Annotated in this window: 50 protein-coding genes and 1 riboswitch (2 of these 51 only partly in view); of the genes, 27 read left to right on the top strand and 23 right to left on the bottom strand. The window is 66.8% G+C overall.

Annotated elements, in window-relative coordinates:
* Positions 1-270, top strand: partial view of a DUF3570 domain-containing protein gene (locus POL67_RS41910; protein ID WP_271926702.1) — the final stretch only. The gene continues 945 nt to the left of window position 1, outside the view; the window shows 270 of its 1,215 coding nt (coding positions 946-1,215); its start codon lies off the left edge, out of view; the stop codon is at positions 268-270.
* Between the two features lie 13 nt (positions 271-283).
* Here the strand turns inward: POL67_RS41910 and POL67_RS41905 are convergent, their stop codons facing one another.
* The 3 genes from POL67_RS41905 to POL67_RS41895 form a co-directional block, all read right to left on the bottom strand.
* Entirely contained in the window at positions 284-931 is a 648-nt protein-coding gene (locus POL67_RS41905) for a hypothetical protein (protein WP_271926700.1), read from the bottom strand.
* A 118-nt stretch (positions 932-1,049) separates the two neighbouring features.
* Positions 1,050-1,265, bottom strand: coding sequence for a DUF4266 domain-containing protein (locus tag POL67_RS41900; RefSeq protein WP_271926699.1), 216 nt, complete (start codon positions 1,263-1,265; stop codon positions 1,050-1,052).
* A 46-nt stretch (positions 1,266-1,311) separates the two neighbouring features.
* Positions 1,312-1,974 carry a DUF2271 domain-containing protein gene (locus POL67_RS41895; RefSeq protein ID WP_271926698.1) on the bottom strand — a complete coding sequence of 221 codons (663 nt, stop codon included), beginning with the start codon at positions 1,972-1,974 and terminating at the stop codon, positions 1,312-1,314.
* Between the two features lie 88 nt (positions 1,975-2,062).
* On the opposite strand from POL67_RS41895, the gene POL67_RS41890 reads away from it, so the two are divergent.
* The 3 genes from POL67_RS41890 to POL67_RS41880 are packed head-to-tail and all read left to right on the top strand — an operon-like array spanning position 2,063 to position 3,257.
* Positions 2,063-2,620 (top strand): hypothetical protein, encoded by a 558-nt coding sequence (locus POL67_RS41890; RefSeq protein WP_271926696.1) that lies wholly within the window; start codon positions 2,063-2,065, stop codon positions 2,618-2,620.
* Entirely contained in the window at positions 2,617-3,123 is a 507-nt protein-coding gene (locus POL67_RS41885) for a hypothetical protein (protein ID WP_271926694.1), read from the top strand. The genes POL67_RS41890 and POL67_RS41885 overlap by 4 nt, the downstream gene beginning before the upstream one ends.
* On the top strand, positions 3,120-3,257 hold the full coding sequence (locus POL67_RS41880) for a hypothetical protein (RefSeq protein WP_271926692.1): 138 nt from the start codon (positions 3,120-3,122) through the stop codon (positions 3,255-3,257). The genes POL67_RS41885 and POL67_RS41880 overlap by 4 nt, the downstream gene beginning before the upstream one ends.
* 342 nt (positions 3,258-3,599) lie before the next feature.
* Here the strand turns inward: POL67_RS41880 and POL67_RS41875 are convergent, their stop codons facing one another.
* Positions 3,600-4,220 carry a hypothetical protein gene (locus POL67_RS41875; RefSeq protein ID WP_271926690.1) on the bottom strand — a complete coding sequence of 207 codons (621 nt, stop codon included), beginning with the start codon at positions 4,218-4,220 and terminating at the stop codon, positions 3,600-3,602.
* Positions 4,221-4,536: 316 nt separating this feature from the next.
* Here POL67_RS41875 and POL67_RS41870 point away from each other — a divergent pair, with 316 nt between their 5' ends.
* Positions 4,537-5,400 carry an NmrA family NAD(P)-binding protein gene (locus tag POL67_RS41870; RefSeq protein ID WP_271926688.1) on the top strand — a complete coding sequence of 288 codons (864 nt, stop codon included), beginning with the start codon at positions 4,537-4,539 and terminating at the stop codon, positions 5,398-5,400.
* A 15-nt stretch (positions 5,401-5,415) separates the two neighbouring features.
* On the opposite strand, the gene POL67_RS41865 is transcribed toward POL67_RS41870, so the two are convergent.
* The gene (locus tag POL67_RS41865) at positions 5,416-6,330 is read right to left on the bottom strand and encodes an alpha/beta fold hydrolase (RefSeq protein WP_271926687.1); all 915 of its coding nucleotides are present in this window, start codon (positions 6,328-6,330) and stop codon (positions 5,416-5,418) included.
* A gap of 93 nt (positions 6,331-6,423) precedes the next feature.
* A complete protein-coding gene (locus POL67_RS41860) occupies positions 6,424-7,245 on the bottom strand; it encodes a helix-turn-helix domain-containing protein (RefSeq protein ID WP_271926685.1) in 822 nt (273 codons plus the stop codon).
* A gap of 19 nt (positions 7,246-7,264) precedes the next feature.
* Between POL67_RS41860 and POL67_RS41855 the strand changes: the two genes are divergently transcribed.
* The 5 genes from POL67_RS41855 to POL67_RS41835 all read left to right on the top strand — a co-directional run bounded on the left by POL67_RS41855 (position 7,265) and on the right by POL67_RS41835 (position 12,655).
* Positions 7,265-7,738 (top strand): fascin domain-containing protein, encoded by a 474-nt coding sequence (locus POL67_RS41855; protein ID WP_271926684.1) that lies wholly within the window; start codon positions 7,265-7,267, stop codon positions 7,736-7,738.
* Between the two features lie 252 nt (positions 7,739-7,990).
* Complete coding sequence (locus tag POL67_RS41850; protein ID WP_271926683.1) at positions 7,991-8,977, top strand: nucleoside hydrolase; 987 nt, start codon at positions 7,991-7,993, stop codon at positions 8,975-8,977.
* Positions 8,978-8,997: 20 nt separating this feature from the next.
* Complete coding sequence (locus POL67_RS41845; RefSeq protein ID WP_271926682.1) at positions 8,998-10,125, top strand: NADPH:quinone oxidoreductase family protein; 1,128 nt, start codon at positions 8,998-9,000, stop codon at positions 10,123-10,125.
* 132 nt (positions 10,126-10,257) lie between these two features.
* The gene (locus tag POL67_RS41840) at positions 10,258-11,862 is read left to right on the top strand and encodes an ABC-F family ATP-binding cassette domain-containing protein (RefSeq protein WP_271926681.1); all 1,605 of its coding nucleotides are present in this window, start codon (positions 10,258-10,260) and stop codon (positions 11,860-11,862) included.
* A gap of 1 nt (position 11,863) precedes the next feature.
* The gene (locus tag POL67_RS41835) at positions 11,864-12,655 is read left to right on the top strand and encodes an NRDE family protein (RefSeq protein ID WP_271926679.1); all 792 of its coding nucleotides are present in this window, start codon (positions 11,864-11,866) and stop codon (positions 12,653-12,655) included.
* On the opposite strand, the gene POL67_RS41830 is transcribed toward POL67_RS41835, so the two are convergent.
* Together POL67_RS41830 and POL67_RS41825 are read right to left on the bottom strand one after the other, a co-directional pair.
* Complete coding sequence (locus POL67_RS41830; protein ID WP_271926678.1) at positions 12,647-14,017, bottom strand: cytochrome P450 family protein; 1,371 nt, start codon at positions 14,015-14,017, stop codon at positions 12,647-12,649. The two genes, POL67_RS41835 and POL67_RS41830, sit on opposite strands and share 9 nt — an antisense overlap.
* Positions 14,018-14,044: 27 nt before the next feature.
* Positions 14,045-14,692: a TetR/AcrR family transcriptional regulator gene (locus tag POL67_RS41825; RefSeq protein WP_271926677.1), complete on the bottom strand. Its 648-nt coding sequence runs from the start codon at positions 14,690-14,692 to the stop codon at positions 14,045-14,047.
* Positions 14,693-14,819: 127 nt separating this feature from the next.
* On the opposite strand from POL67_RS41825, the gene POL67_RS41820 reads away from it, so the two are divergent.
* Genes POL67_RS41820 through POL67_RS41810 form a run of 3 tightly spaced genes read left to right on the top strand, consistent with a single transcriptional unit; the run spans position 14,820 to position 18,541 of the window.
* Positions 14,820-16,064, top strand: a complete 1,245-nt coding sequence (locus POL67_RS41820; protein WP_271926676.1) for an HlyD family secretion protein — start codon at positions 14,820-14,822, stop codon at positions 16,062-16,064.
* A 10-nt stretch (positions 16,065-16,074) separates the two neighbouring features.
* Positions 16,075-17,664, top strand: a complete 1,590-nt coding sequence (locus POL67_RS41815) for a DHA2 family efflux MFS transporter permease subunit (RefSeq protein ID WP_271926675.1) — start codon at positions 16,075-16,077, stop codon at positions 17,662-17,664.
* 43 nt (positions 17,665-17,707) lie between these two features.
* The gene (locus POL67_RS41810) at positions 17,708-18,541 is read left to right on the top strand and encodes a sigma-70 family RNA polymerase sigma factor (protein WP_271926674.1); all 834 of its coding nucleotides are present in this window, start codon (positions 17,708-17,710) and stop codon (positions 18,539-18,541) included.
* A 12-nt stretch (positions 18,542-18,553) separates the two neighbouring features.
* Here POL67_RS41810 and POL67_RS41805 read toward each other — a convergent pair whose 3' ends face one another.
* The 5 genes from POL67_RS41805 to POL67_RS41785 all read right to left on the bottom strand — a co-directional run bounded on the left by POL67_RS41805 (position 18,554) and on the right by POL67_RS41785 (position 24,527).
* A complete protein-coding gene (locus POL67_RS41805; protein WP_271926673.1) occupies positions 18,554-19,327 on the bottom strand; it encodes a LamG domain-containing protein in 774 nt (257 codons plus the stop codon).
* 391 nt (positions 19,328-19,718) lie between these two features.
* On the bottom strand, positions 19,719-20,135 hold the full coding sequence (locus POL67_RS41800; RefSeq protein ID WP_271926671.1) for a hypothetical protein: 417 nt from the start codon (positions 20,133-20,135) through the stop codon (positions 19,719-19,721).
* Between the two features lie 80 nt (positions 20,136-20,215).
* A complete protein-coding gene (locus tag POL67_RS41795; RefSeq protein WP_271926669.1) occupies positions 20,216-23,014 on the bottom strand; it encodes a CHAT domain-containing protein in 2,799 nt (932 codons plus the stop codon).
* A complete protein-coding gene (locus POL67_RS41790; protein ID WP_271926668.1) occupies positions 23,011-23,868 on the bottom strand; it encodes a hypothetical protein in 858 nt (285 codons plus the stop codon). The genes POL67_RS41795 and POL67_RS41790 overlap by 4 nt, the downstream gene beginning before the upstream one ends.
* Positions 23,865-24,527, bottom strand: a complete 663-nt coding sequence (locus POL67_RS41785; protein WP_271926667.1) for an RNA polymerase sigma factor — start codon at positions 24,525-24,527, stop codon at positions 23,865-23,867. Before POL67_RS41785 ends, POL67_RS41790 begins: the two co-directional genes overlap by 4 nt.
* A gap of 532 nt (positions 24,528-25,059) precedes the next feature.
* Between POL67_RS41785 and POL67_RS41780 the strand changes: the two genes are divergently transcribed.
* A complete protein-coding gene (locus POL67_RS41780; RefSeq protein ID WP_271926665.1) occupies positions 25,060-25,527 on the top strand; it encodes a hypothetical protein in 468 nt (155 codons plus the stop codon).
* Here POL67_RS41780 and POL67_RS41775 read toward each other — a convergent pair whose 3' ends face one another.
* The 3 genes from POL67_RS41775 to POL67_RS41765 form a co-directional block, all read right to left on the bottom strand.
* Positions 25,528-28,044 carry a M1 family metallopeptidase gene (locus POL67_RS41775; RefSeq protein WP_271926664.1) on the bottom strand — a complete coding sequence of 839 codons (2,517 nt, stop codon included), beginning with the start codon at positions 28,042-28,044 and terminating at the stop codon, positions 25,528-25,530.
* Between the two features lie 228 nt (positions 28,045-28,272).
* Positions 28,273-28,959, bottom strand: a complete 687-nt coding sequence (locus POL67_RS41770; RefSeq protein WP_271926663.1) for an NAD(P)H-binding protein — start codon at positions 28,957-28,959, stop codon at positions 28,273-28,275.
* Between the two features lie 16 nt (positions 28,960-28,975).
* Positions 28,976-29,647, bottom strand: coding sequence for a TetR/AcrR family transcriptional regulator (locus POL67_RS41765; protein WP_271926661.1), 672 nt, complete (start codon positions 29,645-29,647; stop codon positions 28,976-28,978).
* A 78-nt stretch (positions 29,648-29,725) separates the two neighbouring features.
* Between POL67_RS41765 and POL67_RS41760 the strand changes: the two genes are divergently transcribed.
* From POL67_RS41760 to POL67_RS41745, 4 genes are all read left to right on the top strand, one after another.
* Complete coding sequence (locus tag POL67_RS41760; RefSeq protein WP_271926660.1) at positions 29,726-30,427, top strand: TVP38/TMEM64 family protein; 702 nt, start codon at positions 29,726-29,728, stop codon at positions 30,425-30,427.
* Between the two features lie 257 nt (positions 30,428-30,684).
* The gene (locus POL67_RS41755; RefSeq protein WP_271926659.1) at positions 30,685-35,778 is read left to right on the top strand and encodes an AAA family ATPase; all 5,094 of its coding nucleotides are present in this window, start codon (positions 30,685-30,687) and stop codon (positions 35,776-35,778) included.
* Positions 35,775-36,359 (top strand): sensor histidine kinase, encoded by a 585-nt coding sequence (locus POL67_RS41750; protein ID WP_271926658.1) that lies wholly within the window; start codon positions 35,775-35,777, stop codon positions 36,357-36,359. Before POL67_RS41755 ends, POL67_RS41750 begins: the two co-directional genes overlap by 4 nt.
* A gap of 306 nt (positions 36,360-36,665) precedes the next feature.
* On the top strand, positions 36,666-37,622 hold the full coding sequence (locus POL67_RS41745) for a WD40/YVTN/BNR-like repeat-containing protein (RefSeq protein ID WP_271926657.1): 957 nt from the start codon (positions 36,666-36,668) through the stop codon (positions 37,620-37,622).
* 16 nt (positions 37,623-37,638) lie between these two features.
* Here the strand turns inward: POL67_RS41745 and POL67_RS41740 are convergent, their stop codons facing one another.
* From POL67_RS41740 to POL67_RS41725, 4 genes are all read right to left on the bottom strand, one after another.
* Positions 37,639-38,994, bottom strand: a complete 1,356-nt coding sequence (locus POL67_RS41740; RefSeq protein WP_271926656.1) for a PAS domain S-box protein — start codon at positions 38,992-38,994, stop codon at positions 37,639-37,641.
* Positions 38,995-39,213: 219 nt separating this feature from the next.
* Positions 39,214-40,701: a flavin monoamine oxidase family protein gene (locus POL67_RS41735; protein WP_271926655.1), complete on the bottom strand. Its 1,488-nt coding sequence runs from the start codon at positions 40,699-40,701 to the stop codon at positions 39,214-39,216.
* A gap of 75 nt (positions 40,702-40,776) precedes the next feature.
* The gene (locus POL67_RS41730; protein ID WP_271926654.1) at positions 40,777-41,124 is read right to left on the bottom strand and encodes a hypothetical protein; all 348 of its coding nucleotides are present in this window, start codon (positions 41,122-41,124) and stop codon (positions 40,777-40,779) included.
* A gap of 94 nt (positions 41,125-41,218) precedes the next feature.
* On the bottom strand, positions 41,219-41,491 hold the full coding sequence (locus POL67_RS41725; RefSeq protein ID WP_271926653.1) for a DUF6200 domain-containing protein: 273 nt from the start codon (positions 41,489-41,491) through the stop codon (positions 41,219-41,221).
* Between the two features lie 1,220 nt (positions 41,492-42,711).
* On the opposite strand from POL67_RS41725, the gene POL67_RS41720 reads away from it, so the two are divergent.
* Positions 42,712-43,002, top strand: coding sequence for a beta-ketoacyl synthase N-terminal-like domain-containing protein (locus POL67_RS41720; RefSeq protein ID WP_271926652.1), 291 nt, complete (start codon positions 42,712-42,714; stop codon positions 43,000-43,002).
* On the opposite strand, the gene sugE is transcribed toward POL67_RS41720, so the two are convergent.
* Positions 43,003-43,317, bottom strand: coding sequence for a quaternary ammonium compound efflux SMR transporter SugE (sugE, locus tag POL67_RS41715; RefSeq protein WP_271926651.1), 315 nt, complete (start codon positions 43,315-43,317; stop codon positions 43,003-43,005).
* Between the two features lie 20 nt (positions 43,318-43,337).
* Positions 43,338-43,403, bottom strand: a riboswitch (guanidine-III (ykkC-III) riboswitch).
* Between the two features lie 55 nt (positions 43,404-43,458).
* Positions 43,459-44,601 (bottom strand): STAS domain-containing protein, encoded by a 1,143-nt coding sequence (locus POL67_RS41710; RefSeq protein ID WP_271926650.1) that lies wholly within the window; start codon positions 44,599-44,601, stop codon positions 43,459-43,461.
* 217 nt (positions 44,602-44,818) lie between these two features.
* Here POL67_RS41710 and POL67_RS53940 point away from each other — a divergent pair, with 217 nt between their 5' ends.
* Both POL67_RS53940 and POL67_RS41700 read left to right on the top strand, forming a co-directional pair.
* The gene (locus tag POL67_RS53940) at positions 44,819-48,196 is read left to right on the top strand and encodes a DUF4132 domain-containing protein (protein ID WP_271926649.1); all 3,378 of its coding nucleotides are present in this window, start codon (positions 44,819-44,821) and stop codon (positions 48,194-48,196) included.
* 55 nt (positions 48,197-48,251) lie between these two features.
* Positions 48,252-49,211: a protein phosphatase 2C domain-containing protein gene (locus POL67_RS41700; RefSeq protein ID WP_271926647.1), complete on the top strand. Its 960-nt coding sequence runs from the start codon at positions 48,252-48,254 to the stop codon at positions 49,209-49,211.
* Between the two features lie 89 nt (positions 49,212-49,300).
* On the opposite strand, the gene POL67_RS41695 is transcribed toward POL67_RS41700, so the two are convergent.
* Positions 49,301-49,669 carry a VOC family protein gene (locus POL67_RS41695; RefSeq protein WP_271926645.1) on the bottom strand — a complete coding sequence of 123 codons (369 nt, stop codon included), beginning with the start codon at positions 49,667-49,669 and terminating at the stop codon, positions 49,301-49,303.
* Positions 49,670-50,026: 357 nt separating this feature from the next.
* Between POL67_RS41695 and POL67_RS41690 the strand changes: the two genes are divergently transcribed.
* From POL67_RS41690 to POL67_RS41665, 6 genes are all read left to right on the top strand, one after another.
* Positions 50,027-50,371: a hypothetical protein gene (locus POL67_RS41690; protein WP_271926643.1), complete on the top strand. Its 345-nt coding sequence runs from the start codon at positions 50,027-50,029 to the stop codon at positions 50,369-50,371.
* A 236-nt stretch (positions 50,372-50,607) separates the two neighbouring features.
* Entirely contained in the window at positions 50,608-51,474 is an 867-nt protein-coding gene (locus tag POL67_RS41685; RefSeq protein ID WP_271926641.1) for a sterol desaturase family protein, read from the top strand.
* 19 nt (positions 51,475-51,493) lie between these two features.
* Positions 51,494-52,453: a right-handed parallel beta-helix repeat-containing protein gene (locus POL67_RS41680; RefSeq protein ID WP_271926639.1), complete on the top strand. Its 960-nt coding sequence runs from the start codon at positions 51,494-51,496 to the stop codon at positions 52,451-52,453.
* Positions 52,454-52,538: 85 nt separating this feature from the next.
* Positions 52,539-53,450, top strand: coding sequence for a fibro-slime domain-containing protein (locus POL67_RS41675; RefSeq protein ID WP_271926637.1), 912 nt, complete (start codon positions 52,539-52,541; stop codon positions 53,448-53,450).
* A 769-nt stretch (positions 53,451-54,219) separates the two neighbouring features.
* A complete protein-coding gene (locus POL67_RS41670) occupies positions 54,220-56,982 on the top strand; it encodes a beta-propeller fold lactonase family protein (protein ID WP_373372434.1) in 2,763 nt (920 codons plus the stop codon).
* 310 nt (positions 56,983-57,292) lie between these two features.
* On the top strand, positions 57,293-57,671 hold the 5' end (the start) of the coding sequence (locus POL67_RS41665) for an AAA family ATPase (protein ID WP_271926635.1). The gene runs 4,781 nt beyond the window's last position; the window shows 379 of its 5,160 coding nt (coding positions 1-379); its start codon is at positions 57,293-57,295; its stop codon lies off the right edge, out of view.

Genomic DNA, 57,671 nt, shown 5'->3' with positions numbered 1-57,671 from the left:
CAGACCGGCACCGTGTTCTGGCAGCGTGCGACCGAGGTGGCCGTCGCCGCGGACGGATCGATCACGATTCCCGAGATCCGGACCGGGGATCGCGAGCTCGGGCCGCTCTGGACGCTGACGGGCGGAGGAGGGGTGTCCGTGAAGCTCGGCGCGAGGTTCACGGCGAGCCTCCAGGTGGACGGGGTCTTCACGCATTACCTCGACGCGCTCTACCTCACGCGACGGAATGCCTTGTTCTCGGCGCTCGCCCTGCAAGCGACATTCGATTGACGTCGGTGGCGATTCAGAAAGCGTAGAAGCAGGAGAGCTCGGGCGAGAGGAGCGTGCCGGTCGAGGGAAAGGGCTTCGTGAATTTCACGGCAGCGGAGATGCCGAACGAAGGCGAGAACGCATAGGTCGCCGCGGCCCCGACGCCGATGAAGCCCGTTCCGGATTTTCGGTACGCGCTGAGCGTCTGCGAGGGGGGATTGTCGAGCTGGCTCGCAGGCGGTGGCCTCGTCGTGTCCTCTTCCACGACGACGCGGTATGCGGTGTCGAATTGAGCGATGCCGGCCGTGACGAAAAAGGAGCCACGGAACCCCGGCCTGGCGAAGGGCCGGGCGCCGAACGTGTACCCCGCGCGGAGCTCGCCGTGAAATGGCAAGAATTCCGGCGCCTCGGCGCCGCTCGGCCGCGGCCCACCCCCCCGAAGCACCCATCCGGCGCGCAACCCCAGCGTGATGTTGTCGAATACCACGCGGTCGAAGCCGAGCAAGATCCGCGTCGTTGCGATCTGGAGGCCGGGACGCACCTCTCCGCCGCGCTGGACGAGCGGCGTGCCGTGGTATTGCGTGCCCGAGTCCCGGAAGCACGCGTAATCCCCGTGGAGCTGGCTCTCCGGCGAGCAGACGTCGTTGCCCGCGTGGATCCCTAGATCCTGGACGAGCGACAACGAGAGGCCATTGTTCAGGCTTGGGGCCTTTTTCGGGATCCCGTCGGCGGCCAGCGTTTCTTTTGGTAAAACCAGGAGCGCCGCGACGAGGAGCCACGCTCCCCGCCACGCGCGCGCGTCAATTGCAGCCGCAGCCGCCCTCGGCGCTCGCCGATCCGCCGGTCGCGCCTTCGTGGACCGCTTGCATGTGGGATTCGCCGGGGCCGGACACGGGGCCGACCGCCATCGTCGGATGCGCGAGGCGACTGCGCTCGTAAGGCGCGACGTGCGTGCAGGCCGCGAGCCCGTGCAGGAGCCCGAGCAGGCATACGAACCGCGTGATGCGCAGGACCATCGAGACCTCTTGTCGAAATGAAATGGGTTCGAGGGATGGGCCCTCGTCAGGGTGTCCACGAGAGATACCTTCCGATGAATGCCGGGTCGTCCGGCAAGGTCGTCTCCTGGGCGCTCGGTCCCTTGACGAAATCGGTCGTCGTCCAGGGCCCGGACGGTTCGCCGGAGTCCGACGAGTTCCATTCAGTGAATTCGACGTGCACGCGATACGTGCCGTCCGGAGCCTCGAGGCCAGCCGTGTTCGTGCCATTCCAGGAGACCACGTGCTCGATGTGCGATTTTCTCGTGGCGCCGGTGACCGCATCCACGACATTTGTGCCCGATGCAGCTCTCCAGCGCACGAGGTGCTCGACGCGTTTGGCCGCCCATACCTCGAGCGTCTTCACGAACGTATCCTGCGCGTCTGTGATCCAGATGGCGCCGATGTTTTTCGGGGCATACTCACCGTCGAGGGAGACGGTGGTGACGCGAAATGCGAGCGTGCCGCCGGCGGGCGCTTCGCCGCCGGTTCCGCCCGCGCCGCCCATGCCCGTTCCCGTGCTGCTCGCCGCGTCGGAGGCCGCGCCGCCCGCGCCGTCATCGCCGCCATAAGGCGTCCAGAATGCAGGGTCGCTGCGGGTCGCGGGGCCACAAGCAAGCAGCATGGGCAAGAAGAGGCCTGCCGCCCACGTGAGGGCGATTCGTTTCGCGTTTCTCGTTGACCTGACCATCGGCGCCGGGTACCCTGTTGATGTTGATTTTTACTTTCATCTGCAGCTTAGAAGAGATCACGCCCTGGAGACAAGAGGAAAGTTGTTCGTGTCGACGCTGACGCAGAAGCCTGCTCCACGAAGGTCGGGCCCTCGCTGGTCCTCCGCGGTGCAATTCGCGGGGGTCTTTCTTTGGATTGCGGGTGTGGGATGCACGAACCCGCTCCAGGAGGGCGCCATTGCCGATCTTGGGCCCGAGTCACCAGCCATTCCTCTCGGCCCCTTGCACCGACCCGGACAACCGTGCCTCGTTTGCCACGACGGCGTCGAGGCCACCGAGCTCACCGTCGCCGGGACGATCTACGAGCGCGCCGATGCGACGAAGCCGATCCCCGATGTGCTCGTGCGTCTCGTCGACGCGCGCGGGACGGCCTACGTGACAGCCACGAACTGCGCCGGGAATTTTTTCGTGAGGCCCGGCGATTTCACACCCGAATATCCGATGCAGGTGGCGATCGAGCGTGATGGGTTTCGTCAGGAAATGGAATCGCCGGTGAACGTCGAAGGTTCGTGCGCGACCTGCCATACCAACGCCCCTGGTCCACGTTCCGCCGGCCGCGTCTTTTTGCTTTCTGTCGCCGCGACCCTGGAGGACCGTTGTCCGTGAGACGAATGCTCCTGCGCTCGTTGTTCCAGCTCGTGCTCCCCGCGCTCGCCGTCGCCTGCGCCCCCGAAGCCGAGCCGACGGATGTCTTGCTCGTCCCGAGCCGTGCCACGTATCCGAGCGTCGGCGGCGCGCTGGAGTACCGGTGCGCGACCCTCGATTGTCACGGAAAACCCGAGCGAAACCTGCGGCTCTACGGGAGCTCCGGGATGCGGCTCGCCGCGGAGGACGTGCCGGGCGACGGCGAGACGACCGATGCGGAGCACGATGCGAGTTATCGATCCGTGATCGGGCTCGAACCCGAGGTGCTCAGTCTGGTCTGCGCGGAGGGCGGCAACGAGCCGGAGCGGCTTTCGTTGATTCGAAAGGCCCGCGGCGAGGAGGCGCACAAGGGCGGCGCGCGGATCGTCCGCGGGGACGATGCGGATCGATGTCTGACGAGCTGGTTATCGGCCTCGACGGACGAAGCCGCGTGCGCGCGGGCGGCCGAGGATCAATCGGAATGAGCGCTGAGCATGCGGCGGAGCTCGGGGACGGCGGCGCGTGCCTCGGCGAGGTCACGCACGAAGCGGGTGGGGCTCGGGTGCGCAGGGCGGAGCGCCTGAACCGCGCGAAAAAGGAGATCGGCGAGGCTTCGTAACATCGCATTGGCCCCAATCACGACGATGGCCCGCGGAGGTCCCACATTCCGGGTTTCGGCGAATTGGCGGCGAGCCGCCATCGACATCCACTCCAGGCCGGAGACATCACAAAGCACGATGGCATGCGGCCACGTCCCGCCGGCCGCGAGTTGCGCGGCGAGGAGGGGCATCGCCTCCGCCACGTCGAGGGTGCCCCGCATCGTGACGTGCAGGAGATCGGGGGGTTCGATCCAGACGTCCGGGTGACTCGTCGGTATGCGTAGGGCGGGAGGCTCCAATTCGTCAGGACTCCGAGGATGCGGCAATGGGCATCCGAGGATACCGCGAACGAAGGCGCCCCCTCAACCGGATTTTCCCCAGCGGGAGAGCGCCGCCTTCAGCCACGCCGGTGCATCGGTCATGGGCGGCTGCGGCTCCGTGCGGGTCATTTCTTCCGCGCGGAGGAGCTGTGCGGCGAGCGGCGGCACATCCCATGCAGCGCGCTCCGCGTCGGTCGTCGTCGGGTCCGTGTCCCAAAGACGATGACATTCGCCATCGGGGACGAACTGCGTCCCGTATTTTTGCGGCCGACCCTGGTACATGCACCATCGGTCGTAGGCCGCGGCGGCGAGCCAGCGCGCCGGCCGAAAACCTCGCCCGGCCGCTTCACGCGCGAGTTCGTGCGCACGCCGCGCCTCGTCGGGGTGATCTCCATGGTTGAACAACCACGCGGCGTGAAACAGGTCCTCGGCCGAGGCACCTCCGCGCTCCTGCAAGAGGGTGAGCGCTGATTCTGCCTGCGCACGGCGGGCGCGGTCGCGTTCTCGGAGCGCGCGGTAGTCGGGTGTATCGACCGGGGGGACGGCGGCGTGCTCGCGCTCGTCCTCGGCGTGGAGCGTGGCGAGCGTGCGGGAGGGGTCGAGGTCCGAGGCGCGATGTTCGGCTGGGTTCATGGTACGTTCGAGCGCGGCTTCCTTTGTCATCGATTCGTCCTGGCTCCGTTTGTCTCACAATCACGCAAGGGCCAGGCAGGGACGAAAATGCATGACGCAGGTGGCGGACGAGCTTCCGAGAAATGCGTACCAGCGCGGCGCTGGAGCGGTCGAATACGGGCCGCGACGCGAGATTGCGGCCCGGAGAGTACATCAAGCCCAGTCGCCCCGGTCAAGCGACCGGCTCATGCGTCGAGGGCCCCGGCCGGCCGTGTGGTGAGCCCTCTTTCGAAATGTCTTGCATGGCGGATGTGTGTCCGTTATATGAGACGTGATTTCGGGATGGGGGCGTCGAAAGGAGTCCAGCATGTTTTTCGTGGTCGCAGGCGTGACGGGTAACGTCGGTTCGGTCGTCGCGGCAGAGCTCCTGGCCAAAGGGCAAAAGGTCAAGGTCCTCGTGCGCGACGCGGCCAAGGGCGCCGAATGGTCCAAGAAGGGCGCCGAGGTCGCGGTCGTCGCGCTCGGGGACAAGGACGCGCTCGCCGCCGCGCTCGCGGGCGCGCGAGGCTTCTTCGTGCTCCTGCCTCCGAACTTTGCAGCGCCTGATTTTTATGCCTACCAGCGTGAGACCGCGGATGGCATCGCCGCTGCGGTGAAGGCGAGCGGCGTCCCGCATGTCGTCCTTCTCTCCTCCGTGGGCGCGGATCTGCCGGACGGCACGGGGCCCATCAAAGGCCTTCATTACCTGGAGAATGCGCTCCGCGTGACGGGCACCACGCTCACCGCGATTCGCGCGGGGTATTTCCAGGAGAACGTCGCCAACTCACTCGCGCCGGCGCGGAACGCTGGGATCTTTCCGAACTTCACGCCATCGGCAGACTATCCCCTCCCGCAGATCGCCACCAAGGACATCGGCGCGCTCGCTGCCTCCTCGCTCCTCGAAGACGGGCAGAAGAACGAGAACATCGATTTGCACGGCCCCGCGTATTCGGTGCGGCAGGTCGCCGAGAAACTCGGGGCTGCGCTCGGGAAGACCCTCCAGGTGGTCGATATTCCGCAGGATGCTCATGTGAGCACGCTCGTGCAAGGAGGGGCGTCGCAGCACCACGCCGAGATCTTCGCCGAGATGTACCGCGGCTTCGCGAGCGGCGCCATTGCCCCGCGGGGCGACCGCCTGGTCGAGGGAAAAACGCCCATCGACGAGGTGATTCAGGCGCTCGCCCGTTCATGAGGAAGGCCGCGTCGCCTATTCCGCGGGCGCGTGTGCGTGGAGAAAAGGCCCCACGCGCGCCCGGACCCTTTCACGATCGGTAAAAATGCTCACGTGCTCGCCATTCTCGATGGCGAGGAGCTCGGCCCCGGGAACGCGGGCCGCGAGGATTTGCGCTTGCGCAAAGGGCGCCGCTCGGTCGTTCGTCCCGTGCACGACGAGGAGCGGCGCCGTGATTCGTTCCAGGGCAAACCCTTGATCGCGGCGCGTCACGGCGACGTCGTTCTCCGTGCCCTGGAGTCGGAGCGGCATTCGATCGAACGTGCTGAGCTGCAGCTCGCGCAAGAGCGGGCCCACCTCGGGATCGCCGAGCGTGCGGGCGCGTACGATTGGATCCGGAATCGAGCGGCGCGCCGATCGCTCTGGATCCTGCTCGGCCTTTCTCCGCATGGCGGCGACGAGCGGGCCGCAGCGCGCGGTGACCCGCATGAGGTACCACGCGAGCGGCAATCGCGTCTCGACGCGGGTGCAGACGGACGAAACGATGACGAGTCCCCAGCAGCGATCCGGATGGCTGAGGGCAAACTGGAGCGCGGACGGGCCGCCGCCGGAGATGGCCATCACGGCTGCCCGTTCGATTTCGAGCGCATCGAGGAGATCGCGGTAGAGATCGGCCTGCTCTGCGGGCGTTCGCCCGAGCGAGAGGCGTGTTCCGAGGTAACCGGGGCGAGAGGGCGCGACATATCGGAAGCCCGGAACACCCGCGGTGCGCGCGAGGAGCAGCGCCTGATCGTGGCCGCCCATTGCGCCGTGGAGCGCGAGCACCGGAGGGCCATCGCCGAGAAAGGCGCATTCGACGTCGCCGCGCCGCGTCCTCACCACCACCGGGCGTGAATCGCCCGACAGCGTTGCCGCTCCCTTCGACGGCGCTCGTTCCTTCGAAGCTTGCATGGGGGTCTCCTTCCGAGAGGGTCGCCCCTTCCTAGCGCGCGTGCGGCGGGCCGTATTGTAAAAATGCGACACGCCGCGCGAGCCTGCGGAGGGCTACGGACGATACCGGTGGACGATCCGCGTGTCGGCGCGTGTGAGCTGCCGGCTCCGGTGCGCGCCTTTTTCGCCGGGGAGGCGATCGGTCAGCGTCTTGAAGTCCCGGATCAAGTGCGGCTGGTCCGCGTAGCCGCATGCCTGGGCGAGCTCGGCGAGCGTCGCGAAGGTGCCGGTGTGCAGCGCGCCGAGGACGTTGCGGAGGCGGACGAGCCGGGCCATCCGCTTGGGCGTCATTCCAAACTGATCGAGGAAGAGGCGCTCCAGGCTGCGCGTGTGGAGACCGAGCTCGTCCGCAAGCGCGTCGACCCGGAGCTGACCTCCGTGCGCTTCGAGGAGGAGCGTGGCCCTGCGGCAGCGTGCATCCGTGACGAGCGGCGACGCGGCGTCCCGGACCAGATTCGCAAACGCGCGTTGTCGCGAGTCGAGGTCCGGGAGCGCGCGCAATCGCTCGGCCAGGGATTCGATCGGGATGCCTCGGATCTTCGTCACCTCGACGCATCCGTCGGTGAGCTCCGAGGAGCGAACGTCCGCGAAGCGCGGTGCCTGGCCGGCCCGGAAGCGGATGCCGAGGTACTCGCCGCCGGCGACGCGCTCGGTGGTGGCGCGCTCGGTGGCGGGCCCGATCAGCACCATTCGACAGCCGGCGGGAGAATGGCGGAAGATGAGGTGTGCTCCAGCGTCGGGGAACAACTCGTGGAACGTCGTGCCCGAGCCGCCGCTGCTTTTCGTCGCCCAGCAAAGGTCGATCTGCGTCGAGAGATCGGGGGGCGGAAGCGCGAAGATGCTGGAACTTGCATCCGCGGTGTTCGGCGTGGGCATGGGGCAAGGCTCCGTGATCGTGATAGCGCAGCGTCGCGTCTGGCGGAAGAGGGCGCTTCAGCGGCCGTCGGGGCGTCGCCTCGACTTGTTCGCCCCCGGATCGGGCATCACGTCGGCCTACCATACCGGCGACAGCGACACGGCGAGCAAGAACGGCACGTCCATGGCGAGCCCGCACGTCGACAACAATGGCGGGTCGTTGGAGAGCGGCGATTTCATCTCGCTGCAGGCCAGCAATGGGAGGTACATGGTGGCCGAGGACGGCGGCGGCAGCACGCTGGAAGCCAACCGCACGAGCCCTGGCGCCTGGGAGACGTTCCGTATCTGGAAGATCGGCGGTTCGGGCGTCATCCACAGCGGTGATAGCATCGCCCTCCAGAGCTCGAACGGCAAGTACGTCGCGGCCGAAAACGGTGGTGGGGGCGAGGTGAACGCAAACCGCTCGTCGATCGGCCCGTGGGAGACCTTGAAGGTTTCCTTCGTCGGGTGGTGAGCGCGCGCTGGATTCCCCGCGCTGCTGGGGCCAGAGCGGAGGGTCGCGAGGCGCACGATGTCGTCGACGTCATGCGCCTCGCGAGCTTGACAGAGCACCGTTCCTCTGTTGTCGTCCATCCATGGGGAATCGGGCCATCGCGGATTCAGCGTGGCTGCGGCTTTGGGCGCTGACCCTTTCGGGGGGGGCGCCGCGTGTGCCCCCTCCGACGGCGCCTATCGAACCAAGACACCCCGCGGGACCGGAAGGAACATGCTCGACGTCGTCTGGGACATGGAGACGGGGGATCCGGATGATTTTCTCACGCTGCTCCTCCTGCTCGGCCACCCCGAGGTCAACCTCAAGGCGGTGACCATTACGCCGGGCACACCCGATCAGGTGGGGGTGGTGCGCCAGGCCCTCCGCTGGTTTGGCAGGGACATCCCGGTGGGGGCGTACAACCTCGACCACCAACCGAAATCGGTCCGGGAAGGCACGGGCCCGGGGGAGGGGCGGCACGGGCCACGAGGCGTGTGTGTTTCTTCCTGGCATTACAAGGCCTACGGCGAGATCCCGCCCTCGCGAGACGCCGCGCCCGGGCCGGAGGTCTTGCGCGCCGTCTGCGACGCATCGACCACCTTGATCACCGGCGCCCCGCTCAAGAACCTGGGCGGCGCCATGAAGCTCCCCGGCTTCCAGGTGGGACGCCTCGTCGTCCAAGGGGGCTTCGCCGGCGAGGGCGTCGTTCCGCCCGAGCGCCAGCTCCCGAAATTTCGTGGGATGGTCACCTGTCCGACCTTCAACCTCAATGGGGATCCAAAATCCGCGCTGGAGGCGCTGCGATACCCTGGGATCGGGAGCCGCAGGTTCGTCTCCAAGAACGTTTGCCACGGGGTGATTTACGACCACGAAATGCATGCTCGGATCGAGGGGTTGAAGGACAAGAGCCAATCGCTCCGCCTGATCTGGCAAGGGATGGACGTCTATCTGGAGAAAAAGGGGGAAAAGCGACAAAACCGCTCTTCGCCGCCCGAGGTCGAAGAATCGGCGCCGGAGGCCATGGGGGGCAAGGCGTTCCATGATCCTTTGGCGGCCTGCTGCGCGATCGATCCCTCGATCGGCGCGTGGGCCGAGGTCGAGCTGTATCGTGAGAAAGGCGCCTGGGGCTCCCGGCTCGCTCCGGGGTCGGGCGTGTGGATCATCATCGGATACGATCGGGAGAAATTCCTCCGAACCCTGACCGCCCTGCCGGTCGGGTGAACCACGCATCGAGGTATCTTTTGGAAACGGCCACATCTCTTCCCCCCGGCAAACAGGTCGTCGTCGCCGAATTTGGCGAGACCCCGCTCGAAGCCATCGAGCGCCATACCTCGCTCGTGGACATGCCTCCGCCCGATCCCGCGACGCTCTCGGCCCGTGATGTGATCGTGGCCGTCAAGAGCGCGTCCGTCGGCTGGGTCGACCTCCTGATGACGAGCGGTCAATACCAGCACATGGCGCAACCGCCGTACTGTCCCGGCCTCGAGTATGCGGGGGTCATCGCCTGGATGGGCGAGGAGGCCGCAGCGGCGGGGCGTTTCGCCGTGGGGGATTCCATTCTCGTGGACGGCTTGCTCGCCGGTCCACGTTCCCTGGGCCCGTATCAGAAATACGGGGGGTTTGCCTCGTACGCCGTCGCGCCGATCGAGGCCGTACAACGGATCCCGCAGGGGCTCGGCTTCGACGAGGCGTGTAACCTCCTCGGAAACTACGAGACGGCATACCATTGCCTCGTCACGCGCGGGCGTCTCCGCGCGGGCGAGACCGTGCTCATCCACGGCGCGTCCGGCGCGACCGGGCTTGCGGCGGTGCACCTCGCCAAGCTCCTCGGCGCGAAGGTGATCGCGACGGGTCGCTCCGACGAGAAGCTCGCCGTCGTGGCCGCGCAAGGCGCCGATCACGTCGTCAACTGCAAAGGCGAGGGCGGCGGCATTCGAGCCTTCCGCGCAGACGTGAAGGCATTGACGGGCGGCGAGGGCGTGGACGTCGTGTACGACGGCGTCGGCGGCGAGATATCGGTCGAGAGCTTGAAGTGCGTGCGTTTTGGCGCTCGGTTCCTGATCGTCGGATGGGCCTCGACGCCTTTCGTGGCGAAAGGCAAGGGGCAACGCGGCGCGCCGAACGTCAACGTGCTCCCGACGAACCTCATCATGATGAAGGGCCTCGACGTGCTCGGTTGCCCGGCGGCCATCTCGACGCTGCACGATCCCTCGATTCGCGCCCCGCGGCTCGAGCAGATCTTGCGATGGGCGAACGAGGGCAGCATCCGGCCGCTCGTCGCGAAGCATTATCCGATGGAGCAATACGCCGAGGCGATGCGATCGAAATGGAATGCAGAGGTCGTCGGCGGGATCGTGCTCCATCCGTGACCGCATACCGGGCGAGGGGCCTCGGGTGACTTCGGTGACTCGTACTGCGGCCCACGTCTGCCGGCTACCTTCGACCTATCCTCTCCATGGCTGCGGCGAACGTCGGGAACACGTGCTAGGTCGGGCGCCGCGATGATCACGCTCGACAAGCTCTCCAAGCGCTTCGGCCCGAAAATTCTCTTCGAAAACGTCTCGATGCGGTTCGATCCGGGCAAGCGGTACGCGCTCGTCGGGGCCAACGGCGCGGGAAAATCGACGCTGCTCAAGGTCATCTCGGGGGAGCACGAGTCGGATCAAGGCTCGGTCGAGATCCCGAGCAAGCTGAAGGTCGGCGTGCTCTCGCAGGACCACTTCGCCTATGAGTCCGTCCGCATCCTCGACGCCGTGCTCATGGGCAACCGTGTCCTCTGGGACGCCACGCAAGAGAAGGAGCGGCTGCTCGAAGGCGAGATGGACGATGAGGTCGGCATGCGCCTCGCCGAGCTCGAAGGGACGATCGGCGAGGAGGACGGCTACACCGCCGAGGCCCGCGCCGCGGAGATCCTGGAGGGCCTCGGAATCACGTCGTCCCGGCACCTCGACACCGTGAGCACGCTGGCAGGCGGGTACAAGCTGCGTGTGCTCATCGCGCAAACGCTCTTCGCAGGCGCCGACGTCCTCTTGCTCGACGAGCCGACGAACCACCTCGACCTCGACTCCATCCGGTGGCTCGAATCGTACCTGACCCACGATTTCCGCGGGACGCTGCTCGTCGTGAGCCACGATCGGCATTTCATGAACGCGATCGCGACGCACGTCGCCGACGTCGATTACCAGACGGTCACCGTGTACACGGGCGACTACGACGATTTCATCGAGCAGAAGACGACCGGGAAGCGCCAGTCGGAGGCCGACGCGGCACAGAAGAAAAAGAAGATCGCCGAGCTCAAGGACTTCGTGGCGCGCTTCGGCGCGAGCGCGAGCCGGTCGAGCCAGGCGCAGTCGCGCGTCAAGGAGATGGAGAAGCTCGAAAGCAGCATCCAGGTGCGGCGATCGAGCGTGGTGCGTCCGTACATCAAGTTCGAGATCGAAAAACCGTCCGGTCGCGACGTGCTTCGCGTGGAGGGGCTCTCGAAAAGCTTCGATGATCTGCGGGTGATCGAGGGGCTCGGGTTGAACCTGAACCGCGGCGACAAACTCGCGGTGATCGGGCCGAGCGGCATCGGCAAGTCGACGTTGCTCAAGTTGCTCGTCGCAGAGCACGCGCCGGACGCGGGGACCATCGTGTGGGGCCACGACACGAGCGTGGGGTATTTCGCGCAGGATCATCACGAGGCGCTCGAACCCGGCTTCTCGGCGTACGAGTGGCTGCACCGCTTCGATCCGGAGGCGCAACTCGAAGACGTGCGTTCGGTGCTGGGGAAGCTGCTCTTCAGCGGAGAAGCAGGGCTCAAGAAGACGGAGAGCCTGTCAGGCGGGGAGGCTGCGCGGCTGGTCCTGGCCAAGCTCATCCTGCTGAAGAACAACGTGGTGGTGCTGGACGAGCCGACGAACCACCTCGACGTGGAGAGCATCGACGCGCTCTTGCAGGCGTTGATCGCCTTCAAGGGGACAGTGGTGGTGACGAGCCACGATCGGCATTTCATCGGCAAGCTCGGGACGCGCGTGCTCGAGCTGTCCCGCAAAGGGCCGCGGCTCTTCAATGGGACGTACGACGAGTTCCTGGAGCGGTTCGGGGACGAGCAAGGGGAGCGTTGACATGTGCGTGCTGTTCCTGGGCTTCGCGGCGCATCCGGATCACGACGTCGTGCTGGCCGCCAACCGCGACGAGTTTCACGCTCGTCCGACCCGGGAAATGCACGCTTGGGACGATCACCCCGACCTCCTCGCCGGGCGTGACCTGCAGAGCGGCGGGACCTGGCTCGGCGTGACGCGGTCCGGGCGCTTCGCCGCCATCACGAACTTCCGGGACCCCGCGGCGCAGCGCAGGGACGCGCAATCACGCGGCGCGCTCGTGGTGGAGTATCTCCTGGGCGACGGCGCGCCGCATGCGTTCACCGAGAGCCTTCGCCCGCGCGCGAGTGCGTTCAACGGGTTCAACCTGATCGTGGGCACGCGGCGCGAGGCGGCCTATTTCGCGAGCCTGACGGGCGAGTCGCGTGCGCTCGCGCCCGGCGTGTATGGGCTCAGCAACCATCTCCTCGACACGCCCTGGCCGAAGCTCGTGCAGGGCAAGGGCGCCTTCACGAAGCTGCTCGAATCACGTCCGCTCCCGGAGCCCGAGGCGTTTTTCCAGATGTTGCGTTCGGATCGGGGGGCGCCGGACGCGGAGCTCCCGGATACGGGCGTGGGATTGGAGATGGAGCGGATGCTTGCGCCGCTGTTCATCGAGGATGCGAGGAGGCCTCCCTTGTACGGGACGCGGTCGAGCTCGGTGGTCGCCTTCTCGAAAACGGGCGAGGTCAGGTTTTGGGAGAGGAGCTTCCTGCCGGGAACCGAGCCTCGGCAGGTGGAGAGGTCGTTCCGGACGCTTGACGCGCCGTTAGAATAGCACCGGCAGCTCGCGGAATCCGCGCAGCCCGGCAGCGCCGCCCCAGCGCAGCGTCTCGGCCGGCACGGCGAGGCGCAGATCGGGGTAACGTCGGAACAGGATCTCGAAGGCGATTTGCCCCTCGATGCGCGCCAGCGGCGCCCCGAGGCACAGGTGAATCCCCTTGCCGAAGGCGATGTGCCGGTGGGCGCCTTCGCGCGTGATGTCGTACGCGTGGGGATCCTCGAATTGCGCGGGATCCCGATTGGCCGAGCCGAGGCCGATCATGACCTGCCCGCCCTTCGGGATCGACACGCCGGCAATCTCCAGGTCCTCCCGGGCGGTGCGCACGGCGCCCAGGTAATCGACCGGCCCCCAATAGCGAAGCGTCTCCTCGACGACGCCTTTGGCGAGCCCCGGATCCGCCTTGAAGCGGGCGAGCTGCTCGGGGTGGGTCAAGAGCGCGACGACCCCGTTGCCGATGAGGTTCACCGTCGTCACGTGCCCGGCCAAATAAAGGAGGAAAACCATCGAGAGCAGCTCTTTGTCGTTGAGTTTGTCGCCGTCCTCCTGGGCGTGGATCATCTGGCTTATCATGTCGTCCCCCGGCGCGCGCCGCTTCCGCTCGAAGAGATCGACGAGGTAGTGGCTGAACGCCACGAGCATCTTGCGGGTCTCCTGCATGACGACGGGGTCCCGGTTCTCGATCCGGAGCTCGCCCAATTGGCTGACGGTCTCGCGGTCTTCCTCCGGGATCCCGAGCATGTCGCTGATCACCGTCACCGGCAGGGGGTACGCGAATGCCTTGACCAGATCCATTCGCCGCTCCGGCGCCGATTCGCCACGCGCGGCGGCCTCCTGCTCGGCCTTGTCGAGCAGGTCGTCGGTGAGGCGCTGGATGCGCGGCCGGAGCGCCTCCATCGCGCGGGCATTGAAGCTTGGCTGGACCAGCTTGCGCAGCCGCGTGTGGTCGGGCGGATCGAGCATGAGGAGCGAGTATGCGATCGGCCGGAGCTCCTCCGGCACCTGCGGCATGTGCGCTCGTTGCTCCGGCGTCATCCGCGCGAAGGGGTCGGACGCGAGACGAGCGTCGAGCAGCGCGTCCGCCGCCTCTTCGTAATGGCTCACGAAGAGCACCTCGCCGACGGGGCGATCGCCCGCCATGACGCTCTTCCGCTCTTCTTCGTCTCGGGGGAACGGGTAATGACGGGCGCGTACGACGGGCCCCTTGGCCCGCGCCTCCTCGTAGATTTCGGGGGACCTGGCGAGAAAGGCCGGATCGGATCTATCGAGCACCACGGACCCGAGCTCGGGCGCCTCCTTCGTGGCGCCCCGCGCGTCGTCATTGGCATCGCGCTGCGCGCGCGTTTCGTTCGATTGCATGGTCGTGTCGTCCTCTCTTGGTTCCTTCTACTGCTGTGGTTCGTTCGGCAGGCGCGCCGCGCCCGCGCGGGCGCCCGCGAGCACGGTGTCGATCGCCGCGGCGGCGTAGTCCTCGCGGATGTCCTCGCCGCGGTGGATGAGGCGCGCATAGATCCCCCCGAGGATCAGATCGAGGAGGAGCTCCGGATTCACGTCCGCGGGTAGCTCGCCGCGCGTGATGCCTCGCTCGAGCAAGGCACGATTGCGCTGCCAGCGTCGGTCGCGCAGGCTCCTCGAAAGGGCCTCGACTTCCGGGTCCGCGCGCTCCGTTTGAAGCATGCGCACGATGCCTCGGCCCGTGGGGGTCTTGCACGTTCGCACCGTCCTCATCACCACCACCAGGAGATCCCCGCGAAGCGTGCCCGTGTCCGGCTGCTCCTGCTCCTCGTTGGCGGCGCGCAAGGACGCCGCGACGAGCTCCGCTTTGGTCGGCCAGCGCCGGTAGATGGTCGTCTTGTTTACCCCCGAGCGCGCCGCCACGTCTTCGACGCGCAGCGCGCCGTAGCCCACGCGCCCGAGCTCCTCGTGCGTCGCGGTGAGTACGGCCGCGACCACGCGCTCGGCGCGCCCGCGGACACGTGTGCCTTCGGTGCGGCGGGTTCGTGGAACGGGCGGGGGCGTGTTCGCGCGGTGCATGGGCTCTCGGTCTACCGAACGGATCCTCCGAAATTTTCGTGCTGATCTGCCTCAAAGGCAACTAGCTGTTGCCAATGTACCCGCTGCTGGGTACTATGGCAACAGCTAGTTGCCTTGAGGGTCACGCATGAGCACCGCGACATCCGCTTCCGACGTCGTTCCCCAAGCCCCCTCCGTCGAGGGGAGCGCTGCCGCGGGCGCCTCCGCGAAGCCGAAAAGCAAGGGGCGCCCGCTCCTGTTCGTCCTGCTGCTCGTCGCCGTCGTGGGCGGCGGGGGGTACTGGTGGACGCACCGCACCGTGGAGAGCACGGACAACGCGCAGGTGGACGGCGAGGTGATCGCGGTGCCAGCGCGCACGGGCGGGACCATCGCGCAGGTGCTCTTCACGGAGAACCAGCAGGTCAAGGCGGGCGATACGCTGGCCGTGCTCGACGACGAGAGCGCGAAGGCGAAGGTCGCGCAGGCCGAGGCCAACGTGGAGGCGGCCGAGGCGGCGGCCGAGGCGGCCGAAGCGGACGCGCGCGTGGCCGAGATTAACGCCCTCGGCAACAAGTCCGTGGCAGCGGCGTCGCTGCAAACGGCGCAGGGCGGCGTGGTGTCGGCGGCCGATCAGCTCAAGGAAGCCGAGGCTTCGGTGAAGTCCGCGGACACGGCCTTCAAGCAGGCCGAGACCGATCGCAACCGCAACCGCAAGCTGCTCGAGCAGGGCGCGCTTCCGCAAGCCTCGTTGGATCAGGCGGAGACGAGCTTCGCCGTGGCGCAGGCGAACCTGGAGGCGGCGCGGGCGCGGCTGTCGACGCTGCGGGCAAACATCGCCGTGGCGCGGAGTCGCACGACGGAGGCCTCGGCCAAACTGGAGCAAACGAGCAACGTGGACGCGCTCGTGGCGCAGGCGCAGGCGCGCGCGAAGACGGCGCGGGCGCAGGTGGCCATCGCGAAGGCGGCGCGGGATCTGGCGAAGCTCGAGCTTTCATACACGCGCATCGTGGCCCCCGCGGACGGCGTGGCTTCGAAGAAGACGATCGCCGTGGGGCAACAGGTCGCGTCGGGGCAGGCCATCGTGCAGCTCGTGACGCCGCTCGTGTGGGTGACGGCGAACTTCAAGGAGACGCAGGTCGCGAAGATGCACGCGGGCCAGCCCGCGCACTTGGTGATCGACGCGTTGCCGGGCGTCACGTTGCACGGCGAGCTCGAGAGTTTGTCCGGCGCGACGGGCTCGCGCTTCACGCTGCTGCCGCCGGACAACGCGAGCGGCAACTACACGAAGGTGGTGCAGCGCGTGCCCGTGCGCGTGAAGCTGCGCGACGTGCCGCAGGGCCTCGTGCTGCGGCCGGGCATGAGCGTCGAGCTGTCCATCGATACGCGCGGATAGGAGGTTCGTCGTGGCCCAGGCTCAGCTCGCTGTCGCGCCGCCCGCGCTCGCCGTCGCCGCGCCCCAAAACAACAAGTGGGCCGTGGCCATCGCGGTGGCCATCGGCGCGCTGCTCGAGGTCATCGACACGAGCATCGTCAACGTGGGGCTCGCCGACATGCAGACCTCGCTTGGCGCGTCGCTCAGCCAGGCGAGCTGGATCGTGTCGAGTTACGCCGTCGCGAACGTCATCATCCTGCCGCTCGCCGCGTGGCTGGGGCACAGGTTTGGCAAGAAAAAGTATTTCATCTTCTCGCTCGTGGGCTTCACGGTGGCCTCGCTCCTGTGCGGGCTCTCGACGAGCCTGCCGATGCTGGTCATCGCGCGTGTTTTGCAGGGGATCACGGGCGGCGGCCTGATGGCCAAGGCGCAGTCGATCCTCTTCGAGACGTTTCCCAAGGAGGAGCAGGCCACGGCGCAATCGTTCTTCGGGGCCATCGTCATCGCGGGTCCCGCGATCGGCCCCACGCTGGGCGGTTACATCGTGACGAACATCGGCTGGCGGTGGATCTTCTTCATCAACCTGCCGCTCGGCGTGCTCGCGGTTCTGCTTTGCCTCTCGGCGCTCCCGCCCGACGAGCCGCACAAGACGCCTCCGAAGGGCATCGACTGGGCCTCCATCGCCATGCTGGCCATTGGCCTCGGTTGCCTGCAGACGTTCCTCGAGGAGGGAAATTCCCACGACTGGTTCGATGATCCGATGATCGTCGTCCTGTGCGTCGCGTCGATCGTGTCGCTCGTGCTCTTCGTGCGGCGCGCGCTCGCGTCGGACGAGCCCGTCGTGGACCTGCGCGTGCTCCGGTACCGCTCGTTATGGGCGGGCAGCATCCTCTCGGTGGTCGTGGGTATGGCCCTGTATGGCGGGCTTTTCGCGGTGCCGATCTTCGCGCAGACGAACCTGCGTTACACGTCCCAACAGACGGGCCTCATGATGCTGCCCGGCGCGCTCGCCACGGCGGCGATGATGCAGGTCGCGGGGAGGCTGGCGCGGAAGATGGATCCGCGGCTCATGCTGGTGATCGGGGCGCTCATCCTGGCGGGCTCGCTGGCGATGTTCTCCACGATGAATCCGATGACGAGCGGCGACGATCTCTTCTGGCCGCTCATCGTGCGCTCGTTGGGCACCGTGTTCATGTTCTTGCCGCTTTCGATGGCCTCGCTTGGTCCCATTCCGCGCAAGGACGTCGCCTCCGCGACGGGGTTTTTCAATTTGACGCGCATGCTCGGGGGCAGCGTCGGCGTCGCGCTGCTCTCGATGATGCTGACGCGGCGGCAGGCCTTTCACGCGGCCGTCGTGGCAGAGAAGCTCGTGTCGAACGATCCTGCGACGATCGAGCGAGTCAACATGCTGACGGGCGCGATGATGGCGAAAGGCGCGTCCGCGGTGGAGGCCAAGCAGCGCGCGCTTTCGCTGCTCTCAGGGACGGTGGCGCAGCAGGGCTCGATCATGTCGTTCGCGGACACGTTCTGGCTCGCCGGCATGCTGATCGTGCTGTTTTTGCCCCTGGTGATGCTGCTCGGCAAACCGCAGCAAGGGGTCAAGGTGGATGCGGGGCATTGAGGGCAAGCGCCCCCCGCGAACGTTCAACGAGAGGAGCTGTCTCTTGCGCGACGGAGAGAAAGAAAGGCGTCGAAGGCTGGGCGCGGCGCCGCGCCACGACGCGCTGTCGATGTACCGCGCCGAGATCGCAAGGCGGCGGATCCTGACCGCGGAGGTCGAGCGCGATCTCGCGATTCGCTGGAAGGCAGGCGATCGTGAGGCCGGGCGGCTGCTCATCGAGGCGTGCCTGTCGTACGTGATGACGATCGCGCGCGAATACCAGCGCTGGGGCGCGCCGTTCGAGGACATCGTGCAGCAGGGCAACATCGGCCTGCTCCAGGCGGCCGAGCGCTTCGATCCGGCGCGCGGATATCGGCTCGCGACGTTCGCGAATTACTGGATTCGCGCCGAGATCCGCGATTACGTGACGCGTAACTATCGGATCGTGCGCCTCGGCACGTCGAAGGCGGAGCGGCGGGCGGTGCGCTTCTTTCGCCGGGCGTTCGTGAAGGATGCGACGACGCTCGCCGAGAAGACGGGCCTGTCCGAGCAGCGCGCCCACGAACTGATCCCCTTGCTCGCTGGGCCCGACGCGCCGCTCGATACATCGACCCACAGCGACGGCCCGGCGGACGGCGCGCCCTCGCCCGAGGCAGAGGTTTGTCTGGCCGACGAGCGCGCGCGCCTGCAATGCGCCGTGAAAACAGCGCTGGCCGAGCTTTCGCCTCGGGAGCAGCAGGTGCTCGAGCGGCGCCTGATGTCGGACGAGCCGGCGACGCTGGCGGAGCTCGGGTCAGCGTTCGGCGTGAGCAAGGAGCGCATCCGCCAGGTCGAGGAGGCCGCCAAGCAGCGTATGCGCGGCCGCCTGCGAACGCTCGCGGGCGAGGTCCCGTCGTAGCCTGCGCGTCTGTCAGTTCAGGCACTCGGCCTTCAACGTCCCGATCTCCGCGGCCGTGAGCGCGCGGTTGTACAGATAGACGTGGTCGATGTTGCCATTGAACGCGCTCCAGGACGGGTGATTGCCGATGACCACGGGGCGGCTCGACGGCTGCAGCGTCCCGCTCGCCGGCGTGGACGCCACGAGGGTGCCATTGCGGTAAAGGAGCAGGTTCGCCCCGTCGTAGACGCCGGCCACGTGTTGCCACACGCCCGTCGTCGCCGGCGCGGTCACCTCCTTCGTGACGCCCCACGAGCCGCCGGGGAATGCCACCGCGAAAAAGACGTTCCCCGAGGACATGGCGAGCTGGTAGGAATCGAGGGCGTACCATTTGCTCAGGATGGTGCCCGACGCGGTGGACTGGGGCTTCACGCAAGCCGAGACGGTCATGGCCGTCGTGAAATCGAGCGCCGCATGGTCCGGGATTTCGACCTTGCCGTTGGTCCCGTTGAACTCGAGGCTCTTGCCGCCCTTCGCGCCCGCCGCGCAATTCACGCCGCCCGACCGGACGCCGTGCAGATCGTTGCCCGATGAATCGAACGCGGTGGCGCCGCTGCAGTTGACATCGAAATGCCACGCCGCGACGGGCCATGCGATTTGCAGCGCCTCCTCGGCCTCGCCGACGAGCGCCTCCGCGCCGTCCTCCTCCGCGACGCCGTCGTCCGCGACGCCAGGGGCCGCAATACAAGCCGTCGCGACGAGGCCGGTGCCGATGAGCAATGCCGCGAAAATCGAGTTCGTCTTCATGGAAGTCTCTCTTTCTCTGGGTACGAATGGGGTTCGTCTGGTGCCCCCGCAGGGGCGATGGCTCTCGGGGCAGACGTGCCCGCGGACGCTCGTAGCGCCCGTACCTCGCCTTCCCACGCGGAATCTCCGAGGCAGCGCTCTTTCCGTGTCCTCGCGCTTGCCTCGATGGTTCTTACGACGAGGCCTCCCGGTTTCTGACGACCCTCATCATTTTATTTTGGGGGCCGCTACGGCTTCGGCGCGACACGGCTTTGATCGGATCCTCGCCGCGCGCACGTGGGCGCATCACGCATGGGGATGCGCGAGGCGGCGGCGGAGGCAATACGGGTGGGCAGGGGGCCGGGAGGCGGGAGGAGGGGAGGCGGGGCGGCGCGCAGGGGGCGCGCGCGGGTCATTCGATGGGGATTTCGGACTTGAACGTGACCGGGATGATTTGTTTTTGCTGACCCGTCAGGCCCTGCCAACTGAGCTCGCCATAAGCGACGTCCCTCGTCGCGCCGTCCGGGACCGCATACGTTGCTTTGCCCGGAGCGTACGTTCGGGGCGCGAGGCCGACGTGCCTCTGGAGGACCTGCTTCGTCGGCGTGTAAAGGATGAGATCCATCGTCGGCATGTTGTCCCTGCCGTCCAGCGAAGCGTGCACCGCACGTTCGGCCAGCACGTACGAGCACGCGCCGCATTGCGGATCGGTCGGCTTCGGCAGCGTGCGGGCCATGGCGACGCCTCCGCTCTCCTTGGTGTCGGGGACGCTGCCCGAGGCGCAACCCATGACCAGAATGCACAATCCGAACGCAATTCGATTTCGCATCGTATCCTCCGCGCCTATCCCTTACGACGCCGCCCCTCCGGGTCTGACAACCTCACCACTTTTTTCTGGCAGCGCGCGAATCAGGGCACGAGCACGCGCAAGCTCGCCCAGTCGGACGCGGCGTCCTCGGCCCGGACCGCGAGCGCCGCGTCACGCAGGGCGGCCACCGCGTCGATCGGGCCACGCGCGGAGGGCGATCCATAAAGCGCCGCCATCATCCGCTGGGCCATGTGATCGTCGATCGGGCGCGTCGCCGCGATCACCGACCGAGCACCGACCACGACGAACGCCTGGGCAAGCCCGAGCCCCTCGGCCCGCGCCTCGGCCGCCGTCCGCGCCGTGTCGCAACCGGAGAGCACGACGTGCGCCGGTACCCGCGGCAAGGAGAGGACGTCCCGCACGCTCAGAAAGCCGCCCTCCGCGAGCGGCAAGCCGCTCTCCCACCCGTCACGCCCGCCGAAGAAGCCATGCCCCGCATAGTGGAAGAGCACGGCCCCGGGGGCTTCGAGCCCCTCGCGCACCGCGCCCAGGGTGGCCTCGCGGGCCCACAAACGCCGCACGCGAAGGCCCCCTCGTTCTTCGAGCGCCCCGGCGACGAGCTCGGCCTCGCGCCGCGCCGCCGGCAGGTCGCGCCGCGGATCGGCCACCACCACGGCCCAGGCCGCTTGCTCCACGGCCGGCACCGGGGCGCTTTCGCCGCGCCCGGGGAGATCAACGGCATAAGCCACCGGCGCGCGCGCGAGCAGCGGCGCGCCTTTCCAGGGCAGCGCGTGAACATCGATGCGATCGAGCTCGCCATAAGGCGCGAGCCGGATCCGCCGTGCGTTCGTGAGGGCGTCTCCGAAGGGGTCGAGCAGCAAGCGGGAAAGCTCCTCCGGGGTCGGAGAGGCGCTCGGCGCGGGCAGCCTGCGCGCCGTGACGCCCTCGCGGGTGAGGGCAAACCCCGCCCAGCCGGCGCGGATCGGGTGGTACACGAGGAGCAGCTCGCCCGGAGCGACGGGGGGCAACGCCGCGCCTCCGTCGACCTCGACGCGCCCGAGCACCACAAGCGCTTGATCGAGCGCAGCTTCGAGCTTCGCCTCGCGGGCGCTCCTCGCGGCGCGGGCCCGCGCGAGCGCGTCGGCCGCGAGCTTCCAGTCGCCGCGGGCCTCGTGATCGAGCGCATCCCGCTCGCGCCGATACGAAAGAATGGCGCCCTCCCAGCGAGCGCGCTCCTCGGGGCCGAGCGCCTCGATGCGGCCCTGCCATCGGAGCGCCGCGAGCGACCGCGCGCGCGAGCGACGCGCGGCCATGGCGGCCTCGGCCGGATCGTGGCGCAGGAGGAAATCGACCCGCCGGCGAGCGCCCTCGTCGAACCGGCCGAGGAAGGTCTCGCGCCCCTGCCCCAGCGGGACGAGCAGGCTGTGGTCGTCGAGGAGCGCCTCGGCCTCGGCATACGCCGTCTTCGCGGCGGCCACGCGCCCGAGCACTTCGAACGCCTCTGCGCGCCCGAGCGCCGCGCGAAAGCGGCTCGCCGGGAGTACGCCGGCCGCCGCGATGTCCGCCATGCGTTCGTAGATCCGGAGCGCGCGTGCTGGATCGCCGCGCCCGAGGGTGATGCGACCTTCGATGTCGAGCAGCCACACCACGAGGCGCGCATCCGGATCGGGCCGCTCGCGGCGCGCGCGGGCGAGGTACGCGGCCGCCTGCGCGGCGTCTCCGCCGAACAGCTCGGCCAGCGCGAGGTTGGTGAGCGCATTGGCGAGCTTCTCGGGGTCCGGGCACGCGCCCTGATGAAGGGCGAGCGCGCGCGAAAACGCCGCGTGGGCGTCCTCGATGCGTAGCTCCGACCGATCGCCCCGCGCGATGGCTTGCAAGGCGAACCAGCCGACGCTCGTATGCATCGAGGCCGTTCGGCACGGGCTCGCGTCTGCGGGGAACGACGCGCGCACCTCGGCGAGGCGCGCTTCGCCCTCCGCGCCTCGGCCGAGGATCTGCAGCATGTCGGCTTCGAGCTGCAGCACGTCGAGGCGGTGCATGGCGAGCCCGAGCCGCTCGGCGCCCTCGGCCGAGGCGCGGAGGAGCCGCAGCGTGGTGCGCAGATCGCCGGTCTCGGACGAGAGCAGCCCGGCGTAGTAGGACAGGAGCACGCGCCCCTCCGGGTGGCGATCCGCGAGCGGTTCGAGGCGATCGAGCACGCGCCGCGCCTCGGCGAGCCTCCGCCCGTGGTAGGTCAACGTGTAATAGAGCGCGAACCCATCGAGGAACTCGTCGGAGATCCGGCCGAGCGCGCGGTGGGCCCGCATGCTGTCCTCGAAGCGGCCGATCGCCTCCTCGATCCGGCCCTGGGCCCGGTCGATCCGTGCGAGCTTGCCGAGCGCTTTCGCCCTGCGCGTCGGATCGGGATCGGAGACCACCTTCGTGAGGCGCGCCGCGGCCTCATCGAGTTTGCCCGCCTGGCGAAGGGACTCGGCCTCCTTCAAGGCGGGATCGGGGCTCGGCGGGCGGATCGGCAGCCGGAACGACGCGCGCCGATCGCCGAGCGTGGCCGTGACAGAGAGCTCGCGCGTAGGGGCGGGGACCTCGATTCGGCCGAGCGTGCCGCCCTGGATTGCGGCGCCGTCGAGCGGCGCGGCGTCGTCGTCGAGGGCTGCTTCGATCCGGGCCCCCGGCGGCGCTTTCACCCAGATTCGCAGCGTTCGATCCTCGGGCAGCTCGCAAGCGGGATCGGCGAGCACGGCGCCGCAGCCCGCGACCTCGACGTCGAGCGGCAGGGGCGGCGGGGGCGGCGGGGCGGAGGCGGTCGCGTTGGGGCGTGTATCGCCGGGCGTGAGGAGCGCGAGCGCGAAGAGCAGGGCGGGAAAGAGCGAGGACGCGCGCGCCGGTCTTGGCCGCCTCATGGGTCCACGAGCACGATCGACTGGCGAAACTGCCGCACGCGCGCATCCCGCTCCCCTGCGGCGCCGCGGACCACCGCGTCGGCGTCGGGCAACGCTCCGGGGCGGCCGACGGCGATCACGAGCTCGTACGAGCCTGCGGGCACGTTCGGGAACAGGGCTTGTCGATCTCCTGTGATCTGGATCGCGCCATCGGGTGAAATTTCAGGCTGAACCTCCCACACGCGCGCGCGCCCATCCTGGATCAAGAAGCCGCCCGTGGTGATGGGCTTCCGGTCCGAGGTGGCTGGGCGGAGCACGATCTCAAGGGACGAGCCTGAGCCAAGACGCACGGTGGGGCGCGGCTCGGCCGGGATGGGCTCCGTGCGGGTGCTTCGTTCGCCGCCGAGGAGGGTGAGCTCGTAGGCAGGGACCGGGTCCTGGGAGGACAGGAGGGCGATCGGGCCGTTGTCGTCGGTGCTCGGTAATCCCCGCAGCCCGACGAACAGGGCGACGGCCGCGGCGGCGGCCAGCGCGACGGCGATCACAGGCCGCCATGTGCGTCTTTTTGGAAGCGGGATCACCTGAGCGCCTTCGCGCGGCGGCGCCGGGGAGCGGCTCTCCTCGGCGCCGGCTTTCTCCCCCTGCATCTGCGCGAGGATCCCGTCCGTGAACCGCGCGCGGGCCTGCTCGTCGAGCGGCCGGAGCATGTGCCAGGCCTCCTCGTGGCGCGGCGAGTTCTTCGCGAGCTCTTCGAGCGCTGCGCGATCTTGCTCGGGCAGCTTCCCCTCGACCAGGGCGGACCAGCGCGGATCGTCCTCGACCTCGTCGTCGCGCGCCGCCTGCGCCACGGCTTTCAGCAGCTCATCCGTGGTCATTCGGGGGGCCTCCGGAGAAGGGTACGATCCGAAGCCTCGTTTTCTGACACGATCTCGGCGGCGATCTGCCGGACGAGCTTCCCGATCCGGCTGCGCCACGCGTAGACCGCGTCCGGCGTCAGGCCGGTGTCCGCGCAGACCTCCTCGGTGGCTCGCTCCTCCACGAAGAGCAGGAAAAAGAGCTCGAGCCCGCGGTCGCTCAGGCGCTCGCGGAGGCGGTCGACGATCGTGCGCAAGGCCTCGCGGGTGAGGGTCTCGAGCTCGGGCCCGACGTCGCCCGGGGGCGCGTCCTCGGCGAGATCCTCGTTCGTGGTCGGATCCTCGGTCCAGGGGCTGCGCCGGCGGCTGCGCAGGATGGAGGCGATCTCGTGGTCGGCGAGCAGTCCGACGAAGCTTTCGAGCGACGAGCCGCGGGCGGGGTCCCACTTGCGCAGGGCCTGCCCGCCGTTCGCGAAGATGGCCAGGAACACGGACTGCGTGAGGTCCTCGACCTCCTGCCGGACATCCCGCCCCAGCGCCGCCCCCCGGCGCCGCCGGAGCGCCCTCGCGACGCGCATCTGGATGACGGGCGTGAGCCTGTCGACGAGCGCACGCACGGCCTGCCGCTCCCCCACGAGGGCTTTTCCCACCAGCGTGACGGTCAGCTCGGGAGCGAGCACGGCCGAGAACCTACCGTCCTGCCCGCGGAGGGGGCAAGCGGACGGCGGAAAGCGGGAGCGTGCCAGACGACATCTCCCCCTACCCGAGGAGCGCTCCCCGCCCGTCCCGCCCCACCCCTGCATCGTCCCGTGGGCCTCTTGACAATCGGGGCGGAGCCTGCGCTTCTGTCCTTTGGCGAAGCGCGATTCCGCAGACTCCTTCGAGGTACTCATGCGCAGGCGACAAGCTCTCCAAATCGCAGCAGCCGCAGCGTCGCTCCCATGGACGGGGTGTGGTGCCAGCGCTCCGAACCCTGCGACAGGGCAAACGGCCTCCGCGACAACGGCTTCCGGCAAGAGCGCCGCCCCCACGCCCGGACCGACCGCGCAGCCGAACGCGACCGCGGCTTCCTCCGAAGCCCCGCCGGAGCCCGCCGCGAATGCGGCTCCCGAGCCTGCCGCGAATACGGCTCCCGAGCCCGCGGCAAAGCCGCCCGAGCCGTCGTTTTCAAGGGTGATTTGCAGGGTTGGAAAGAACCATGGCCACGTCTTCGTGGTGACGCTGGCCGACGTCCTGGCGGGGGTCGAAAAGACCTATCCGATCGCGGGGACGGCGAAGCATCCGCACGAGGTGACGCTCACGGCGGAGGATATGAAGACCCTTTTGAAGGGGGAGCTTTTGCGCGCCAAGAGCACCCAGGGTCTCACGCATACGCACCGCGTGCACGTGCGATGCGCGCCCGCGGAGGATCCGCCGGAGTGGGTGAGCGTCTGTTCGGCCGAGTTCACCGGGAAAGACGAGCACGAGGTGGTGATTACCGCCGCCGACATGGCCTCCGGTGCGGACAAGACCTACGATGTGCAAGGTCTCGCCGGGCATCCGCACAAGCTGACGCTGACCGCAGCGGATTTTCAGAAGCTGAAAAAAGAAGGGGCGGTCTCGATTCAGACCTCCCGCCTGGACGAAGATGCCCACCTGCACGTGGTGATCATCCGGTATCGCCCTCCGAAACGCGGGTAGTCAGGGGCAGAGGGCGGGATCCTCGACCCGCGCGGCGGCTTTGGGAGCGAGCGGGGCGTCCTTCAGGCCCTCGGCAAACGCAGCCCACGCCGTGGCGTCATCCGCCGTCAGCTTGAAGGCCGCGCACACCGCGCGCTGATGCGCCACCCGCGTCCACGGCGAATGGAGCAGCACGTCGAGGCCCGCCAGCGCGTCCGCGTTTTCGGCCGCCGTGGGGGCCATGGTCGTCACGACCGCTCGGATGGCCTGCTGGAGCACGTCGGTGTCCTCGGTCGTGCTGAGCAGCTCGACGAAGAACGTCCGCCATGCGGGGATGTCCGTTGGCTCGAGCCCGCTCAGGTACGAACGGAGCTCCATGGTCGCGAGCCAGCGCGCCCTCGCCGTGTTGGCTTGTTTTGCAACGCTGCCCCAGGTCGACATCGCGAGCGGCGCCGGGATGTCGAATGCGGTGAGGTAGCTCAACCGGAGATAATCGAGTTCCCCGGACGGGAGCCCCGTCGCGAGGCTCGTCCAGTCGTCCGCGAAGGCGGTCACTGGATCGAACATGCTGCACGCGCCATAGCCGTAGACCTGGATCAAATCGAGCGAGAAGGGCGGTGGCGGGACCAGAAGCGCCTCGTTCAGCGTGGTCGTCCAGGCCGCCGTGGTCGCTGGGTCGAGCCCCGGGTCGCTTGCCACCGAACAAGCGGTGCTCAAGGCATTGGCCTGGGTCCACTCCGAGTCGAGCCCAGTCACGAACGCCCCGAACCCCTCCGGCGTGGCGCCCGGCAAGGACGAGGACGTGAAGATCACTTCATCCTGGGCAGCCGAACCGATTTCGAGAAAACGAGCCTCCGCCGCCGCGCTCATGGGCACGAGGAGCGGCAGGACGTTCGCGTAATAGGCATTCATGGATTCCTCGTCCACCAAAAAGGAATCCCAGGGGATGTGGTGGTCTTTGGGATCGATCACGAGGAACTCGCCGCTCGTCTGCGGTGCCACGTCGAAAGGTTCCCCGACCGGGAGCGTCTCCGCCCGCACCGAGCCGTCCTCCGCGACCCAGCCGATATCGAACGGAACCATCAGCGCCCCGTCGGGGTCGTGCACCGTCACGGTGGCGCCTCCGGAGGGCAGCGCGCCGATCGTCAGCGTGGGAAGGCTCTTCGCGTCGACTGCGTGTTTTGCTTGCGCCGTGGCCTCCGGGCCGAGCGCCTCGGCGAAAGCCCCGAGAAACTCCTCGGTCCCGATCGCCCCGAAGCGGTGCTCGTCGAGAATGTTCCGCAGCGTCGACCAGAAGGCCTCCTCTCCCACCAGGCTTCGTATCTGCGTCAAGAGCCATGCCGCGCGGGTGTACGGCCCTGTGGTGTACTTGTCCGCGAGCTTCAGCGACGTGTCGCGGATGGCTTCGCCCTCCATCGCGAAGAACTCATTGGCGTTCAACGTGAAGGGGCCGTCCGTGTCCGTGTGCGCGCGGAGCCCCTCCGGCTCGAGGAGCGTCGCGATGCCCTCCTTGATCCAGAGGTCGTCCCAGCTCTCGATCGTCACGAGATCCCCGACCCACTGGTGCGCGAGCTCATGCGCCGTCAGCGAGAGCTCGGCGCCGAGCGGCTCCGTGCCCGCGCCTTCGTAATGGAACGAAATGCTCGCATTCTCTACGCCGGTCGCGGGGAAGTTCGGCAGGTGCACAACCGCGTACTTCTCAAAGGGATAAGGACCGAGCAGCTCCTCGAAATGGTCGAGCAGGCCCACCATCTCCCCGAGCACTGCCTCGTAATGCCCTTGCAGCCCGCGCCGGTGCCAGATGGAGACGGGCAGGTCGCCCTTCGTCGTGCTCTCCACCTCGAAATCGCTGATCGCGAAGGCCATCAGGTAGGTCGGCAGCGTATACGTGGTCTCGTACTTCATCCGGTGGGCCCCGTCCCCCTCCGGCTCGTCGGAGACGAGGTCTCCGTTGGCGATCATCTTTTCCGCGCCATCCATGCCCAGGGAGACGGAGAAGATCGCACGATCCGAAGGCGTGTCGTGGCAAGGCATCCATCGCCTCGCGCCGATCGGCTCCGACATCGTGAAGACCGCGCGCACATTCAAGGGGTCGCCCTTGCGGTTTTCGATCACGGGAATCAAGGCGTCGCTCGGCGCCGCCTCGTAATCGACCTCCAGGGTGATCTTCACATCCGTGCCGAGACCAGGCACCGTGGAGACGTCCACTTGGAGCTGCTCCTCGCTGGCATTCGCCGAAAAAGGCAGGGCTCCGCCGCCCGCGAGCCGCACCGCTTTCACTTCGGCCACGGCGCTGTCGAGCGTGATTGTCGTCGTCCCCTTGGCCAAGGGCGCAAGGGTGATCTCAACCGTCGCGGCGAGCCGGCCTCGCGTCCAGTCGTAGTCCCCCTTCAATTCGTACCGCTCGACGTCGACCTCGGCGCTCCCGGGGCCGGGCGGCTCTGGCTCGGGCGTGCATCCGGCGGCGAGCGAAGACGCCAGGAGGATGCAGGACATCCAGCGCAGGCCGGGACGCGAGGGCCGTCTCGTGACGTTCATGGATTCTCCTCGAAAGGACAAGGAAGACGCCACCCTGGCGCCGATGGGCGACCGGCCGAGGCAAGCCTCGTCAGGCGCGCGCGCGCCCGATTGCAGCGGGTGTGCCAAGACGCCGTACGGCGTTCCGGCGCAGGAAGGAGCGGTCGGCGCGCGGCCGGTTTGCGCAACGTTGCCCGAACTGTGAAAGCCCACTTGCGCAATCTGCGCAGCGCGAGGGCCTGGCTGCCCTCAGCTCGCCGGCCGTGAATACGCCTGCGAGAATGCGCCGAGCTCGTGATTTTCCAGCACGCGCCGGTCCGCGCCGTGCCTGGCCACCTGGAGCATCGCCCGCCCCACGTCTTCCGTCGTGATCATGTACTTGGGGGCAATGCGGCGCCACACGGGAAACAGCGGTCCCATGATCGCGTACCCGATGCGATAGAGCCTCGTCTTGGAGACGATGCCGTGACGCGGCTGGATGTACCCCGGCCGGAACATGTAGCTCGCCTTGAAGGGCAGCCGCAGCAGCGCATTTTCGGTCTTGCCCTTCACCCGGGCCCACATCCAAGGGCCGCGCTCGGTGCTGTCGGTCCCCCCGCCGGAGACATAGATGAACGTCATCCCGGGGCTCACCCGGACGAGCGTCTCCGCCGCCGCCATGGTGAAATCGTAGGTGATGTGATGATAATCGGCCTCCTTCATGCCGGACGCGGAGACCCCCAGGCAGAAGAAGCACGCATCATATCCGGCGAGCTGCCCCTCGATGGCGGAGAAATTCGTGAAATCCTCGTGCAGGATCTCGCGCAACTTTTCGTGCTTCTGCCCCGTCGCGCTGCGCACCACCACGAGCACGCTCTCCACATCCGGGTCGAGCAGACACTCCCGCAGCACACCCTGTCCGACCATCCCCGTCGCACCAAAGAGAAGGACTTTCATCTCTCTTGCCCTCGAACTATCGCCCTTTGCCGCGTGGCTTGCGTGGCCGGCTGCCGCCGCCCTCCACGTATGGGCTCGCCGTGGTCTTCTCGGCCTCCCGCAGCGGCAGGCACATCACGCGCACCGCGATGCTCATGCTCTCGACGAATTCATCGCGGGTCGCGCTGCCGTGCTTCAGCCCGCGCGCCGTGGCATACAACGTCTCCGCGAGCTTGGGCCCAGTGACCCCCGCGGGCTTGTAGATGGCCAGAAGGCCGGAGGCGCGCAGGGCCTTGGCCACGTCCTCGACGAACTGCGCTTCATGCTCGCCGACCATGGGGCCGACGAGCTCCTTCGCGGCGGGGCCGAGGTCCGAAGCTTCGGGCCCGAGCGCGCCGACGAACCGGCCGACCCACGCGTCGAACGCCGCCACGAGCCTCTTCTCCAGCGGCAGCTCCGCGTCCGCGAGGACCGCCGTCGCGCTGGCGAGCGCGGTGACGAGGAGATATTCCACCGACGCGCAGAACAGATCTTCCTTGGTGGCGAAATGCAGGTAAAGACCCTGACGCGAGATGCCCGCGGCGCGCGCCACCTCGTCCATCGACGCCTTCCGGAAGCCGAACCGCGTGAACACCGTGAGCGCCGCGTCCATCAGCTTGCGGCGGCGCGGGTCTTCCACGTACCTATCGCTGGAGCTCGTCTCGCTCACGGTGGTCAAAGTTGACACTGCAAGCCAAACTTGTCAACCAGACTTGACAAGGGAGACGTGAATTGTAAACCTCGTCGCGTGCGTTCGCCCGACCCCCCGCCTGACCCCGCGGCGAGCCGCTCGCTCCGCAACATGAAGATCGCCGCCGTGGCCGCGGTGGCCATCGGGCTCGTCGTGGCGCAGCGCTTGGGCCTGTTCGAGGTCTTCAGCGAGCCCGCGCGCATCAAGCAGGCGCTCGTGGAGCTCGGGCCGGCGGGGTATTTCGCGTTCGTGGCGGCGTACGCCGCGCTCCAGCCGTTTGGCGTGCCGGGCACGATCTTCATCCTCGCGGCGCCGCTCATCTGGCCGTGGCCGGTGGCATTCGCGCTCTCCATGGTCGGCACCATGGCGGCGAGCGTGGTGGGCTTCTCGTTCGCGCGCTTCGTCGCGCGTGATTGGGTCTCGAAGCTCGTACCGGCGCGCTTCCGCGCCTACGAGGAGGCCCTCGAAAAGCGAGCCTTCTTCACCGTCTTTCTGCTCCGCCTCATCTTCTGGATGCCGCCCATGCTCCACGTGTTCTTCGGCATCTCGCGGGTGCGGTTCCAGACGCATTTTTGGGGCTCGCTGGCCGGGTATTTCCTACCCCTGCTGGCGACCGCCTATTTCGGCGAGAAAGTCTTCGACGCCATGCGCAGCGCGCCGCCTTCGGTGTGGATTGGCATGGGCGTGGCGACGGTCACCATCATCGTCCTCTTCTGGCTCGTCACCCGTCGCTCCATGCGAAAGGTCATTCCCTCCTGACGTGCGGCGTTCGGCCTGGCGGCCATTGATGACGCGCGGCTCGCCCGGGCGCTCGGGACGATTTCGGGCGTGGTGCCATCGCCGTGACGGCGACGGCGACGGCGACGGCGACGGCGCGGGCTGAGCGTAGTCAGCCGCGGCGCCTTGGTGTAGTATCCGGAGGGCGTGGTGCGACTTGTGCTTCCAAACATCGGCAGCACGCAGCCGCACCCAGCGCCGCCGCCGGTCGCCCGCCTCTCGCGGCAGATTTCATGGTGATGCCGAGCCCCGCCCCGTACACGATCACCGAGACCCTTTTCGAGGGGCGGGGGACGATCGTGCTCCGCGCCATCCGAGAAAGTGATGGCCGCCAGGTGATCCTCAAGGCGCTCGATCCGAAGAGCAGCCGCCCGCAGGACATCGAACGATTGAAGCACGAGCAAGCGCTGGGCGAGGCGCTGGACCTGCCGACCGTCATCAGGCCGCTCGCCCTCGACACATATCACGGGCAGCCGGCGCTCGTTCTGGAGGACACGGCGGGTACGCCTCTCGACCGCTTGCTCGGAGCGCCGATGGAGACGGAGCGCTTTCTGCGGCTCGCGATTCGCATCACGACTGCGATTGCGGACATCCACCGGCAGGGCGTCGTCCACAAGGACATCAAGCCCCAGAACATCATCGTCAATCCCGTGACGGGTGAGGCAAAACTCACGGATTTCGGGATTGCGTCCCGCCTTCCCCGCGAGCACACCTCGCCGCAGAGCCCGGACAAAATCGAGGGCTCGCTGCCGTACATGTCGCCGGAGCAGACGGGGCGGATGAACCGGGCAGTCGATTCCCGCACCGACCTCTATTCGCTCGGCATCACGTTCTACGAAATGCTCACGGGCAAACCCCCGTTCGAGGCGCGAGATCCGCTCGAATGGATTCATTTTCACCTGGCGCGTGTCGCGCCATCCCCCTCCGTGGTCGTCCCCGAGGTGCCCGAGGCCATTGCGCGCATCGTGATGCATCTCCTCGCGAAGATGGCCTGCGACCGATACCAGAGTGCGCGCGGCGTATTGCACGACTTGGAGAGGTGCCTCGCGCAATGGGTCGAGAGCGGGCGTATCGAGCCCTTCCCCCCGGGCGCGCTCGACGTGCCGGACCGCCTCCAGATCTCGCAGAAGCTCCATGGCAGGGAAGCGGAGATCTCCCTCCTGTGCGACGCTTTCGAGCGCGTCGTGGCCACGGGGACGCCGGAACTCGTGCTCGTCGCCGGGGACCCGGGGGCCGGCAAATCCGCGCTCGTCCACAAGCTTCACGAGCCCGTCGTTCGCGAGCGGGCCTTCTTCGTTTCGGGCAAATTCGACCTGATCAAGAGCGATATCCCTTATTCCACGATCGTCCAGGCCTTCCAGGAGCTCGTGCTCGGGATCCTGGCCGAGAGCGAGGAGCGGGTCGCCGCATGGAAGCAGCGGCTCGCGGCGGCCCTCGGGATCAACGGCAAGCTCATCACGGACGTGATCCCACCGGTCGAGCTCGTCCTCGGCGAGCAACCCCCGGTCCCTGTTTTGCCGCCTGGCGAGGCGCGAAACCGGTTCCACATCGTGTTCCGGCAATTCATCGGGGTCTTCGCGCAGCGGGAGCACCCCCTCGTGCTCTTCGTCGACGACATGCAGTGGGCCGATTCGGCCAGCCTCGCGCTCCTCCAGGACCTCCTGACCGATCCCGAGATGCATAGCCTCCTCGTCGTCGCCGCCTACCGCAACAACGAGGTCCCCCCCACCCATCCGCTCATTCTGGCGATGAACGAGGTGCGGAAATCGGCCGTGCGCGTGTCCGACATCGTCCTCGGCCCGCTTCCGAAGGTTCACCTCGCGGCGTTCATCAGCGATACCCTCCGCTGCTCCGTGGAGGAGGCTGAGCCGCTCTCGGAGCTGGTGCACGAAAAGACGGCCGGCAACCCATTCTTCGTCATCCAGTTCCTCACCGCGCTGTACGAGGAACGCTTGATCGAATTCGACGAGAATGCCGTGGCATTTCGGTGGGATGTGGCCCGGATTCGCGAAAAATGCTTCACCGACAACGTGGTCGACCTGATGGTCGACAAGCTGAAGCGGCTCCCAGCGGATACCCAGGACGTGCTGACCAGCGTCGCGTGCCTCGGCAACCGAGCGGACGCTGCCACGCTCTCGATGATTCGCGGCGACGGGGAGGACGAGGTGCACGCGGCGTTATGGGAGGCCGTCCGCGTCGGGCTCCTCCTCCGTTTGGGGGATGGCTACCGTTTCGTCCACGACCGCATCCAGGAGGCGGCTTATTCGCTCCTCTCGGAGGAAGTCCGCGCAGAGGTGCATCTGCGGATCGGGCGGCTCTTCCTGGCCAACATGCCCGAAGAGGCCATCGAGGAGCAGATCTTCGATATCGTGAGCCAGTTGAACCGCGGGGTCGCGTTGAACACCGATCCGCGCGAGAAGGAGTCGCTCCGGCGGCTGAATTTCCTGGCGGGAATGAAGGCCAAGGCCACGGTCGCCAATGTGTCGGCTCGCAACTACCTGGCCCAGGCGACGGCGCTCCTGCCCAAGGACGCGTGGAGCGCACTCTACGACGACACGCTCAGGCTCTATCTGGAGCGGTCCGAGTGCGAATACCTCGTCGGCAATTTCGAGGTGGCGGACGAGCTGTTCAACCTGATCCTCGCGCATGCCCGCTCCAACCTCGATCGCGCCGCGGTGTATGGCCTGCGCATGCGGCTGTACCAGGTCTCCGGGAGGTACGACGACGGGGTGACCGTCGCGCTCGAAGCGCTGCGCCTCTTCGACGTGACGTTCCCCGATTCGGACGAATTGCTGAAAGCGGCGACGGAGGCCGAGGTCCAGATCATCCGGACGAACCTCCGTGGTCGTCGCGTCGCCGACATCCTCGACGCGCCCGTGGCCACTGATCCCGACGGACGTACGATCATTGGCCTGCTCGTCGAGGCAGCGCCCTGCGCGTACATCGGGCGGCCGAAGCTTTTTCCCCTGCTCGCACTCAAAGCGGTGAGCTCGTCCTTGTGGTACGGCAGCACTCCGGAATCGTGCTTCGCCTATAGCGTCTATGGCATGATGCTCGTGTCGGCCTATGGCGACATCCCGCTGGGCTATGCGTTCTCCGAGATGTCGCTGCGGCTGAACGAGAAGTTTCACGATCTCCGGTTGAAGGGGACACTCCTTCACCTCCACGGCGACCACATCAACTTTTGGCGGAGGCCCTTCGTCACCGACATCCCCATTCTCGAGCAAGCCTTTCAGGCGTGCCTGGAGGTCGGCGATCTCGTTTATGCCGGCTTCCTCGCCTTCGAGACCGTCTGGCAGGCCGTGGAGAAAGGCGACCCGCTCGATGAAGTGCTCGTCCTATCGCAAAAGTATGCCGCGTTTGCACGGCAAAGTCATAACATCCCGGTCTACGAGACCATCCGGCTCGAGCGGCAGTTCGTGGCTTGCCTAAAGGGCGAGACGCAGGGGCCGACGAGTTTCGACGACGCCACGTTCCACGAGGCCACATGCCTCGCGGGGATCAGCCGGGCGACGTTCGGCTGTGGCCTCGTCTTTCACGACATCATGAAGCAGATCACGGCGTTCACCTATGGGCGCCACGCCGAGGCGCTCTCGTTTGCGGCGCGAGCGGCGGCGAACCTGAGTGCCGCAATGGCCATGCCGATCGAGGCCACCCACCATTTCTTCCACGCACTCACGATGGTGCAGCTCCTCCCGGATGCACCCGCCGACGAGCGGGAAGAGCTCACGCGGGCCCTCGGGGGCGTGTTGCAGAAGCTCGCGGCCTGGGCGGAGAACTGCCCCGAAAACTATCTCAATCGATACGCGCTGGTCTCGGCCGAGGTCGCGCGCGTCGAGGGGCGCGATCTCGATGCGATGCACCTGTACGAGCAGGCCATCCGGTCCGCGCGTGAAAATGGGTTCGTCCATAACGAAGGTCTCGCCTACGAGCTCTCGTCGAGGTTTTACCGGGCACGGGGGTTCGAGCAGGTGGCCGACACGTACCTCCGCGACGCCCGCGCCTGTTATGCGCGCTGGGGGGCCGATGGCAAGGTGAGGCAGCTCGACGAGCAGAATCCGCGCCTCCAGGAGCACAGGCCTTTCACGCCGACCGCCACCTTCGCGCTGCGCACCGAGCAGCTCGATCTGCTCTCCGTCGTCAAAGCCTCTCAGACCATTTCGGGCGAGATCCTCCTCGACGAGCTGGCCCGCACGCTCCTCCGGGTCGTCCTCGAAGAGGGCGGCGCGCAGAAGAGCTACCTGCTCCTCCTTCGTGAGGGCGACCTCTCGATCGAAGCGGAGGCGCGCCTCGAAGAAAAAGGGGCGGTGACGAGGCTCCTCCCCTCGCTCCCGGTTTTGTCGTCCCCCCTCGTCCCGGCCTCGATCGTGCGGTATGCGCAGCGGACGAAGGAGCGGGTGCTCCTCGACGACGCGACGGCGAGCAAGTTTGCCTCGGACCCGTACATTGCCCGCGAGCGGCCGAAGTCGGTCCTGTGCCTCCCCATTCTGAGGCAGGCCCACGTGGTCGGGCTGCTTTATCTCGAGAACAACCTGCTCATCGGTGCATTCACGCCCGGTCGGCTCGTCGCGCTTTCGCTCCTCGCGGTCCAGGTTGCCATTTCCCTTCAGAATGCGCGGCTCCTGTCGGATGAGCAAGCGGCGCGGGCCGCGGCCGAGGAGGCGGAGCGGCGCTCGGCGTTCCTGGCCGAGGCCGGGGAGCTGCTCTCGGAGTCGCTCGATTACGAGGATACCCTCGCGCGTCTCGGGCGCCTGTGCGTGCGATCCATGGCCGATTGGTGTGTGATCGACACCGTGGAGGGGGAGGAAATCCGGCGCATCGCCGTGGTGCACAAGGATCCTGCGAAGGCGCCGTTGGTCGAGGAGCTCCGGCGGCGATATCCGCCCCATATGGGGTCGCCCCACCCGGCGGCCAGAGCCATTGCCACCGGTGAGCCGGTCCTGCTCCCCGACCTCGACACGCGCCTCCGAGATCATACCCAGGATGAAGGACACGAGAGGATCATCCGCGCGCTCGGGCTCCGATCGCTGCTCGCCGTGCCTCTCCTGGCGCGCGGACAAACGCTCGGGGTGCTCTCCCTCGTCACGGGCGCATCGGGCCGCAACTATGGGAGCGCCGACGTCGAGCTGGCGAAGGAAGTGGCGCGCCGGGCCGCGAGTGCGATCGACAACGCGCGACTCTATCGGGCGACTCAGGAGGCCATCCGCGCGCGCGACGAATTCCTCTCCATGGCGTCGCACGAGCTCAACACCCCGCTCACGTCGCTCATGCTCTCGCTCCAATCGATGGGCCGGGCTGCCAATCGAGCCCCTCCAGCGACCCACAGATCATGACCAAGCTGGCCGAGCGCGCCTTGCGGCAAGGCGCGCGCTTACGCAGGCTCAACGATGATCTCCTGAGTGTCGCCCGGGTCCACACAGGTCAGCTCCCGCTCGAACTCGCCGCCGTCGACCTCGGCGCCCTCGTCCGGGACGTGGTCGAACAATTCAAATTGCAGATGTCGCAGGCCCGGTGCTCGGTCTCGATCCGGGACAGCGCTCCGGTCGTGGGGAGCTGGGATCCCGCCCGGATCGAACAGATCGTCGTCAACCTGCTCTCCAACGCGGTAAAATTCGGGGCCGGCAAACCCATCGAGATCTTCATCGAAGAGGAGGCCGGGATCGCGCGGCTCACGATCAAGGATCACGGAATCGGCATCGAGCCTGCGCAGCAGGGCCGCATCTTCGAACGCTTCGCGCGCGCCGTGCCCAGCAGGTATTACGGCGGGCTCGGGCTTGGTCTTTACCTCAGCCGCAAGCTCGCCGAGGCGCACGGCGGCTCGATCCATGTCCAGAGCGAGCCTTCCGCCGGAGCGACGTTCATCGTCGAGTTACCTGTCGCCGGGCCCATCACCACCGGCCGGGGCGAGGGGTAGGGGTCGTCGAGGCATGCCTGTTGCACAGGTCCGCGCTCGGGAAGCGCGTACGCCCCACCCATGAGGGACAACAACATGCTTGCAAAGACGAACCTTACTCTTCTCTGGGCCATTGCCACGACTGGCGCTTTGTTGCTTGGCTGCGGAACCGACGGCACCCCTCGAATCGACGGCGCCGGGGGGAGCGGCGCCGGCGGAGCGGGTGGCGCAGGTGGCGCGGGTGGCACAGGTGGCACAGGGGGAACGGGCGGCTCCACGCCCGGCTGGGCGTTGCCTGCGTGCGAATCGGTGAGCGGGACTTCGGCCGTGACCTTCACGCTTGACGAAGGGGAAAACCTCGCAAAGACTCCGGGCCAGCTCCAGGGAATCGGATACACCTACGGGCTCGCGGCGCTCGATACGCCGAACACGCTGCTCGCCGAGCACAAGGGGAAACTCTTGCGCTCCGAGGACGCGGGCTGCACCTGGAGCGAAGTGGGCACGCTGACGGGGGGCAATTTCAGGATCACGGCCGCGAAGGGAGGGCTCGCGTACGCATGGGCCGAAAACGGCGACGCGTTTTATCGAATCGATGAGACCGGCCCCCACGCCTTTTCGACGCCCGCGCCGAACATCGTCGGCGTGGGCGTCGATCCTGCCGACGGCAAACACCTGCGCCTGGGCGACGCGAACGGCAGCCTGCACGACTCGCATGACGGCGGCGAGACGTGGTCGAAGCAGGGCACCCCTCCCGCCTCGGGCAGCTTCATCGGGTATCGTTTCGCCTTCGATCCCAAAAACCTCGACCATGTGCTCTTCGGCCAATCTGTGGGCGGCGGTGCCGTGACGTTCGACGGCGGCGCGACATGGAAACAGAGCGCGGGCCTCGGTGCCAATGGTTCGAACGTGTTCTCCATCGCAGTGTCTTCCGTGGATGGAGACGTCGTATGGGCCGAGGCGCTGGAGATCGGCCCCGACATCCGCCACATTTATCGATCGAGCGACGGCGGCTTGACCTTCGGCGTGGTCGTCACCGACTCGGCGGACATCAAACTCATCAATGGTACGCTGCTCGCACCACACGCGACCGACGTCGGCGTGCTCTATTTCGTCTTCGGCATGGAGTACAATGACTACGGGACAGACCTCTTCCGGTACGACCACGTGACCGGCAACGTCACGAAGACGCACAACGCCAATGACGATGTATCGGCCATCGTCGCCTCTCCCGCGGATCCCAAGCTGCTTTATCTGGGGCTAACGGTCGAGAACGGCGGCGGTTGACGCCGAGCGGGCGTGCCTACCCGCGCCGCATGGCGAATGCGATACCGCTCTGCAGCGTACTGCGCGTGACGATATTGCCGAGATCCACGCCCAGACCAATGAGCGCCTGGGCCACCTCGGCGCGAATCCCCGTCAGCACCACCTCGGCGCCGAGCAGCCGCACCGCCCTGGCGGCGCGCAGGAGCGCCTCGGCCACCGCAGCGTCGACGGTTGCCACGCCTGTGATATCGAGGATGGCCACCTTCGCGCCCCGCGCCGTCACGCCTGCCAGCAAGCTCTCGAGCACGTGCTCGGCGCGCGCCTCGTCCACCGTACCGATGAGCGGCATCACGACCACGTGGTCGCTGATGGGAATCAGGGGCGTCGAGAGCTCCGCCAGCATGGACGCCTGCGTCCGGATGATCTCGTCCAAGAGCCGCCGCCGCTCCTCCTCGGCCCGTTTCGCCACCCGCAAATCGCGCGTCACGGCCCCGATGCCGAGCGGCTGTCCCGTCTGCTGATCTCGGACGATGCACGCATTGTATTGCGTGGGGAACGCTTCGCCCGTCTGGAGGTGCCTGAACTCGAGCTCGCCCTCCCAGCGCCCCGTCTTTTGGATGGTCGGTACGACGTGCTGCACGAAGTAGCGGGCGGCCTCCGGCGTGAGGACCTTCGTGACGTCGAAGCCACGCATGTCCGCGTCGAGCTCGAATCCTATCAACCTTCGGCCAGCCGCATTGCAGTAGATCCCGCGGCCGTCCAGCGTGCAGATGCCGATGAAATCCGCGCAGTTTTCCACGGCGGCGATCATCTGCTGGCGCTCCTCGTCGAGGCTCTCCATGCGCGCCTGCCCGCGGCGCAATTCCGCGGCCGTCTCCGATTGCTGCTCCAGGAGCTGTTGCCGCTCCTCGGCCTCGCGCTTCTCTGCTCGCAGGTCGCGCGTGACCGTGGCCAGGGCGAGCGGTCCCCCCGTCTCGGGATGCCGGACGAGATACGCGCTGTAATAGACGACAATGGGCTCGCCCGTCGGCATGTGCCGGAACCGGAGCTCTCCCTCCCAGCGCCCCTCGGTCATGAGAATGGGGACGATCTCCTTCTCCAGCCGGGGGATCTCCTCTGGCATCACGTAATCGGTCATTACGGTGCTCTGCACTTGCTCCGCGCTCGCGAGCCCCACCAGATTCCGTCCAGCCGTATTTACATAGAGGACCTTCCCGTCGAGCGAGGCAATCCCAACGAAATCCGTGCAGCACTCGAGGGCGGCGCTCATGAGGCGCCGCTCGTCCCCCACGCGCTCGAGGAGCGCCTCTTTGGCGCGCAGGACATCGATGATCCGCTCCTGCGCTGCGACCTGCTCCTCGAGCGCGGCGATGCGCCGGGATAACGCCTCCAAGGATCCCGATCGTCGGCCCCGCCCTCCGAAGCGTCATTCATGACGACGAAGCTATCCGAGCGGCGCGTCGAGGTGAAGCGCGTCGTGCTCGGTCGGGTCGTTTCGATGCCGCTCGCCAAGGCCGTCGGGGGCGACGAACCCCGAGGTCGTCGATCCGGTTCATGCGCCTGTCGGCGAGCGCCGCGCGTAAGGTGGATTCAGGGTCGTTCATGCTGAGAATCAACCCGATTTCGCGGGTGCGGGGATGACGCCATTCTCGCGCAGGATCACCGCCACCTCGGAGGCGACGCGCTCCCCGGCGCGAACTGCGCCTTCCATGAACCCATCGAACTCGGCAGAGGTATCCGAGCCACCCCAATGAATGCGGCCCACAGGCTGGCGCAGGGCCGGGCCATATTTGCTGAGGACGCCAGGCCCGAGCGGCGACGCGCAGCCGGTCGACCAGTCTTCACCGAGCCAATCCATCTCTACGAAATGGATGGCATCGAGCGCCTCTTCTCCGAAGAAGCTCACGAGGGACTGGGTGACGACCTCCTTGCGGCCTTCCGCGGTGGCGGGCAGCTCCTCCCCCGCACCGAAGGCGACGAGGACGCCTGGCGTGCCGGACGCCGGCGTGCTGTCGAAGATGAAGTCCACGACGACCCCATCCCCGACCGCTGTGCCGTTGAGCCTGCTGTTGCGCCAAAAGGGCGTCTTGTACACGATGTGCGCCTTGTAATCCGGCGAGCCCTTCCAATTCTTGATGAGTCCTGCCTTGAGCTCGGGCAACTTGGGCTCGAAATCGATACGTCGAGCATCTGCCGGCATCATCGCGACGATCACGCGGCCACATTCAATCGCCAGGCGCTCCGTCTCGACGCGCACGGGGCCCGTCGGATGATCCACGATGCGCGTCACGGGCGAACCGAGCAGCACCCGGTCCCCGAGCATCTCCGCCATCTTCACGGAGAGCATCTGGGAGCCGCCGCTGAGCGAAACATCCTGGCTATCCGAAATGGCCATCAAGCGCTCGAGTCCGCCGACGGATTTGACGGCCGCGACGAACCGCAGAAGCGAGATGTCGTGCGGCTGGCAGCCGAACGTCCAATCAATGGCGAGCTCGATGTCGCGCCTTCCCCATACCGTCGACGAATTGTCCGAGAGCCAGTTGAACATCGAGACTCGATCATACTCGGCCGCGCGGGGTGCGTCCCACGGCGCACCCGCCGGGAGCTCGGCCGCCATCGCCTCGAGTTTGTCCCTTAGCTGCCGCAGCTCCCGCGCCTCGGCGCGCGTGAAGAGCCGGCCCGTCCCGGCCACGCGGACACTCTCGAAGAGAAATACGGGGTTTCCCTCGGACTCTGCCGCGTCCACGGTGCCGACGCCGAGCTCCTCCGCAAGCGCAAGGATCCGCGTGTGCTTTGGGCTGACCCAGGCCCCTCCACCGTCGACCATCACACCTTGGCTGACCTCCTGGCTGATGGTCAAACCGCCGACCCGATTCCGAGCCTCGAGCACCACGACGGAGCCGACGCCTGCTTTCAGCAACTCCCGTGCGGCGACGAGCCCTGACAAACCAGCGCCGATCACGACGATGTCCGCCGTCCTCTTCTCGAGCGGGCCGGAACGAGCGCAACCGCCTCGTCCACAGCCGAAGAGAAGGCTGCCTCCGATGCCGGCCGCGCCGCGGAGGAGCGCCCTTCGCGTGAGGGGTGGACGTAACTTCATATACCTCTGCACGTCACGCCTCGCCTTCCCATCAAACCCATAGATTCATTCCCGTCCCCTTGAGCCCGAGGAGCTTCACGAGCTTCGCGATGCTCCGCCGCAAAGTACAGCGACAGGAGCCAGCTCGCCGCAGAACACCTTCGGAAAGATGTCCCTGCGCATTGCCATGATCTGAGCAGCCTTGATCCACAGACCGCCCAGCCGCTCCATGTCCGTTCGAACCATGAGCGCGACGCGGAGAGGCGTACACTTGCCTTCGATGCCATGCGGAGCCCGGAGCTGCGCCATCCACCGGTGCCCTATCACCTTGAAGACCAACCAGAACGTGAAGCAGAGACGCCAGGAACGGACCGGTTCGAGCGGGTGCCTCGTGATACCCTTGCGTACAGCGAGGGGAGTTGGAATCAGCTTCTTCTTCCGCATGGTGATATGAGAATAGGAATGTCGTCGAGCTCGGAGACGGATGGGAGCTGACCTGAGAATCGATCCGCCCCCGCCCCTCATGCGCAATCGGTATTCAGCCGAGTCCAAACATCTTGCCGGCCTTCGTGCGCTTCTTTTCGCGTACGACGATCACGACCGCCTGGGCGCCGGCGGGGATCGCCTGGGCCGCCCTCCCGTCGTCGAGGACCTGCAGGATGCGATCCATCAGCCGGCCCGGCTTGCCCCTGCGGAGCTTGCGGACGTCCTTTCGCTTCTTCTTCCCCAGGTCGATGATGATGGGCTCCTGCGTCGCTGCCGCAGCGGCGGTGGGAGTGGCCGATTTCGTGGGTGCAGTTTCGGTGGCCATGGTGAATCCGTCGCTTTCCTTGATCGGGTCGCCCCGATCATCTTCGAACCTAGAACAACGTGCTCAGCTTGAAGCTCTTTCGGCCCTTCCGGCCGGCTGCGGACAAATTCTTCGAGGTCCTTCAGCCAGTCTTCTTCTTCTTCCGGTTGGAACGCTCGTGTCTGGCGAGGTACTGATCCAAGACCGCGCGGTTGGCCCGCGCGCTCCGCCGGGGGCCGCGGGCTGCGCGGACGACGGAGTCACGATTCGCCTGAGCCCCTTGATGCTTCTGATCTCCCTGCTGCCTCCGATAGGGGGTACACGACTCACTCCACGAAAAGTGCCACCCAAGGGTGATCTCCATCTGAATCGCACCGGGAGGCGTTTCCCCCATCGCGTCGACGCGCGCCGGCCCGTACGAGCCGACGTTCTTCCTCATTTTTTGCGATGAGTTGATGCTTTTCTGTTTAAAATCTTGTAGAAGTACGACATCTATCAGCAGCGGCGGGGTAAGTCCAGTGTGATTCGTGCTGTGGGCTCCATTACGAGGTTGCTCGCAACGGGGCAAGTAACGTTGGATTGGGCAGCCGATCGATGCGAGATTCCCGGGCGATTCACGAGTGGGATCCAAGGTGCCGACGCTCCCTCCCACGGGGTCGACCAGCCGAGTGCGGCACATCGCGCCCCCATGAGCTCTGAACGCGCCTGAACAGGCGAGGGTTGCCCATTGAAATTCGTGCGCACCCACGAAAATTGCGCTGGTGTCAAGCTGAACATGGCGAGCTCGTGGCGCCTGCGCGGATCTCCCGTGGCTGAACATCCGCGTGGGTGGTGCGGCCATTCCGTACGGCCGGTTGCTCTTGCGCGCCGCTGGTCCATCGTGTTACAGCGCAATAAACGTGCTCCATAAGGCTCCGGAGTATGATCGGGGCGAGTATCGCCAGCGGGGCGGTTTCTTCATCGAGTATGTATGAGAATACCGGTTTCGATGCGAGCGCGAAGGTCGCCTGCGTCCTCGCGCCAAGAATCATTGTGCGTGTGGCTCCAGGTGGAAGTGGGGCGATTGCTCGGCGTGTCGTCGACGCCATTGGAAGAGATCGGCGTTTTCGTGAACTCGGCCTCGAGTCCGCGCTGTTGACGGCTTTGGTCGCTCGTCTGTTCGGCGTATATCGGTCGCCCGCTTTTGCCCACCGCTGCGTGGGGAATATTCCACGATCGAGGCGTTGTCGAGATATGCCGCCATGCGTAGCCTACCCGTCGCATCGTTTTCGTCCTTCGTCGAGTCCGTCCGCCTGAATGATCCGTCCCCGTCCTCGATGCGCATTGCCATCATCGGTATGGCTCGCCGTCTTCCCGGTGGCGTGTCCTCGCCGGCCGAGCTCTGGAAGCTCTTGCGGGAGGGGCGGCACGGCATCCGGGAGGTCCCGCCGGCATTCGAGCCGAACCCGCTCATTCGCTCGATGACGAAGTTCGAATTCGCGCTGCACGGAGGGAGCCCCGCTGCTCGGACGCGAACCTCGAGCACGGCTTGATTACGTGCTCGCCTTCAAGCCGACGATCGAAGCCATCAACAGCACAAGAAACCCGATCCGGGCCGGTGTTGCAGGCTCCTCGAAGAGCACCATGCCGACGATCGCCGTCCCGAGTGCACCGATGCCCACCCACACCGCATAGGCCGTCCCGATGGGGAGCGACTTCGTAGCGGTCGCGAGCAAGTACATGCTCGCCACGATCGCCGTGATCGTGAGCGCGCTCGGGAGCGGACGCTTGAACCCGTTCGTGTACTTCAACCCGATGGCCCAGCAGACCTCGAGAAACCCTGCGACGATGAGGGATACCCATGCCATGACGTGCACTCCTTCCTTCGGGTGCGTCGTCTTGGCCTGACCGGGTACGGCGCGTCTCGTCCGGGCCGGCGCTCGTCCGGCTTCGGAAAGCTAGCGCTGGAACGGGGGACAGGCAAGCGCGCAGGAAGAGTGCGGCTGGTTTCAGGCGGCTTCGTTCATGCGCCGGATGCAGAACTTCAGCGCGTCGCGCAGGCTCGCGAGCGTCACGGTGCTCGAGATGTCGAGCCCGAGGCCGATCATCGTCTGCGCCACCGTGGGCCGGATGCCCGTAATGATGCCCTCGGCCCCCATCAGGCGAATGGCAGAGATCATCTGCAGGAGGTGATTCGCCGTCGCCGTGTCGACGATGTCGACGCCCGTGAGGTCCAGGATCGCAAAGCGCGCTCGGGTCTGGAGCACGGTCTGGAGCAGGTTCGCCATCACCTCGTCCGCGCGCGCGCTGTCCACGACGCCCACGAGCGGCAGCGTGAGCACCTGATCCCATACCTGGATGATGGGGACCCCGAGCTCCCGGATCACCTGCTGTTGCTTGTGGATGAGCTCGATCTTGGCGAGGAGCTCCTGCTCGACGCGCCTGAATTCGCTGACATCCATCGATACGCCGACGAGCCCCGAGATCGTCCCGCTCTCCTCCCGCATCGGCAAAACCCAGTTTTCCCAGAAGACCCCGTGGACCTCGCTGCTGTTGTGTGCGGCGCGCCCTTCGAGCGCGGCGCGAGTGTCCACGATGGTCGGGTCATTCGCGTAGAGATCAAAAAGGTTCCTCCCGACGAGCTGCCCCGATCGGAGGCCGGCTGTCTCCAGGGCCTTGCCCTCCTGGAGGGTCAAAATGCCATTTTCGTTGCAGGTCCACACCGCGATGGGGAGGCTGTTGAAGATGACGTCGAGGATACGCGCGCGTTTCTCCAGCGCCGCGAGATCGGGAACGCGATCCACCGCATTGCCATTCGGCCGCAACGTCACATGAATCTCATCCCCTGCCGTGCGCCACGCGACGCACACATAGGTCTCGTAGCGTCCGTCCCGCCCGCGGAGGCTGCATTCGAAGACGGACGGTTCTCCCCCCTCGCGCAGCCCCTCGCACACAGAGGAGAGCGCCGCGCGCGCCTCCGGCAGCAAGAGATCCGTGAGTGATGTGCCTTGCTCGCAGGCGGCACCGAACACACGCTCGGCAGCCAGGTTGCTGCACGAAATGGCGCCGCCCGACCCGACGACGAGGCAAATGTCGGGATTCGTCAGAAAAAAGCGACGTGCTTGATGATCGTATTGCATCTCTGTGCTCATCCCCGTCTTCCCTGTACCCATGACCGAGACGGTCCGCCCTCGCGGTTCTATGGGCCGAACCTGCCACAGCGGGAGATGCAAGGACAAGCTCGAACCACAGGTGCTCGAATTCGAGACCGCCTGCTGCGCCACGCGCGATGTCGCGGGACGCGTTTTTGATTTTCCGGTGAGCTCCTCCGACTTGCGGCACGCGGCGTCCGTGCGCATTGTCGCGTCCGTGACCTCGACAGCTCACGAGCCGATCGTCCTCTCGCCCGAGCAAGAAGAGACCCACACCCTCCACACGTCGTTCCACGATACGGCGGAGATGCAGCGCAAGTGTCAGTGGGTCACGCGGAAGAGCGATGGGACGAACGACGGCCCGGTGCGCTGGTATCACCCAAACGGCGCGCTCTGGCACGCCGGCACGTCGATCGTCGAGCCCATCGGGACCTGGCACACGTATCGCGAGGATGGCTCGCTGATGCTCGAGGAGGTCGCGCAAGGCGGCGACGTCTGGCGCGTGACCGCCTTCGAGAACGGCAAACGCGTGCGGGAAGGCAAGCGCTCGCGGAATGCCCAGGGCCAGCAGGTGTTCGAGGGCTACTGGACGATCTTCACGGATGGCGTGCCCACGCATCAGGAGCGCTGCCCGCGCGGCGACGCGTGGGGCAGCTCCCTGAACGCGACACGACCGATGCCCGACGCGATGCGCGCGGCGCTCCTCGCATCCGACGTGTCCGCTGCGCTTGCCGCGCTCCGCCGCACGCTCCTCTCACCGAACGCGCGCGCCGTGCTTTGGAACGGCGCAGACGGTCTGCTCGACGAAGGCTTCACGCCGAGCCCCGAAGCCGCAGTCGCGCTCGCATTCGATCCGCAGGCCTGGGGCCACGACCCAGAGCCCAAGCGCGCGCTCCGCTACGTGTTGCCGATCGCGAAGGAGACGCTCCCGCTGGTGATCACGCGCGCCGAGGCGATCCCGCCAAACCGGCCCGATGTGACGCACGCGTGCGCGATCCTCTTGCCGCGCCTCCTCGAAGCCACGGGGGCTCCGCTCGACGCGCGCTGGGACACGCTCCTGACCCAGGCGATGACGATCGCGTTCAGCCAACCGATCGTCGCGTTCCTCGGCGAGACGCTGCTCACGCTGCCGCCCGAGCGGCGTGAAGCGCTCCTGCTCGCGATGCCCACGATCGACTGGCAGTTCGCGCGCTTCGTGCCTACGCCCAAGATCCTCGGGCGCGCGCTCGACGACCTCGCGAAGCGTGTCCCCGACGCGCGTGGTCGCGACTCCTGGAGTGAACGCGTGATGCAGGAAGCGCTGGTTGCTTCGGGCCCCGCCGCGGTGGCGCCGCTCGTCGCGTGGATCGAAGGGCCGGGCAAGCAAGCGGCATGGCGTGGCGTGGTGCTGCGCGCGCTCGGCGCGATCGGCGGCGCGAGCGTGGCGACGGTGCTCCTCGCGCATGCCGACGATCGCTACGAGCTCGTACGAAACGCCGCGCGTGAAGCACTCCGAATGCTCGGGGAGGCTGCGCGGCCGGCGCTCATCGAGGCGTCGAAGGGCGAGGGGACGCTCGCGCGCTGGGCGAGGGACGAACTGCACGCCGTCGAGGCGCTGCCCTCGGCGGCCGATGTCGCGTTGCGCGAGCTTCAGGCGTCGCTCACGAGCGAGGAGCGCGCGCGGTACGCGGAGATCGCGGCCCCGGGCCGAGGGTATGCGGGGGTCTGGCCGGAGCCCGCGACCGTCCAGGTACGCGCGGCGATTCAGGCCGATCCAGTGCGCGCGCTGGCAGCGTTCGCCGAGCTCGACGTGGTGCACGGATTCTTCGGCTTTGCCTTGGCCGAGGTCGGCAAGCACCCCGGCATCGCCGCGATCGTGGCGGACCTCCTCGCCGCGGATCGCGGCATCTACGGGCTCGACGAGACGTTGCTCGATCGCGCGCCGTCTGCGCTCGATCCGCTCGGCTTTCGACTGGAGCGGCGCCTTCCCGGCAACACGGCAAAGATCGCGGCGCACGTCGCCGAGCATCACGCGTGGGAGGGACGACGCGTGCTGATCGCGTGTGCGCGCAGCGAGGACGCGCCGGTGCGTGAGCTCGCGGTGCGCGGCCTCGTGCGTGCGGGTATGCGCGTGGTGCCCGAGGTGCTTCCCTTGCTCGCGCGGGACGACGACGAGAGCGTCATCTCAGCGGCGCGTGTGATCTGCGCGCTGCCGGCTTCGGAGGCGGTTGCGGTGCTCGAGAAGGCGCTCGCAGGTGCGACCGGCGAGCGGCTTGCAGCGTTGACGCTCGCGCTCGAATCGTGCCGCATGAGGGCGCTCGCGTCCGATCACGCGGCGCTCGATGCATACCTCGCCGAGCGCGCGCGAGAGCGGGGCGCGAACGTCCCGCGGCTTCCTGGGCTGCAGGCGATGCGCTTTCGCGATGGCATCGGGCTCTCCGAGGACGCACGCCGTGGGCTCTTGGCTGCGCTGGCTGCCGACGACGCGAGCGCGCCCCACGGTGGCCTCGCCGCGATCCGTCGCGAGATCGACGACGGTGATGCGGCCGAGCTTCTCACGGTGATGCAGCGCGAGCTGCTCGGGCACAAGCCGTGGCGCGTGCTCGCGATCGGCACGCTCGGTAGCGACGCGCAGCTCGACGCGCTCGGCGCCGGGGCGCAGACGCCGCTCGAGATCGAGGCGCTATGGCGGAGCGGTCGCGGCGTCGCGTTCGAATGGCTCGATCACCTCTCGGCGCACGGCAAACCGGCGCTCGCGCGCGCCGCGCAGGAAGCGCTCCGCCACGCGTGCGAGGAGCGCGGCATCGATCGTGATGGCCTCTTCGATCTCACGATGCCACGCGCGCCGCACGACCCTGAGAAAGCGCGCGCGACGCTGCGGCGGCGGCTCGAAGCGGCGATGATCGTGGGGCGGAGCTACGACGCCGAGCACTTCCGTGTGTTCGTGATCGAGCACCCGGTGGTGCGCGCCTTTGCGGCCGGGCTCGTGTGGAAGGACGCAAAGGGGCGGCTCGCGATCCTCACGGCGGAGGGCGCGGTCGACGCCGCGGGCGTGGTCGTGGATCTCGTGGCGCCGGTGACGATCCCGCACCCGATAGAGATCGACGAGGCGGTGCTCGCGGCGCTGCGTGAACGGCTCGCGGCGCTCGCGCTGGTGCAGCCCTTCGCGCAACTCGAACGCCGCTTCCACCGCGATGCACAAGCCCAGCTCGCCACGTTGATCACCGCGAGCAAGCCGAGGCCGCTCGCGGCCTTCGAGGGCCTACTGCGGCAGCGTGGCTATCACCGCGGCACGGTCGAGGAGGGAATCGTGACTGAATCGAGGCGTCCTCTCGGCGACGGCTGGTTCATGATGGTGCGGCATGACGCGATATGGGTCCGGGAGCGCGGCCAGAAGACGTGCGGCCTCCAGAACATCGAGCCGATTCGGCTACCCGTATGGGCGGCGCCGACGCCTGCGCTCTGGAGCGAGGCGCTCGAGGACGCGCGCATCGTGCTCGAGACCGAGATGGGGCCGAAGAAGGCGAGAGCGCCCAAGAAGCCCAAGGACACCGCGGACGCTGGCGAGCCCAAGGCGCGCAACCCGCGCAAGCCGCGGAAGGATCCGGCGACGTGAACGTCCGCGTGCAGGCGCCTCGCTCTGGAAGTACAACACCAACCTCATCGCCGTCATGGGTCTCTTCGACATTGTCGTAACCGATGCAAAGTGCCCGCGCTGCGACCACCTGCAACCGTGGCGCATCCAGTACAAATACGGGTATTGCCGCCTGCACGAGTACAAGCCCGGCGACGCGATTTGCTGGTTCGATCCACCCGGGCGTCGCGCACCGCGGATCGACATGGGGGAAAACGTGGGCGGTCTGGTTGCCGTGTCGGGTACGCCCGAGGCCGCATGTCGTCACTGTGGAGTCGAGCTGGACGAAGCAACGGTGTGGTTCCGGGACAACGTCGTGGAGAGCGTCGAGGTGGGCGTTCCCGCGCAAACCGACGAATTCATCCCCGTCGCCCCTCCGCTGGAATGGCTGCACGTCTGGTCGCAGCGGCGTGCGGGCAGCGCAAACGAGGATCGCCTTGAAGCGAGCTGCCGTGGTCGACGTTGGACGTTGATCGTTGCGGACGGCGCGGGTGGGCTTTCCGGCGGCGCGCTCGCTGCACGACGAGCGGCGGAAGCGGCGTCGGCCCTGGGGGCAGACATGGAGCTCACGCCTGCGGCCTGGTGCGAATGGTTCGCGCGACTCGACCACGAGATGTCCGCGGATCCAAAATGCGGCGAGACGACGCTGGTCGTGGTCCAGGTGAGCGGCAATGAGCTGTGGGGCGCGAGCATCGGAGATTCGGGGGCCCTCCTCATGGAGAATGGGCGGGTGGTGGAGCTGACCGCGATGCAGAAGCGCAAGCCGCTTCTCGGCAGTGGGGCATGCACGCCCACGGCGATCGAGCAGCAGCCTCTCGTGGGACGCCTCCTCCTGGCGACCGACGGTCTTCTGAAGTACCTGCCTCGACCGAGGCTATCCGAGGTTGTTCTTGCGGGGGATGTCCCTTCGGCCGTCGAGGCGCTCATCGAGGCTGTGAAGCTCCCTTCTGGGAGTTTTCACGACGATGTCGCCATGATTCTCGGCGAGCGCGCATAGCATAAAGAGCCACTGCGCGCTCACCGCGCTCGGCGCTGAGCTCGGCGAGCGTCGAGAGAGCCCGGACCCTGCGGGCTCCGCCGCGACGCTCATTTTTCCGATGAGAGGACGAACTGGTTTCCGTCCGGGTCCTTGAAGATCGCGCTCGTGCCCCACGACTGTTTCTTCGGCGGCTGGACGAACTCCACCCCGCGTGCCTTCAGCTCCTCGTACGTCTTTTCCACGTCGGCGGTGGCGAACGAACCATTGAAGAAGGTACCGATACGCGACTCTTGTCCCGGCGGCGTGAAGAGCACCACGCCGGTCTGCGCCCCCGGGATGGATAACTCGATCCACCGCTGCCCCGGGCCCATCGGTTGGTCGGTCTCCACCTCGAAGCCCAGTTTTTGCGTATAAAACTCCAGCGCCCTCTGCTGGTCCTTCACCGGGATGCTGACGAATTTCACCTTGGTAATCATGCGAGTTTGCTTTCTGGTGGTGACGACGAGGGGCATCCTGCCGGCGCGCAGCTCCGGACGGTACACCGAGACACGGCGAGCGTGCAACGGAGCGCGTCTTTCTCGTGCTCGTGCAACACGTCTCGCATCTACGCTCCCGGCTGCTAGGCTCTCCGGGCGAAAATGTCCCTCGTTCGTCGAAGCTGGGATCGTGCGTGGCTCGTCGCGCTCGTGATGATCGGGTGCGCGCCGCACGCGGGGGAACGCGAGCCGCGGCCGCGGGGCGATGACGTCGCGGAGCCGGTGTGCGAACCGTTGCCGCAGACGCGGCCCCCGGGGGTGGTGTTGCGCGTTAGGCGGGTCGATGGGGAATCGCTCATGCAGGTGCTCGACGTGGCGTTGGTTGCCGACGCCAAGTGCCCCACGCGTTCGATCCTCGAGGCTCCGGCGTGCGTGCGGTTGGCGAATGACGCAATGGATTACGTGTGGCGCGAGCTCGTCGCCGTCGCACCCCACGAGATCGCGGTCGAGGCCCACGGCGAGTGCATCCACTGCGGCGGCCCATGGTTCGCGATCGAGTGGCCCGACGGCCGCTGCGATCGCGGCACCGACTCCTTTCACGGCATCGCCCGCGCGTCCTGGGACCGCTTCGATCGCGCCGTGCATCTCCTCGAAGCAGCCGCCGCCGCGGGGGGCGTCACGCCGGCGGCCCCGCCTCGGTGATGGGCCTGCGGTCTCCGTCGCAAGCGCTGTGATGACGCATCACCGAGATTGCGAAGGAATGACGATATCCCGCTGAGACCAGCGCGATGCGCGGGCTCCGATGCATGCCCTCGGTCCCTGGATCCGTCGCCGGGATGCACGCGCAGAGGAACCGCTTCGACGCTTCGCTGCTGGGAATTGATGGTCCGAGGCAAGCTGTGGTACGTCCCCGAAGGGATCCGATCGGAGGATATGTCATGCAAGCTCCGCCTCCGGCGCCGAACACGAGGCGCTGGACCATCCACGAGATCATCGACGCGGCCGTTCTCGTCGTTTTGACGGCTGCTGGATTTCTTCACCCCGAGAGCACGGGAACCTGGTTCTCGAGCCTCCTCGTTTCCTTCGCCATCCTCGTGGTGCCCGTATTGTCGGGCGCGTCGATGGTGACATGGCTCTCGCGCCGCCTCGGGACGCGGATCCAGGGGCCACGTATCAAGCCGGCGCCCATGGCGAGGGAAGCCTTCGAGACGGCGCGCGCCATGTACGTCGCCGCCTGCCTCATGGCCTGGCCCCTCACGGCATGGCGATTGGGGTACCCGACGGGGCTCGTCTGGAACCTCGATGCGCACGGCGTGAGCGTGGTGGCGGTCGTCGTGCAGACCGTTCTCGGCGTCCTCGTGATCGACGCGTGGCTCTACTGGAAACACAGGTTGCTGCACACACGGCTCTTGTTCGGATTCCACAAATCCCACCACGTCTTCCGCGATCCCACCGCCTTTGCCGGATTTGCGGTGGGCCCGATCGAGGCGCTTCTCACCTTCTGGCCGATTCTTCTTCTGTGCATCCCCGAGGCGCTGCACTGGGCCCCGCTCTATTTCGCGCTGGTCGTGGGATTCGTGAACCTCAACTTCTATCTCCATTGCGGCGTGACCCTCTCGTGGGTCGAGAAGACGTTGCCTCGTATCTTCCTCAACACCTCGGCCTTCCACAACGTGCACCACGCCCGGGCAAACACGCATTTCGGCGAGGCGCTCTACCTGTGGGACGTCCTCTGCGGCACGCGGCTCAAGGCCGCCGAGGCAACGGCCGCGGAATCGGCCCCCCATGCCTCCCCCTCCGTTTAGACAGCCTTAGACAGCCACCATGACCTTCGACCATCCCTTTCTACGCGCGCTCTTCCTCTTCCAGCTCACTCTCGCCGCTGCCTGCGGCTCCTCCTCGAGCCATGGGAACTCCGGCGCCACCGATGGGGCCGGTGGCACTGGGGGCAGCGGCGGCGCGGGCGCCGGCATGCCGGCCGGATCGGGTGTGGGTGGCGGTGGTGGCGCAGGAGGCGGCAATGCCGATCCTTGCGCCAAACCGTGGCCCGACGCGACGAACACCGGGATTCCGGCGGGCACGCCCTCGCTCACGGTGATCGAGAACGATCTGCACACCGAAATGGATGGCCAAGTGTTCGACGCGGTCGAGCTGCGCGGACGGCTTTACGTCGACCACAAGAACATCACCATCAAGCGGTCGCTCCTCGTGGGCGACGAGTACTACGTCGTCTACGCGACCGACACCGCATCGGGGCTCACGATCGAGGATTGCGAGATCTACGGCGGCATCCTCTCCCCGGACAACACCACCGTGCGGCGGAGCCACACGCACGCTGGCCCCGGAATGACGCGTAACGACGGCTATCAATTTGCCGCGTCGCACGTGCTGCTCGAAGACAACCTCTTCGACGGACTCGCGCCGACGCCCGGCGCGCACGTCGACGGCATCCAGGACATGGGCGGGGTCGATGTCGTGATTCGGCACAACTGGATCGACCCGGCCGCGCCGCCCGTCGAGAATGGGGGTGTGAACGCGGCCGTTTTCGTCAGCCCCGAGTTCGGCAATCCATCGTCGGACGTGACGGTCGAGTGCAACATGCTCCTCGGCGGGGGGAGCTGGTATCCGCTTCGAATCTATGGCACGACGGGCTCGGTGGTGGTGCGCGGAAACCGCTTCGACCGCAACTTTATGGGCGTCCCGGTGCACCTCGTCGATACGACCTTGACCACCTGGGAGGACAACGCATTTTCCGACAACGGCGAAGGGATCCCCGCGCCCTAGCTCATGGCGCGGGAGCCTCGCGGGCACCTCGTGCAGCTCCCTGGATGAGCTTCCGCGCCGTCTGGTCGCATGGTATCATCCACCAATGCGCACCACGAACCTTTCGCTCCTCGGCCTGCTTCTCGTCCTCGGTTGTTCGTCCGGTCAGGATACCGGTTCTCCGACGGGGGCAACGACTGGCTCCTCCGGCTCGGGTTCGGGGGGTGGGGGAAGTGGCGGCGCGGGGGCGGGCGGTGCGGGCGGCGAAGGTGGTCTCAATCTCACGACCTCCAGCGGCACCGGCGGCGATACCGGCGAGGAGTGTTTGAGCACCTTGACCATGCGGGTGCGCGACTTCTCCGAAAGCCACCCCGACTTCCAGTGGAGCGACCACCCCAATTTCAGTGAAATCGTCGGCATTCGACAGGGCATCCTGGCTGCTGAATTGGCCAAGCAGCCTGACGGCAGCTTCAAGCCCGTGTACGTTGCCGGCAATGCGGTCAGCCCCGATGGCCCGACCTACGCGCCCTTCACCGGTGTCGCCAATTTCGATGCATGGTATAGGGACACTCCCGGCGTCAATTTTGCTTCCAATGTGCAGATCCCGCTCACGGGCAATGGTACCACGCTCGTCTACGACGACGCGAATTTTCATCCGATAGATGCGACCTTCGGTTTTGGGAACGAAGGTTTCGAGCTGAATGGCATGCCGAACAACTGGCACTTCACCACCGAAGCGCTCGTTTCCTTCCGTTACAAGGGCGGGGAAGTGTTCACGTTCCGCGGGGACGACGACATCTGGGTGTTCATCAATCACCGCCTCGCCATCGACCTCGGCGGACTCCACGGTCCCGAGCTGGGCACGGTCGATCTCGACCAGCGCGCCTCGGAGCTCGGCTTGGCCCTCGGCGGCGTATACGATCTGCAGGTCTTCCATGCGGAGCGGAATTACTCGGGCTCGAATTACCGGTTCGAGACGAGCAACTTCTGCTTCTTGCCGGTGGACCCGCCCAAGTAGCGATACGCCTCGTGGTGGGGCTCATGTGCGTCCGGCCCCTGCGAGGGCGCGATCGCCGCGCATCTCCGCGCCGGGCGAGCGTGCAGGCTACGTGTCGCGCCGTGGCCGGCGCGGCGTTCGTCGCGAGGTGCGGACGGGCAACTGGCTGACCGTGCGGGGCACGTCCACGCAGTGGCTCGCGAACACGACGTCCGACGGCCGCCCGAGGTCACCTCGGGGGATGCCACCGTGTTCGCGCCGGGCAACGTTGCGTCCTTACCCCCTCGCTGCGAGCGCTCTGACCTGGAAACGACCTGCGGGTAGCTCCGAGCGACGTTGCCCTCTGCTTGCGCGCGGCAGCGCGGGGGATGGGCAGACGGCACAGCGTAGGCAAAGGGCGGGCCCGAGGGACGCGTGCCGAAGAGGCGGCTTGTTTTTCTCGGGCGCTCTACGGCCACGCGAACGCCCTGAAAGACTTGTGCCAACGATGGCGTCGAATCTTCGTCGGGGCATCCCATTAATGCGCATGTTGGCCTACACAAAATAAGCTTGAAATTTGACACGGACCGGGTACTTTATAAAAGCGCCCGAAGGCGCCCCCGATCGACCGGCAGGAGGGAAAGAGCGATGGTCCGTTGATGTGGATCCATCGATACCCTTCGGCTCGTCGGTCTCGCTGAAATTCATTCGTCCGAATTTGGGCGATTGCTTCATCGCTGAAAGGGGAGATATGTCGACCGACCTTCACGCGCGGGAGCTCCATGGCTCCGGGCTCGATCACGCTATCCTCATGCCGGCGCGACGGCGGCGCGGAAAAACCTGGGTTGCATTTGCGGCAGCCCTTTCAGGCGCGATGTTGTCGGTGGGCTCTGCCAGTGCGGCGTCCTATACGCTCTTCGAGAGCGGCCAAGTCCGGCCTCTCGCGCTCTCACAAAACGGCCAGCGGCTGTATGCCGTGAACACCCCGGATAACCGGCTGGAGGTCTTCCATGTCACGTCTTCGGGGCTGCTGCATGTCGGATCTGTAACGGTCGGACTCGAGCCTGTTGCTGTCGCATCTCGAAACAATGACGAGGTTTGGGTAGTCAATCATCTCTCCGACAGCGTGAGCGTGGTGGACGTCACGGCTCCCTTCGCCCCGCGCGTCGTCCGTACGCTGCTCGTCGGCGACGAGCCTCGCGACATCGTGTTCGGCGGCCCCAACCGCAGCCGGGCGTTCATTACCACTGCCCACCGCGGCCAGAACGCTCCTTTTGATCCCCAGCTCACGACGCCCGGCATTGGGCGCGCGGATGTTTGGGTATTCGACGCGACGAACCTGGGGTCGAGCTCGCTCGGAGGTGTCCCCCTCAACATCCTCCGTCTCTTTGCGGACACGCCGCGGGCGCTCGCGGTGAGTCCGGACGGGAAGCGTGTCTACGCGGCCGGCTTCCACACGGGCAACCGCACCACGAGCATTCATAGGCACCTCGTCCTCACCAACGGCGGGATGCCGCCGCCTTACACGAATGCTCTCGGCGAACCCCAGCCGCCGACCGCGCTGATCGTGAAGTACGACGGCAATCACTGGGTGGACGAGAGCGGGACACCTTGGGATGCAGCCGTGAGGCTCTCCCTCCCCGACAAGGACGTCTTTGTCATCGACGCCATGTCCAACCCTCCCGCGCAGCTCGCAGGGACCGCGGGCTATTATACCGGCGTGGGTACGGTCCTCTACAACATGATCGTGAACCCCGCGAACGGGAAGGTGTACGTCACGAATACCGATGCGAACAACCTCCAGCGGTTCGAGGGGCCGGGGATCTTCACCGGCTCGACGGTCCGGGGCCACCTGCATGAAGCCCGTATCTCCGTACTGTCGAATGGCACCGTCACGCCGCGCCACCTCAACAAACACATCGACTATGACTCCTGCTGCGCGCCGCTGCCCAACACCGTAAATGACAAGAGCCTCGCGACGCCCGTGGGGATGGCCATCACCAGCAATGGCTCGAAGCTGTACGTCGCGGCGCTCGGTTCCAGCAAGATCGGCGTCTTCGATACGGCCACGCTCGAGAACGGTACATTCACCCCGAGCGCCGCGAACCACATCGTCCTCGACGACGGCGACGAGCCTGTCGGCCCGACGGGCATCGTTCTCAACGAGTCCCAAAAGCGGCTCTACGTGCTCACGCGGTTCGACAACTCGATCGCGATCGTCAACACGACGACAAGAGCCGTCCTCGGCCGCGTCTCGCTCTATAACCCGGAGCCTCCGAGCGTCGTCGCGGGCCGGCAATACCTGTACGATGCACGATTCAGCTCCGCCAACGGGGAAGCGTCCTGCGCGAGTTGCCACGTCTTCGGCGACATGGATAGCCTCGCCTGGAATCTCGGCAACCCGGACATCGCGACGGGCGACCTGCCGGGACCGATCGCCAGTCCGTTTCCGAAATTTTTCCCGACATTCAATGGATTCTCTGCGCTCAAGGGGCCGATGACGACGCAGAGCCTCCGCGGAATGGCGAATCATGGCCCCATGCATTGGCGAGGCGATCGCACCGGTGGCAACGCCGAGCCGAGCGCGCAGCCGAACGAAGGGACGTTCGATGAACGTGAGGCGTTCAGGCAATTCCAGGCCGGGTTCATCGACTTGCTCGGCCGCAGCGCCCCGATCCCCGACGACGACATGGAGGCATTCGCAGATTTCGTTCTCCAGATCATGTACCCCCCGAACCCGATTCGGAACCTCGACAACTCGCTCACGCCGGATCAGGAGGCGGGGCGCGATCAGTTCTTCACGGTGGGTGGGGCCCTTTCCGGCGCCTGCGAGACGTGCCACCGACTCGATTCGACCGCCAATGCCGAGTTCGGCGAGCCCATTCCCGGATTTTTTGGCACCGGGGGCGGATACGTCGTCAACGAGCAGCCACAAAGCCTGAAAGTTCCGCATCTTCGCAACCTGTACCAGAAGGTCGGTATGTTCGGCATGGCCAGAGTGTCGAATATCTTCCCCAAGGATAACGACCACATGGGCGACCAGGTGCGCGGATTCGGCTTCACGAACGATGGGTCTGAAGACACGCTCTTCCGCTTCATGAACTCGCGCGGGTTCGACAATCAGACGTCGTTCCCGGACAGCCCCCCCGTTTCCCCCAATGGCTTCGACGAGAGCCCTCCAGGGGCAGGCGACCCGGTGCGCAGGCAGGTCGAGCAATTCCTCTTGGCCTTCGACAGCAACCTGGCGCCGATCGTCGGGCAGCAGGTCACCGTCACGAGCCAGAACAGCGCCGCCGCGAAGGCACGCCTCAATCTCCTCGTGTCACGCGCCGATGTCGGCGAATGTGATCTCGTCGGAAAGACCCGCTTCGCGCAGGAGATCGGCTTCCTGTATGTGGGCGCGAATGAGTTCACGTCGAGCTACCAATCGTTCGGGACGATCTCCAAGACCGCGCTGTTAAACCTGGCTCAACTCTTCCAGCGCGAGCTGACATTTACGTGCGTGCCCCCTGGAACCGGTGAACGAATTGGCATCGATCGGGACGAGGACGGCATCCGGGACGGCGACGAATAACCCTACGCGCTGCTGCGCCAAGGGACGCGAAGCTCTCCTGCAGCGGGCCACGTCGAGCATCGACGCGCCCATCTCTCGTGCCCACAGCGCCGTGCTGAACCTGGAGGTCATCCAGCGATGGGGTCGTGCGCTTGGGCATGCACAAGATCGCGTAATTTCAGGTGGAAGTGAAGGGGTTGGCGCTCGATCGCTGTACTTCCGGCGCAGATCCACGTTCTTTGGGGCTTACCCCGGCAAGAGAACCCTTGCAGAGGCGCCCCCACCTCGGGTAGGTTCTCTCCTTAAAGCTAAGCTTCTCCGAGGAGGCAACATGGTCGCGCCGTCCGCTTTTCCCGCCTCAGCAGCCGATGCTTTCGACGGTTACACGTCCGTGGTGCCCGTCTATGAAGGCGCCGAAACGTTCGTGTATCGGGCTCGGACACACGACAGCGCGGCGCAGGTCATCCTGAAGCAGACGAAGAACGACTATCCGAGCGCGCGAGAGCTCGCCAGGCTGCGGCGCGAATTCATGATTCTGCGCGAGCTCGGGCTCGACAACACTCCCCAAGCGCTCGCGCTGGAGGAGCACGGACGCGGCCTGCGCCTCGTGATGGCGGACATCGGCCACCCCACGCTGCGCGAGGTCCTCGAGGGGGAGAAGCTCTCGATCGACACCGTCCTCGTCCTCGCGATATCGATATGCAATGCGC

Origin of the sequence: Polyangium mundeleinium (assembly GCF_028369105.1) — a bacterium.
Taxonomy (GTDB): domain Bacteria; phylum Myxococcota_A; class Polyangia; order Polyangiales; family Polyangiaceae; genus Polyangium; species Polyangium mundeleinium.
Note: the sequence above shows the minus strand (reverse complement) of the source record. Positions and strands in the feature narration are given on the sequence as shown.

Coding starts and splice junctions, on each gene's coding strand:
- POL67_RS41900 (WP_271926699.1), bottom strand. CDS start 1,265: ATGGTCCTGCGCATCACGCGGTTCGTATGCCTGCTCGGGCTCCTGCAC.
- POL67_RS41895 (WP_271926698.1), bottom strand. CDS start 1,974: ATGGTCAGGTCAACGAGAAACGCGAAACGAATCGCCCTCACGTGGGCG.
- POL67_RS41880 (WP_271926692.1), top strand. CDS start 3,120: ATGAGCGCTGAGCATGCGGCGGAGCTCGGGGACGGCGGCGCGTGCCTC.
- POL67_RS41875 (WP_271926690.1), bottom strand. CDS start 4,220: ATGACAAAGGAAGCCGCGCTCGAACGTACCATGAACCCAGCCGAACAT.
- POL67_RS41870 (WP_271926688.1), top strand. CDS start 4,537: ATGTTTTTCGTGGTCGCAGGCGTGACGGGTAACGTCGGTTCGGTCGTC.
- POL67_RS41865 (WP_271926687.1), bottom strand. CDS start 6,330: ATGCAAGCTTCGAAGGAACGAGCGCCGTCGAAGGGAGCGGCAACGCTG.
- POL67_RS41860 (WP_271926685.1), bottom strand. CDS start 7,245: ATGCCCACGCCGAACACCGCGGATGCAAGTTCCAGCATCTTCGCGCTT.
- POL67_RS41850 (WP_271926683.1), top strand. CDS start 7,991: ATGCTCGACGTCGTCTGGGACATGGAGACGGGGGATCCGGATGATTTT.
- POL67_RS41840 (WP_271926681.1), top strand. CDS start 10,258: ATGATCACGCTCGACAAGCTCTCCAAGCGCTTCGGCCCGAAAATTCTC.
- POL67_RS41835 (WP_271926679.1), top strand. CDS start 11,864: ATGTGCGTGCTGTTCCTGGGCTTCGCGGCGCATCCGGATCACGACGTC.
- POL67_RS41830 (WP_271926678.1), bottom strand. CDS start 14,017: ATGCAATCGAACGAAACGCGCGCGCAGCGCGATGCCAATGACGACGCG.
- POL67_RS41825 (WP_271926677.1), bottom strand. CDS start 14,692: ATGCACCGCGCGAACACGCCCCCGCCCGTTCCACGAACCCGCCGCACC.
- POL67_RS41820 (WP_271926676.1), top strand. CDS start 14,820: ATGAGCACCGCGACATCCGCTTCCGACGTCGTTCCCCAAGCCCCCTCC.
- POL67_RS41805 (WP_271926673.1), bottom strand. CDS start 19,327: ATGAAGACGAACTCGATTTTCGCGGCATTGCTCATCGGCACCGGCCTC.
- POL67_RS41800 (WP_271926671.1), bottom strand. CDS start 20,135: ATGCGAAATCGAATTGCGTTCGGATTGTGCATTCTGGTCATGGGTTGC.
- POL67_RS41795 (WP_271926669.1), bottom strand. CDS start 23,014: ATGAGGCGGCCAAGACCGGCGCGCGCGTCCTCGCTCTTTCCCGCCCTG.
- POL67_RS41790 (WP_271926668.1), bottom strand. CDS start 23,868: ATGACCACGGATGAGCTGCTGAAAGCCGTGGCGCAGGCGGCGCGCGAC.
- POL67_RS41775 (WP_271926664.1), bottom strand. CDS start 28,044: ATGAACGTCACGAGACGGCCCTCGCGTCCCGGCCTGCGCTGGATGTCC.
- POL67_RS41770 (WP_271926663.1), bottom strand. CDS start 28,959: ATGAAAGTCCTTCTCTTTGGTGCGACGGGGATGGTCGGACAGGGTGTG.
- POL67_RS41755 (WP_271926659.1), top strand. CDS start 30,685: ATGCCGAGCCCCGCCCCGTACACGATCACCGAGACCCTTTTCGAGGGG.
- POL67_RS41750 (WP_271926658.1), top strand. CDS start 35,775: ATGACCAAGCTGGCCGAGCGCGCCTTGCGGCAAGGCGCGCGCTTACGC.
- POL67_RS41735 (WP_271926655.1), bottom strand. CDS start 40,701: ATGAAGTTACGTCCACCCCTCACGCGAAGGGCGCTCCTCCGCGGCGCG.
- POL67_RS41730 (WP_271926654.1), bottom strand. CDS start 41,124: ATGCGGAAGAAGAAGCTGATTCCAACTCCCCTCGCTGTACGCAAGGGT.
- POL67_RS41725 (WP_271926653.1), bottom strand. CDS start 41,491: ATGGCCACCGAAACTGCACCCACGAAATCGGCCACTCCCACCGCCGCT.
- POL67_RS41720 (WP_271926652.1), top strand. CDS start 42,712: ATGCGTAGCCTACCCGTCGCATCGTTTTCGTCCTTCGTCGAGTCCGTC.
- sugE (WP_271926651.1), bottom strand. CDS start 43,317: ATGGCATGGGTATCCCTCATCGTCGCAGGGTTTCTCGAGGTCTGCTGG.
- POL67_RS41710 (WP_271926650.1), bottom strand. CDS start 44,601: ATGAGCACAGAGATGCAATACGATCATCAAGCACGTCGCTTTTTTCTG.
- POL67_RS41700 (WP_271926647.1), top strand. CDS start 48,252: ATGGGTCTCTTCGACATTGTCGTAACCGATGCAAAGTGCCCGCGCTGC.
- POL67_RS41695 (WP_271926645.1), bottom strand. CDS start 49,669: ATGATTACCAAGGTGAAATTCGTCAGCATCCCGGTGAAGGACCAGCAG.
- POL67_RS41690 (WP_271926643.1), top strand. CDS start 50,027: ATGCAGGTGCTCGACGTGGCGTTGGTTGCCGACGCCAAGTGCCCCACG.
- POL67_RS41685 (WP_271926641.1), top strand. CDS start 50,608: ATGCAAGCTCCGCCTCCGGCGCCGAACACGAGGCGCTGGACCATCCAC.
- POL67_RS41680 (WP_271926639.1), top strand. CDS start 51,494: ATGACCTTCGACCATCCCTTTCTACGCGCGCTCTTCCTCTTCCAGCTC.
- POL67_RS41675 (WP_271926637.1), top strand. CDS start 52,539: ATGCGCACCACGAACCTTTCGCTCCTCGGCCTGCTTCTCGTCCTCGGT.
- POL67_RS41670 (WP_373372434.1), top strand. CDS start 54,220: ATGCCGGCGCGACGGCGGCGCGGAAAAACCTGGGTTGCATTTGCGGCA.